This is a genomic window from Mixta mediterraneensis (assembly GCF_014946725.1).
Lineage (GTDB): Bacteria > Pseudomonadota > Gammaproteobacteria > Enterobacterales > Enterobacteriaceae > Pantoea > Pantoea mediterraneensis.
In genome coordinates, this window is the sequence record NZ_JACFXY010000001.1 from 1 (window position 1) to 57,671 (window position 57,671).

Below are 57,671 nucleotides of genomic sequence, written 5' to 3' on the forward strand. Positions count from 1 at the left end.
GTGTAAAACACTAATCTCCACTCTGGTCTCCAATGTCATCATTGGCAGTGCCTTAAAACTGCCATTTTTACCCTAGGTGGGTCAGATTTACATCGGCAGGTGGGCCAGTTTTACATCGGTAGCGACAAATAACGAAGGCTGGTATGCCAGAAAGCGTGCGTATTGCCTGAAAACCCGGTCAGCTACAGAGTCACTCGTCCTGAAGCTGATTTATTCAACAAAGCCCCTTAGAAGATGTCAATGCGCGTCATTATCCGGGTTTAATTCCCGTTGGCATTCCGGTATTAGCAGCCAGTATTGAACAGTTAAATCAACTGCAAATAAAATGCGAAGAGATGAAATGTGATGTGGTAGTATTCCCCGAGCAGGGTCAAACCACCACGGATTATTTGGCATTCAGCAATGCGATACGCCTGATGCCCAGCGTTGAATGGCGGCTACTGGGTTTGGCTGTTGTCGGTGAGAAAAAAGCGCTACGTAAATTAACAGCCAAACTGAATTTATTCAGCTGATCGCGCTGCCCGTTGTCAACTGGTCGCCTTTCTTTGTCGTTCGATACAACATTCCCCCCTATATGCAGCTGCCCTGTACAGGTTTTAGGAGGGAATTTCCTCAATAACCTTCTGTTTAATAACAAATAGCACAATTTAATCAAAATTCACCTTGTCGAAACAAGATCTCCTTGTATAACTTTATTCTCCGTGAGTCGATTACGACTCTGTAACGCATGATGCGTTTGCGTCACATCTGAAGGTGCCAAGGGATTTCCACCCTCAGAGGTTATTTTTAATGTTATAGCGGATTAATTAGGCTTCTTCGCATCTGTCCATGCGAAGTTTTTTAACGTCAATATGTCCTGACAGCTGAAATATCATTCCGGGCTGTTTTGAAAGGCTGATCTATGCAAAATGTACAACCTCAAACCGATAAAGAAATTGCCGAGTATTTCAATATTGCTGCAAATAAACCCGCCAGCGATATGGAAATACTGGGTACTGTTATTGCGGAAATTCTGCGATCCGGTAGACCCATCAGTAATAAGACGATTATTTCGACGTTGATTCATCGCCTTGAGCTGGAATCGGATGTGGTTTCGCTCGACATTTATCGTCAGTTGCTTGAGCTGGTTGTACATAAAACACCCGACGATTTGTCCGTATGACACAGGCTCCCGACAGGGAGTCCATGTTGCTTTTGCTGGTATCTTCCCGCCCTGCCCGGTAACATTATCACTTCACGATTTAGCCGATCTTTCTCGCCTTTCGCGCGAGATTAAAAAATAAAAGAGCCTGCACAAATTTATGACTAATTCAAATGATGTCGCTACGTCACAACGCGTGGACAGCGATCTGAGTGTGGAGCGCGTATTGCATTCACCTGCGCTGCTCACCCGGGAGTGCCTGGCTGGTGTGATTACCGCACTGGCGCTGATCCCGGAAGTGATCTCCTTTTCCGTAATTGCTGGCGTTGATCCCAAAGTCAGTCTGGTGGCGTCTGTGGTGCTATGTTTGACGTTATCGATTCTCGGCGGACGCCCGGCAATGGTTACCGCAGCGGCGGGTTCGGTGGCGCTGGTGATTGGTCCCATGGTGCACGCGCACGGCGTCGAATATATTTTGCCCGCCGTGGTGATGGGTGGCGTGATCCAGATTTTATTTGGTGTCGCTGGGCTGGCACGCATGATGCGTTATATCCCACGTTCGGTCATGCTGGGTTTTGTTAATGCGCTTGGGGTGCTTATTTTCTTTGCACAAGTGCCGCACGTCTGGGGTCAGGCATCGCTGGTGTGGATTTTATTTGCCGCGACTCTGGCAATCGTCCTGCTCCTGCCTCGCATACTGAAAAGCGTCCCCTCGCCCCTGGTCGCCATTGTAGTGGTGACCGCCGTTGCATTGTTGATGGGCTATCGCGTACCGAACGTGGGGGATGAAGGCCCCATGAGCGCCGGTTTGCCAGGTTTTAACACTTTCCTGGTGCCACTGAATTTGCAAACGCTGCAAATTGTCTGGCCAACCGCGTTGAGTATCGCCTTCGTTGGCCTGATGGAATCATTGCTGACCGCAAAACTGGTGGATGACATCACCGATACGCCATCCAGCAAACGTCGCGAATCCTGGGGATTAGGCGTGGCCAATATTTTTGCGGGCTTCTACGGTGGCATTGCCGGTTGTGCAATGATTGGGCAAACCATCGTTAACGTTGAGTTGGGCAAAGCGCGTAGCCGCGTGTCAACGGTAGCGGCTGGGTTAGTTTTATTGCTGCTGGTAACGGGGCTGAGCCAGATCATGGCGCAAATTCCGATGGTAGTGCTGGCGGGGATTATGATGGTGGTGGCAGTGAAAACGGTTAACTGGCACAGCCTGCAACCCGCAACGCTGAAGCGTATGCCCTGGCCAGAAACGCTGGTCATGGTATTGACGGTGCTGGTGACTGTCTGGACCGGTAATCTGGCGCTGGGCGTGCTGGCAGGCGTGGTGGTAGCCATCATGCTGTTTGCCCGACGTATCGCCCATGTGATCCATGCCGAACGTCAGCTCAGTGAGGATGGTGAGTCGGTGCGCTATCAGGTGCGCGGCCCGCTGTTCTTTGCCAGTAGCAACGATCTGTTTGAACATTTCGATTATGCCCATGATCCTAAGAAAGTGATCATTGATTTGACTCATGCGCAGATTTGGGATGCCTCAAGTGTCGCGGCGTTAGACGGAATTGAATATCGCTATCAGCGTTATGGCGCACAGGTGACAATTGAAGGGCTGGATGTACGGAGCACTGATTTCCACCGTCGCCTGACCGGAAATCTTGGCTAACGTTTCAGACCTGCTGCTGTCCGGCAGCAGGTCTGAATTAAGCTTGTTGTCTGCGAGCCTTATAACGCGCGATCATCGTCACCAAAGCCTGATAAATCAAACCAGCATACAAACTCATCACAACAGCCTGGCCAATTTCTTTACCCTGTGCCTGCCATGACATAAACCACATGAACACGCCCCACAGCAGTGAAAATAGCAACCAGCCTCGGACAAATTTCAAAATGCCATTCATAACGACTCCTTTAAGATGAGGCGCTACCATACCTTTCGCTCAGTAAAAACACATGATTATTGATGCAAAGTTGAGAGACATCTCAAATTATCTTGCCAGGAGTTTCACTGCGGCGTGCTTTCCAGTGATTGCTGTGTTTTTGACACGCTTTTCTATACTTAACCGTTAAATCACATAACAGGAAAAATTGCATGAAACCTATCGTTCTCTTTTTTGCCGCAATCGGTATTGCCGCCACCCTGTCCGCCTGCGCACCGCGCCATCACGGTCACGATGCCCCGCCTCCACCGCCTCCATACGGGCAACAGCCTACCGGCGCACCTGGCGGCAGCGGCCCGGTTGGTCAGCCGCAGTCGTGATACGCTGTTTGTCGTCTGGGCTGCACAGTAAAAGGTCAGCGCAGGCGATGGCGCTTAGGCTGGCTTTTCTGCTGATATTGTTCGTTAAAATTTGCTAGTGACGGCCCGCGCATCCGCACGTTGCCATCTCTCCTGGCATTTCCTTTCTTCGATGCGAATGTCTGATTTGTAGCTCACCCTGGCGCCATGCCCCCTCTTCTGCAACGCGATTATCCAGCAGTCTGTTTAGCGCTTCTGAAACCAGTAAGTCACAGCGCTGCGCCCAGCTGGTTAAGTGCCAGGTTGATGAACGAGCTTCATCCACATCCCCAAAACCCACTACACCGATATGCGTGGCCTGACCAAAATCCCGAATGGCCTGTATCGCGCCAAACGCCAGCAAATCATTTTCACAAAATAAAGCTTCGATACGTTCTGCTGCCCGGCTTTTTTTCAGGTAAGCCAGCATTGATTGATAAGCCCGCTCCCGGCTATGCCCGTCGGCTATCAGCCTCTGATTCAATGATTTATCCGCAGCGTCTAAGCTGGCGATATACCCCTTCATACGCTGCTGAAGAGTTGAGGAAGCGTCCTGGCTTTGCATATAACCGAAGCGCTGGTAGCCCTGTGACAGCAGTAAACGACCCAATGCTGCTCCAGCTGCATAATCATCTGCGCTGAGACCTGGGGCGGTAGTAGCGGGACAAAGATGAATGAACGGAAAGGGATAATTTGCAACGGCTGTGCTAATGGATGGCTCATCAACCTGGTTCGATAAGAAAACCAAACCATCGACCGGCAACTGCCCAGCCTTTCGCAGCATCATCGGATAATGATCCTGACTGTTGATATTTAATAACAGCGTTAAGTAACCGCGTTCATTCAGTTGTCGGGTTAACTCATCCAGCATTTTTGAAGTGTGCGGGTGAGTTAAACCCTCGCAGACCACGCCAATAACATGGGTTTTAGCTGATCTTAGCTGCATCCCTTTTATCGTGTTGTTCATCATCAATACTCGGTTTCGCGTCAGCCGGGAGGTGTGCTGAAAGAGTAAATGAAGAACAAAGATTTCAAAAGGAAATGAAAGGGAATATTCAATGCAAATTAGTGATGTGAGTAACATTTATGATGCTGAGCATACCCGAACGGGCATAACAGCATGGTCAATCATTGAGGACAACTGGCGGGAAAGACGATCATTTTTAAAGTGAATGCCCCACCCGGCGCTTATCTCCGGCACTCTAATGGCTTAGCTCTTGAAGGGGCGTAGGAATAATCTCAAAAAAGCGCGACGTCGTTTTAACAATAATTGCCATGCTAATTATTTACATAACATCTATAACCCTGTGCCGCAGTCACGCTGAATGTACAGCCTGACGACAGCAGGGCTGCGGTATTATTTCAGGTAAAAGCAAAATCGGTTATGTTTAAAACGCGTTGAGATAAAAAAGTCACCAGCCTGTGGGGTGAGGCTGAAATAAAAAGATCCCGCAAAAGAGAACGGTAATTTTTTCAATGGATCAGTAATGTTTGCGGTATCCGTGGCGATACAGTCTAAACTGTATAGGCGTGAAGCATATTTCTGAGATTAATGAAAAAGGATTCCCTCTATGAAAAAAATCGCTTTTGCTACCTCTCTGCTTATTTCCGCTTTCTCATTCAGTGCGCTTGCCGCTGATCAGGTGTCTAAAGAAGAAGTTGACCATTTTAAACTGGTCAAAATCGGTAATGTCAATGTTTCACAAAGTGGAGGAAGCATATCTTCTCCAAGTGATCTGCACAAAGAGCTCTCAAAGTTAGCCGATGAGAAAGGCGGTAAGTACTACCATATTATTGCCGCTCGTCAGCACGGCCCTAATTTTGATGCCGTCGCCACTGTCTACAAAGACGCTAACAAATGATCGCTGATTAAAAACTACTGAACCACGCCGCAGTGCGTGGTTTTTTATTTCCGGGAACGTTAATTCAAGTCTGCCGATGACGTTGGGCCGCACTATGCCGCAAGTAGTCAGTTAATATTCGCAATGGTGAGTATTGTCATGCCGCTCCCTCTTTTTTGTTGTGTTTTTACTGCCTGAACGCGCACGTTGCAGGCAGATTTGCTAGCACGCGCTTATCATAACGCGTTCTGTCGGCTGATCTCCCCCCAGCGAAGGTACATATCGCAGGACATGATGAAATCGTTATGCCATTTCCACCAGGCATGAAGCGTGTAATAAGCCAGACAAGGCAAATAACAGAACAGGAAATAGACCTCAAACCACACCTTCCATCCCGTTAGTGTGGCGATAAGCCCAGTCAATGCCGACCAGACAAACTCAATGCCGCAAAGTATCACCAGCCTTAGCCAGAGTGGCCTTTCGTATAGCGAACGCCACGGTATAGCCGATGAAAAGAAGAGATCGATTTCATTCAGGAACAGATGGCCAAGGAAGATATACCGCTTCGTAAAACGTAAAAACAGGAGATTAATCGCCAGTACCACCGTACAGAGTACCTGCATGGTGATGATGGATTTGAGTGTAAGGTAGCGCCCGTAGAGATCAAACTGTTCGCTGTTACGCAGGGGAGTGATTGTCATCAGATTCATCACAACACACATGACCACAGCAAGGGCTAAATAATGAGAAAGCCGCTTATATTTCGCTTTGTTCCTTGCCGATGCTATTACCTGCTTTATGTAGACAGGGCGCAGTAGCGCGAACATGATCCAGATAAGTAACGGTGCCACAATCATCAACACCATCAACGTTATGTCTGGCGGTATAAAGAAAAACAGCGCCCAGGTTAAGCCGCTAAAAACCAGAGCGGCAAACGTAAGAGCGATAAAGGGTGCAGAGATAAACGCATCCACCTTCTGATTTTCTTTGCCCAGGAAGTAAGTCAAATCTATATTTTTGACGACGCATTTATAGGCCCAATACGCCTTGAGGTCCGCAATAAATGAATACAGCACCAGCGCTAAGATGCCGCTCACGCACCAGGTATCCTCACTGGAAAACGAAAAGCCGCTATTTTTCCAGTATAAACCCAGCAGAATAAGCGTCATGATATAGATAAAAAGCAGGTTCCTTTTATCCTGAAAGCGAATAAATGTTAAATAATCAGGGATCATATCTCTACCATTACATTTCTACTGCTTTTCTGCAGTGCAGGACAGGGGCAGAAGCTACCCCAGGAAAGTCATTCAGCATTTGCCCAAGATAAGATTTGTTGCTCATCTCAACAAACAGCGGGCGCGTGGTATGGTTTAAGAAGTACAACAGGGTATCGGTCCATTTCACCGTGTGCGTCAGATGCAGAGACAGGTTTTCTTTTATCTTTTCGGGAATGTACTCAACCTGCGCCGTTACGTTCATTAACACCTCATGTTCGGGCGCGACGACAGGTTGCCTGGCAAGGAAATCGCGCATTGGCTGAACGCCCTCCTCCATTAAACGCGTATGCCAGGCACCGCTGACACCAGGTTTAATCGGGCTGTATCCTTCATCCAGCAGAACGCTGGCGAAATCGCTCAACGAGGATTGCGTACCACCAATAACCTGCTGGAGGGGCGTGTTATCACAGCTGATATCCAAGGCGATACCCGAACGAGTAATAATGTCGCGGAGTGTCGGGAAAGCTGCGCCTTTCAGCACCAGCATCGATCCTTTATGGATTTTGCTTACCGCATCCATGGTGCTGGCGCGAAAATGAATCGTATGAAATAGCGACTCCAGGGAGATAGCCCCGGCGGAATACAGCGCGCTGTATTCCCCAACGCTATGGCCGCAGGAGCCAATGATGGGTATATTCGTAAAGCGCTCCCGCCACAGGCTGAACAGCGTCACGTTGATGGCCGTCACTGCCAGCTGCTGCACCGTGGTCTGAACCAGCTTATTCATCGGCCCCTTGAGGCAGAGTCGACGCAGATCCATGCCGGAAATATCGCTGGCACAATCCCAGACCTGTTTTGCCGTTGCATTTACACCCCATAGATCGCTTCCCATCCCAATAACCGGATTTCCCTGTCCGGAAAAAAGCAGCACCACGGGGTGCGAGGTATTTTTAAGCGTCACAGTAATTTCCTTATAAATAATATTTTAAACCAACATAAATTCCGACGGCATCGCCAAAGAACGCAAACTCAGAACTTGCACTACCCTGTGCCGTGTAGACCCCGCTGAAGGCTTCCAGTTTGTCGTTAATAGCGGTCAGCGGCGTGCTGAAGTGAAGACCCGCCATTGAACTCTTGTCCACCAGGTTGAGGATTACGTACGGCTGTAGCGTTGCCTGATTTGCCAACCGCAGGCTGGACCAGGCGCTGAGATAATGTTTTCCCTGCAGCATGCCTTTGTTGCCGGTATTGCTGATTTCAGACGACATGAGATATTTATACGCGCCGAATGCCTTATCCAGCGGACCAGAGCCCGTATTGGTGTTCAGAAAGCTCAACAGCTCGCGTTGTTTTTGCCACTGGGAACGCGAATACCCTTCGCTCTGGAAATAGTATTCCAGAGCAAAAATGTTGAAGGTGTCAGAGGTATATTGCCCCCCTACGGCTAGCTCAACGCCCTTTTTATCTTCTGCGCTGTACAGCGATGACGGGAACTGATAACGCTCGACTTCCGCTTGTTTCTGTTCGGAAAAATGGCGCCAGCGCTGCTCAGCGTGATACGCCACTTCAGCGTTAAATGTCAGCTGAGGGGTGTAGCTGAAGCTGTCGGAGAGCGCCACCGAATGTGAGTTCCCCAGCAAAACGCGGACTTCGGGCGTATGATCGCTAAACTGATGCGAGGTGTAACGCACCAGCCAGGCTTCACTGCTGTTCCCGCGCTGATTAGCCGACCAGTTGCCGGAAGAGAGATAGTGTTTATCTATCGTCGCCAGTTTTGGCACGACGGTCAGCGATAATGCATGCTCCCGGTTAACCGCAGACAGGGTTGCCGCCCAGGAGGAGGACGAATACACCGATCTCAGCTGTGGTTCATAAAGCCGCGTAGGCTTGAATCCTCCGTAGTAATGGCTAATGAGATCGGATGGCGAATGCAGGGAAAAGAGTCCCGGCTTCGTGTTGAGCTTCCCCACCTCTAGCTGTATACGGTCTGACAGCGAATAAACCAGCCTGAGCTGTTCGATAATCCCGCGAGAACGGCGGTCATTCTCTTCGAATGTGCCGAGCGGCCGAAGGGCATACCAGGTCAGTCCGTAGAGCGAAAAGTCGAGGTTCAGCACATTGTCGATAAGCGAGCAGTTGCTGGCGATGTTGACGCCTGCATCGTTAAACAGATTGTTTCGGGTATAGGGGTTTTTGCCATCAATCTGCCACAGCGAGCTCTGCTTATTCGCGTATGACACCTGCTCAAATAGCGTCACCGTAGTGTTTTGTGCAACCTCAGCCCCGGAGAGACAGTCAGCCCACAGGCTCAGCGGAGAGGCGGACAATACCAGCGTTAATCCCAACAGCGCGTGTTTCATTTCATCCCTCGCTGAAAAGACTCTCGGGTAAAATAAGATTCAGGTAAGGATTCCAGGCGGACATCGCTGTACTCCATAACAGAATAATTCTTACCGTGACGAGTATCCTGCACCACGATTTTCGTCGGGCGCATCTTCCCCAGCACCATTCGAAAATCATGGTAAGACACCTCTTTGAACAGCTGATTATCCAGCGAGTAATAGGCTGCTTTGTACGGCCTGTTATCGCCCGCTTTCTCAACGTAGTAGATGACTTTTGGCCAGGTCACCTCTTCAGACTTGCGTTCTAATTCCAGCGAGTAGCAAATCTTCTCGCCGCACGGCACTTCACCTTGCAGCGTAGCGCGATAGGCATATTCAAAGTTGGTAACAATGACGTCGCCGTTGGAAATCTGACCCACGAGCCGCTGCTGTGGCGAAACCGGAATGGGGCGGCGCAGTTCGGGCGTATAGAACCACAGCGCATACCAGTCGGAGAGCAGCATTTTTCCCCTGTCTCGTGGCGGATAAATAAAACGCACCAGTGAACGGGCATCGGCCTTTGTTTCTCCTTCAGGCGGCTTTGTTGAATAAATCGAACTTTTGCTGAGTTGAAGGATCAGATCACGCATCCTCCCGACAACACAGACCGTTCCGTGGCAAAGCAAAAGTTCAAAATCACCAACTGGCCCACCTACAACAAAGCCCTCATCAACCGTGGCTCCCTCACTTTCTGGCTGGACGATGAAGCGACTCATGCCTGGTATGAGTCGGCAACGCCTTCATCACGGGGAAGACCTCAGCGCTATTCTGACCTTGCCATCACCACCGTCCTGATGATTAAACGCCTGTTCCGGCTGACCCTGCGGGCTGCGCAGGGTTTTATTGATTCCATTTTTGCCCTGATGAACGTTCCGTTGCGCTGCCCGGATTACAGCAGTGTCAGCAAGCGGGCAAAGTCGGTTAATGTCTGTTTCAAAACACCCACCCGGGGTGAAATCGCACACCTGGTGATTGATTCCACCGGGCTGAAGGTTTTTGGTGAAGGCGAATGGAAAGTCAAAAATCACGGCAAAGAGCGCCGTCGTACCTGGCGGAAGCTGCATCTGGCCGTTGACAGCAGAACACATGAAGTCATCTGCGCGGACCTGTCTCTGAACAACGTCACGGACTCAGAAGCTTTCCCGGGTCTTATCCGGCAGACACACAGAAAAATCAGGGCAGCCGCAGCAGACGGCGCTTACGACACCCGACTCTGTCACGATGAACTGCGGCGCAAGAAAATCAGTGCCCTCATCCCGCCCCGAAAAGGAGCGGGTTACTGGCCCGTAGAGTACGCAGACCGTAACCGTGCAGTAGCGAATCAGCGGCTGACCGGGAGTAATGCCCGGTGGAAATGGACAACAGATTACAACCGTCGCTCGATAGCGGAGACGGCCATGTACAGGGTAAAGCAACTGTTCGGAGGTTCACTGACGCTGCGTGATTACGATGGTCAGGTAGCAGAGGCTTTGGGCATGGTGCGTGCGCTGAATAAAATAACGAAGGCTGGTATGCCAGAAAGCGTGCGTATTGCCTGAAAACCCGGTCAGCTACAGAGTCACTCGTCCTGAAGCTGATTTATTCAACAAAGCCCCTTCAGGCTTCAAAAAGCGCATGGAAATATCCAGAACCTGTTTATTAGCGGGCTGGGTTGCTCCCGCTTTATATTCACTGATGGTGAGGGTGTAGCGAAAAGGTTTATTTGGAGAACGAATCTCATCGGCACGCCGAATAATCTCCATCGCCTTTTCATCCACAGGATCTGAATAAGCCCACGACGAATAGAGCCATAAACCTAAAAATAGCTTTGCAATAACAATGCGCTTCATACCGTTTCCTTACGAGAATTTAAAAGCATCCGAAATATTAAGCCGTGAAGCGCGCAACGCGGGCAGAACGGAGGCACCCGCTGTCGTTAATATCGGGAGAACCAGGGTTATCCAGTTGAGCGCTATGCTGTCAGTTTTGATAAAGGCCGTATAGCCCAGGGATTGCCCTGGCGACGGGGGCATCGCAATGCCGTAAAGGTTAATAACGGATGCAACAGCATAACCGACCGCCAGGCTTCCTGCGGCCCCAATAATGCCGACGAAAATCCCCTCTAATAAAAAAAGCCGTGTAACATGAAGTGGCTTTAAGCCAATGGCCCTGAGCGTGGTAATTTCTCTTGTGCGTTCAATAACGTTCATCGTCATGGAGTTGCTGATCATAAAAATAACAATCAGGCTGACGATGAGCTTAATAAAGAAATAAATCCCGGTCAGTAGTCCTTCGACCTGCTGATAAAACAGCGAGACCTCTTTCCAGTCTTTTACGATGAGCGGCAGGTGGTGCTTCGCAATAAACTGGCGCAACCTGTCGCTGAAGGCGGCAGTATCCTCCTCTTTCAGCAGGATCAGGATTTTGCTTACGCTGTCGGTGCCCATGATACGTTGCGCGGTAATCAGCGGAATTTTTATTGCCACGTCATCGTAATCTTTGATACCGGATTCAAATACGCCGCGCAGCTGCATAGATAATGCGCCCTGTCCGCCCTGAGTGTTGACCACCAGCACGTCAAGCCAGTCTCCGTAATGAGCATTCAGCGTTTTCGCCAGCCCGCTGCCCAGCGTAATTTCATTGATTTTTACCCGTGACAGATCGCTGCCGGTAATTAACTTATCAAAGGATCCCAGTTTTAATGCCGGCAATGGCTCAACGCCCAGCGCAGAGAAATAACCAGAGGTTTCACTCTCATATTGCGAAATAACGCCGGTGAACTCCAGTTGCCCGGAAAGGGTCGAGATACTCCTGGCCAGCTCTGGCTCGTTAAGGATCGCTTTTTTCAACGAGCGGTAGTCATTAATCAGGCTTTTGTTTTTATTCGACGTTTCAAAATAATTCTGGTTATAGATCTGAACATGCCCAATGTTGGTTCGAATGGTCTGCTCTTTCAAAATCCAGAAGGAGTAATCGATAAATCCGCCATACAGGAAAATCGATATTCCACCCAGCATGATAGCGGCGATGGTTGAAAATGATCGGCGCTTATGGCGGAAGAGATTCAGGAATGCAAACTTCACATCTTGTGAGTGAAATATTACGCACCAGAGGACAAAAAGCAGAATTAATACGATACCCACATGGGTTAATACCATTTGCCCGGACATTTATTTCCCTTTCACCAGCGGTAACAAGACCTGATTCACTTCATTCATATCCCACTCCGGCGCGCTGCCAGACAGCAGCGCCACGGCGGCCCCGGCGTTTTGCTTTTTAATGTGCGCCAGCAGCGCTTCCGCCTGCTGCTGCTGTTTACAGCTCAGCAGCGCGCGATAACGCATGCCGTTGATGTGATCCACCAGCCCGGCGTTGAAGGCCGACGCGTTACTCAGCATCAGCGCCGTATCCTTTAGCGTGACCACGCAACGCCCACTATCGGCCGCCAGCCAGGCATCAACCCGTGCGCGCAGATAGCGCACCCGCAGGTTGTCTTCATGCAGGTCAACCGCTTCATCCAGATAGAAAAAGCCCGTTTTGGCGTATTCAGATGCCCGAATAAAATCATTGGTCGTCATAAAACCATCGGCCTGGCGCAGCATGCCGTATGCGTAAAACACCAGCGAGAGCGGGTTATCGTTCGCTTTGTACTCGGTAAACAGTGCCTGGGTCATCTCCGCCAGCGCGCCAGGCTGGGTCGGAAACCCGTTCTGTATAATGCGTTCAGCAACGGGTGCGGCAGAAGCCCTGACATTACCGGCCCAGGCCAGACATAGCAGGCACCCGCAGAGCACCAGGAAATTACGATTGCGAATCATGAACTAACTCTCCGTCCTTAATTTCAACCACACGCCGCGCGCGCGCTTTAAGCTGGCTGGAGTGGGTGGAAATAATAAAAGTGGTGCGGGTCTCCTGATTAATTTTCAGCAACAGATCCAGAATGGCTTCCCCGGTCACCAGATCGAGATTTCCGGTGGGTTCATCGGCGATCACCACCTGCGGGTCGTGCGCCAGCGCCCTGGCTATGGCTACCCGCTGCTGCTGACCGCCGGAAAGTTGCCCTGGTTTGCGATCCACAAAGGCAGCCAGCCCTACGCTGTCGATAAAGTGCAGCGCCCGCGCTTTCGCCTCGTTTTTTCTCGTGTGTCCGTTCAGCACCAGAGGGAAATAAACGTTATCAAATACATTCAGCACCGGAATTAAATTAAAGAACTGGAAAATAAAACCCAGATGCTTACCGCGGATCGCTGAAAGTTGTTCTTCGCTAAGGTTATTCAGTAATTTATTCAAAAACAGCACCGTACCGCCTGTAGGCTTATCAATCCCTGACAGGATATTTAACAGCGTACTTTTGCCGCTGCCGGATGGCCCGCACAGCGCCAGGAATTCGCCTTTGGCTATTTCCATACTGACATTTTTCAGCGCATCGACTTTGCCGTCACCTGTACCATAGCGCTTATAAATATTGCTTAACGCTATTACAGGGAGCTCTTTTATTATTCCGTTCATGGAGTTATCGTTATTCCTTTCGATATTCAATGTCGAAATAGCTATAGCCAGATAAATTGTCAGGAACGACCGTTCTTATTTTTCCTGCAACATGAGGATGTTGATGAATCCAGGCAAAGCTCAACGCGGGTGTCAGACAGCCGCTGGCACCGTAGGTATCCACCAGATAAAGGGTATTTTGCTGAGGAACCGCTGAACGCTGCAGCAGTTCTTTTCGCAAACCAGCAAAAGCGATGTATTCAGCAACTGCAGGGTTTTCAATGTGATCCGCCCTAATATATTGCCCACCACTCACTCTTACTGCGCTTTCCTGCTGACTAAAAATAAAGCAGCCTGCACGTTCGACCGTTAAATTCACACTATCAGCCCGGCCTCTGCGCTTTTCACCCCGCTTCAGGGAAAGATCCTCATCAGAAAATACGAGTATCGGAATGGCACGGTACGCTGCACATATCACGACATAATCAAAAACATCCCAGCTCAGGTAATCCTTCGCCAGAAAGATTGCCTGGGTGAAAGCCTGCTTCTCGCCCCGGATTTTGCAGGTCGGCGCGTTAATGGCGAATTTCTTTACCAGATTCTTTGGCAGGGTATCTATCATCGAAATGTGTAGTGCGCTGGAGATATTCTCAAATGGCCCCGATTCGCCCCATGAATCCACGTAAATAAATGCCGTACGAAGCTTTAATAACTTCATTCGCTCTTTGGTGGCTAGCCCCTGCAGCGCTTCATCAGCCGCCCGTTCCATTGCCTCAAGGTATTTTTGATACTGAGGATTACGGATCATTTCTCCGGCATAGCGTTCCGGCTGCGTACCAAAGCGCTTCAGTCCCCAGCCATTCACATGCGAAGATTTAAGTGCCTTATTATATTAATGCGACTCCCAGGCATTCAGCCAGCCTGGCTGATAAAAATAAAACTTATCGTCTGGCTCAATAATCGAAAATGAGGATAAATACATGTCACTCTCCATGATCGCTCACCGGCCTGGATTCACATCAGTCATCACGGCGCCAATAACAGAACCATCAACCCCAATGCCTGTTTTCAGGAGATGACGTTTATTGTGTCCGGTTACGCCGCGATTAACTAAAACATGCTGCGCAACGACATCAATAATTTCGTCATTCCCAACGGGGGAAATAAGTTCGCGATGAGATAAAGCGTGATGGCCGATAATTAAATCAATAATGCCCGAGCCGGTTGCGGTATAACCCATTTGTCCTTTATAGGCGAGGACCGGGATCGTATTGTCTTCGGCAAATACCGCTATCGCTTTGGCTTCCGCTTTATCACTGACGGATGAGCCGTTGCCGTGCGGAATGATCGCGCACAGTTGTTCTGTACTGACGTCCGCTTTTTTCATCGCCGACTGCATTACTTGCAGGATATTGGTGCTGAGCCATGAACTGTCGTTACTTCTGCCAGCGCTGATTTGCGCGTAGGCGGTTTACAGACGTACCCCTCCCGTTATCTGCCGGGCGCGCCGGTGGCGGGCGCTCTCCAGCAGAAGCGTGCTATAGCCTTCGGCAAACAGAACACCTTTACTGTTCTCCCCAAACGGCTGAACAAGATCGGTGTCCAGCATCGACTGCGTGTTCAGGAACCAGATGTCCTGCGTTTTAATTTTGGAACAATTGATCACCAGCACTATATCGGCACCATTATGCTCAATGGCCTGGCACCCTAAATGTATTGCCGTCAGCGATGAATTACTGGTGCAATTCATATTCGGCGGCAGATACTGCAAGCGATATTTACGGGCAATATGGCTTGCCAGACGATCCTGCGACATATTGTCAACGTGCAGCTGTATTAACGAGGTTGAAAGCTGAATATCTTCAATATCATTCTTGTTATAAAAACTTTTAAACGCCATGCCATCGACCCGAGGACCGACACCGGTCAAATAAACCCGTACGTTACCCCCGGCCAGCCGTTGCACATCCAGCTCGGCCTGTTCAAGTGCGTCTTCTGTCAGGCGATAAAGCAGATCTAATGCGCTATCATCCGTATAATCAAGCGAGGCAATATGCTTATTACCTTTAAACCCGCACTTTATTGCCTCGGCCTCAGACGTAAACCAGGGCGTTCTTTCAACGCGCTTTCCCAGCTTCAGATTTTGAATTAACTGAAAACTGTCTTTGGCAAAAAGCAAACAGGAACTGAACCCTGAAATAATAGCGGCATTATCCACAATATTATCCTTTAATCACAAACGCGTAATAGTTCCCGCCTTCCGTCGCGCCCACGAGTAATACGTGCCTGAGCGCAAGGCTCCGGGGTTCACGAACAAAGTTAATTCGCTCATCAAAGAACTCGACGGTATGCGGTATTGCGGGAACAGCCTGCTTCTTAATGCAGTCAATAATGACGATCAGATTCAGCAAACCAGCAGCGGATGCGACAAAACCAAAGCAGGCGTTATAGTTCACCACCGGCACATCAGGTTTCACCGCCGCAAAGATTTCGCAAATGGCCTCGATTTCAATGCGGGAGCTATCGATGCTGCCGTTGCTGGTGCCGCACACCAGGTCAACCGCCTGCGCCGTAATACCAGCATCAGCCAGCGCACGGGCAATAGCCAACGCCATTGATGACGACTTTTCATCCTGCTTCGATGCATCAAAATAGCTGTTGCTGCAGGACTTACCGTAACCTGCGACTTCGGCCAGCACCTCAACACCACGCTCTTTCGCCCGCTGCGGATCTTCCAGCAGCAGCATGCAGGCGCCTTCACCCGGAACATACCCTTTCGGATCTTTGCCGTAAATCTGGTACTCACGGGCCTCGGATGTCATATGAAGTTTCTGTGTTACCGCATTCATATACAGCGACATCGACGGGAAATACTCATCCGCGCCTCCCACAAGCACCTGCGACTGTAGATTCTGGCGGATAATTTCATAACCATAAGTTAATGCGCCCAGCGCCGCATTCTCACCGGTCGCAAGCGTAGTGGTGTAGCCCTTGATCCCTTCGGAAATACCGCAGAAGGTCGGGAGCGAGTTCATCAGCGAGCCCGGAAACTCAGACGTTCTGACCTTACGTGGGTCAAGCTTGAGGCTTTGCAAATATTTGTAGGTGGTTTCCTGCGGCCCGCTGGCCATCCCCATCACCATGCCCAGCGCGTCGCCATCGCGCTTAATTTTGCGCTTCGCCTGTCCGAGCGCTTCTGACAGCGCAATCAGGGCAAAGGTGCCGCCGCGGGTTGCTTTACGCGGGTCAAAGCGGCGTAAATGTTTACGGGGCTCCAGTCCTGTCACCTGGAACGTTTTGAAATGTTCGTTATCTTCCGGCAGCGTGGCGGTCGTCAGGCGGTACTCGTCGCCAAACAGCGCTTCAAACTGATGGGTATTTTCCAGAACCGCTTGCAGCGCTTTCGCTTCTGCAAGCGTGTCATCAGGAAAGGTTACCCCACCCAGTTCAACGGTGTGATTACGCTTCCATACGCCGTCGAGGATCTCATTAATCGTGTGTCCAATGGCAGAAACTGCACCGGTACCGGAAATCGCTACCCGCTTCTGGTCAAAATGAGTGACCGGAATAGAACAAGGCTCCATGCTCACGATCATGCTGCAGTTATTACCGCCGAACGCATAGTTGTTCTTCATAAAGACATTGATTTTCTGGTCGCGAAACGCATTTGGCACATAGTCCAGACCGCAGTTCGGGCGGGCGTTCGTAAAGTTCAGCGTTGGCAAAACGCGGTTATCCGGTAGCGTCACAAGGCAGGCGATCAGCTCAACAATACCCGCTGCGCCGATGTTATGACCAAAGTAGGATTTAGTGGAACTCACCAGCGGCATCTCGTAACCAGCAAAGACTTTTTCCATCGCCAGCGTTTCGATGCGGTCATTCGCTTCAGTTCCAGTGCCGTGCGCATTGACGTAATCAATCTGATCGGGCGTGATACCGGCATTTTCCATCGCCTTGAGCATCACCTGCACGGCGCCGCTGGCACGCGGATCGGGCCCGGTTTCATGGAATGCATCGCAGGAGGTGGCATAGGAGAGGATCTCGCCGTAAATGGTTGCGCCGCGCGCAACGGCATGCTCGTAGTCCTCAAGCACAAGCGCACCCGCCCCTTCACCAATAGACATGCCGGGGTTGCCTGAGAATGGCGTGCAGGCATCAGGATGCATGACGTTAAGCGCATAAAAACCGGCGAAAGTCGGCAGGTAAATCGGCTCCGTCCCGACCGCCAGCATCGTTTTGCTTTTGCCATTCTGGATATAGTCGAAGGCCATCCCCACCGCATTCGGGCTAGCAGTGCAGGCGGTGGCAACCAGCTCTACCCCGCCCTGTAGACCGAGTAAGGTCGATACGCTGGAACAGCAGGAGGAAAAGCCGCCGGAAAAAAGCGCCTTACGCAGGGAGAAGTCTTCTATGCGTTGCTCAAAGAGCGGTAAAAACGCCTCGGTACCGGCAGAAGAAACGCCAACAATCAGGCCGGTCTCCTGGAGATGCGGTTTATTATCTACCAGGCCGGCCTGGCTCAGCGCATCTTTGCCCACTTTATATGCCCAGAGCGCGGCATTATCGAGCGAGGCAATAACCTCATCCGAAAGCGCTGAATAATCGATATCATGCAGCACTTCAGCAGCCCTGGCATTTTCAAACCATGTTGAAAAACGTTCGCTGTTGGTAACGCCATGTTTCTTATTTAATAAGGCGTCTTTAAAATCCTGAAGGTTTTCGGCCAGAGAGGATAAAATACCCATCCCGGTAATAACAACGCGCTTCCTGTTTGTCTTCATAAATACATCTACCTCCTTGTACAGGCAATAAACAGCCAGGAAGAATACCCGGCGGCATTATTCTGTTTATTTCTGCTCGCTGTTTCTGATGTTGAATTAATTACAATGCGCTTTTCGCTTTTGACGCATCAACAAAGCTGTGCTCAGTCGGGTTAACCATCATGCTCAGGTTATAGATAAACGGCATACTTTTGGTTTTCGCGGCCACCGTTCCAGTGCGGGTTTGAATGTCAAAGCCGCAAATGTCTGACCAGGCGTAGTCGCTTTCCAGCAAAGTCAGGGCAATAAAGCATTGCAGAGCAGGCGAGAAAATGGCCTTAACCACGCGGCCTACCGCCTGGCCGCTGACCAGAACGCTATCGCCCGGTTCAATAGCTGAGCACGGCCCTTCGGCTATCATGCCAATCATCTTGCGCGCGTCTTCGCCATGCGACTGCGCATGTACCGCCTCTTTGCCGACAAAATCTTCTTTGTCATACTGAACGGCCCACTGCATCTGCAGCTCAACAGGATTCAGGGCGTAATCGGCCCACAGGCTTTCGTCCCATCCAGGGTTTTCAATACGCACCATTTTCTGATAGTCCAGACCGCCGGTCTGCAACATGTATTTGCCACCCTGCTGCTGTAGCTGCTGCCACTGCTCAAGCAGCTTCTCCCGATGGCCCATAACCATGTAGGCAAATTCGCCGTGTTTACCGCAGCGGAATACCATCAGTTCATCGTCGGTATTCATGTACTCGTAATACGGCAGGCCGACAATATCGAAGCCATGAATTTCCGACATCAGTTCCCATGCGTACGGGCCTTCAAGCAGGATCGCGCCCCAGCTTTCTTCGCGCATATCTTTGATTTCAGGGTTTTCCTGAATATCGAGTTCGTCTGTCTTTTCCAGAAGTGTATTGAGGTTCGCCACCAGTTCAGCGGCAGGTATGTTCTCAGACATAACGTAATAACCTTCTGAAGAACAAAGGACGTAAACATCCCCGCGAATCGTGCCATCTTCATTAAGCACCAGAGAATAGATCCCCTGTTCGTCACGAATAATGGAGACGTCTGCAGAGACCAGATAATTCACCAGTGCCCACGCATCGTCACCCACCACGCTCACAATTGACATATGCGAATAATCAACGAGCAACACATTTTCACGCACGGCTTTATATTCAACCATTGGGTCATGGTAGGCAGAGGGCACTGAATAGTGGTTATAAACACCCATTACTGCGCCCTGTTTCAAATGTAAATCATGGAGAGACGTCATAAAGCCATCCTGTTAGTCATAAAATTTAATTACGCGTTTTGCTTCTGGATAATAAATGTGGCGAGGCTATTGATACTTCTCATATAAGAAGGATCATCGCCTTCACCGACTTTTAAGCCGAATACTTTATCCAGCATCACGACTATTTCCGTGGCATCGACGGAATCCAGTTTTAAACCATTGCCGAACAGCGCTGTATCATCATCAATCTGCAACTCATCACGTTGAATATTCAGACGCTGAATAATCTCGCTTTTAATAGTAAGCAGCACAGCTTTGCGCTGTTCAATATCTTTATTCATAGCTGACATTTTTACTCTCGCAGGGGTTATTTGGTTTCGCGAAAATTAATAATTGTTCCGTGGCTAATCAGCCGCTTCCCGACATTTGCCGTTACGGAATAATGCTTAAAGCCGTGGGCATCAGAAAACGCTAATTTGCTGGTCACTTCAATCGAGTCGCCAGGATAAGCGATATCTTTGAATTTAAGATTCTGAGCGGCCAGCACACCACGTACCTGAGCTCGGCGCGTACGGATAATCTCCAGCATTTCATCGGTCTTAATGCGGGTATAAATATCGCGCAGCGATTTTATTTCTTCATTAAATCTGGTCTGGTAGATGTCACAAATATCTGTCAGAAATGAGAAATATTCGCTGGCCTGACCAAAAATTTCGGAAATAATCACGCCAGGCATAATCGGATCGTCCGGGAAATGCCCCAGTAAATAAGGTTCGTTATAAGTGATATGTTTCGTCACCTTCACAAATCCGCTCTCACCGTATTTAAAATCGTCAATTCTGTCGACCATCAGCAGAGGCTGACGCCAGCCCCCCATTTCCAGAAAAATCTTTGAAGGGATAATATATTTAGACATACATCACCGCATGACCAGGCCACCATCGATAACGATGGTTTGACCGATAATATAACTGGAAGCTGAAGAGCATAAGTAGACAATGGCATTCGCCACTTCATCACATTTGCCCAGACGGCGTAGCGGTATTGAGCTGGTTACGCTGCGAACCACTGTGCGAGAGACCTTTTTCACCATTTTTGATTCAATCATTCCTGGCGCAACGGCATTGACGCGAACGCCATAAGGCGCGAGTTCGGCCGCCAGGGTGCGGGTCAAGCCAAGAATTGCTCCTTTGGACGCGCTGTAGTTCATCTGTCCCACGCTTGGGATGATGGCAGCAATCGAGGCAACGTTGACAATGGCCGGACTTTCAGCGGAACGAAGCAGCATCAGCGCCTCTTTTGTCAGACGGAAAACACTGAACAGGTTGGTGTCCACCACCTGGCTAAAATCCTCGAAGCTCATTGAGGTAAACAAATTGTCTTTCACTATCCAGGCGTTGTTCACCAGAACATCCAGTTTGCCGGTTGCTTCTGTCAGATGAGCACAGAGCGCAGCAACGCTCTGCGGATCGGCAAGGTCGCCCTGAATGCACGAAAGTTTATTACCTGCCGGATGCGTTTCTTTTAGTTCGGCTAACTGCGTTGCATTCGATTTATACAACGCATAAACATTGCAATCCTGGTCCAAAAATTTAGCGCAGATCGCCAGGCCAATATCACCACTGGCACCGGTAACCAGAACCGACTTTTCTTTGAGGTCGTTATATTGATACATAATATTCACAATCAGTTAAGTTAATAAAGTATGGCAACTGCTGTTGCATAAGCCTGGCAATGTGAAATACTCAGCGAGCTATTCATAATGCCTTTTTCTGCCAGCAGCTCTTTTACCCGCCCGCTAAAAATAAAATGCGGGCAACCGTAGTCGTCATGGGTAATTTCGACATCGTGAAAGGTAATACCGTTACGGAAGCCACACCCAAGCGCCTTTACTGCCGCCTCTTTTGCCGCCCATAAACCCGCCGCGCGTTCGGTACTGGGGTCGTCCGTGTTAATTTTCATTCTTTCCTGCCCGGTATAAACACGATACAAAAAATCTGTTTTCCAGTTATTTATCGCCCGGCTTATTCGGGCAATTTCAACAATATCCGTACCAATACGCATTATGCAGCTCATCCTTGTTTATAACTGAAAAGACAAGTTAAGATTAAAATTAAATTTATTTACATCCATGCTTCCAGGATATTTCACCGGCATAGAAAACGAAGCATCATAGGTCAGGCTTTTCACATTACCCTGAATGCCAGCCGCTCCACCAATAATGAATTCATCACCATAAATACTGTCTTTCCTTATTTGCCCACCATCGATGCCGAAATAGTAACTGGCATTCATAAAACTGACCGGATGATAGAGCGTGTTTTGCATGTAATAACCGCTATTACCGGTCAGACCAACGCTATTTTCAAAGCCACGCACGCTCCAGCGTTCATCAATGGTTATCTGATCCTGTAAGGTCAGTTCTCGCGGCGCGTATTGCGCAAAAAAAGTAGCGCTGTAAATATTATTGCCAAGCTGGCGCGAATAACTGCTTTCAATATTGAAAAGCTGACTCACCGGGCTGACGTCACCATACGCCATACCGGGCGTCCTTTCGGCGCCGAACCACGTCAGGAAACGCTGCCATGAAAATGTCGAATCCCAATACGCATTCTCCAGCTGCTGCTTGTAGTTAACGCCAAATTTCACGTTATCCATATTACGTTTTTGTAGCACCAGCGCTTCACCGTTAATTTTATAGCCAGACTTTCGACGAATAAGCTCAGCGTTACCGGTCAATTTTCGGGTTTTATCGCGGTAAACCGTGCGTGATGCTTTTGCGCTCCAGTATTCACTCTTACCCGCATATTCTAGCGAGATGTAGCTAAGTGGGATAATCTGGCGCGACTGACTGCTGCTGTAAAAAAACGAATAGTTCCAGTAGCCCAACGGGAGTGCATAATAGCCGCTAACACTCTCATATTGTCCGGTTGTGCTTCGTGTCCCGGCCAGATAAAACAGGTCGCTAAAGCGGGCCGTGTTGTATAAATAGCCCACCACTGAGGTCAGGTTTTGTCCTGTCGCTTTGTTGCCCCAGTTGTTATAGCTTGCCCTCACGCGCCAGTTTTTCGCGCGATGAGTATTAATACGGACAGTGCTATAGCCATGCTTTGTACCTGGCTCGATATTGATTTTTATATTGGCGTCGGGCACTTGCTGAAGGTTTTCCAGCCCCTGCTCAATATCGCGGATATTCAGGATGTCTTCTTTCTCAAACGGTAACATCCACGGATTAATATCATCATTCTCAACGATGATATTTTCTATTTTCCCTGCCTCCACGTTAAGCATCAACGTGCCGGAAGAGATATCCTGCGAAGGAAGCGTGACGCGGGTGGTAATATAACCAGCATCAATATAATAATCCTGCAACGCGGTAGCAATTTTTACCACGCCGATACTGCCGACACAGCGTCCCAGAATCTCTTTTTTAATCGCCCTGTCAGTTTTACGCTTTAAAAAATCGTGTTCAAGAATAAGCGCGTTAATCGTAAAACAGTTCTCTTCTTTTGGCAGATCATTCAGCCTGAACACTTTATTTTCGCGACTGGAATAAACATCCTGACGATACACTTTCTGCTCTTTAAATGCACTCAGATCGGCATTCTGTTGCTGCTTGATCAGGTGATTAACACCATCATCAGCATGGGCATAAAAGCATACCAATAATAACGAAAATATTTTTAATCGTAATTCCATTTACTTTCTCAGAAAGAAAGGCAGCAGGATACCGTTCTGATCTGGTACTATCAGATTATAACTGCTGCCTTTTATTACAGCCTGTAAATTAAATACCAACAACAGTACCGGTATTTGTGACTTTACGGGCAATCAGTTCCATACCCTTTAAACCACCGAAAATCGCATCTTTACCACTGTTAGAACCTATCCCAAAAGGAATTGTCAGATCGTAAATAATGGCAATTTTTGAGGGCGAAGTATGGCGGGCAACAAGTGGCAGATCAGCGATGAACTCTGGGAGAAAATGGCTCCACTTCTCCCGGAACATAAAACCCACCATCCGCTGGGCACGCATCGTAGACGTGTTGATAATCGTGCCGCAATGAACGCCATTTTCTTTGTGCTCAGAACCGGTTGCCAATGGAATGCCCTGAATGCCACGGATATTTGCTCATCCAGCTCAGCCCACCGCCGCTTTCAGGAATGGCGGGATGCTGGAGTATTTGAACGCTTCTGGCAAAACGGGCTGCTTGCCTGCGAGAAGCGGGATGCCATTGACTGGTCATGGTTGTCGATGGATGGCTGCATGACAAAATCGCCCCTTGCAGGCTCAAAAAAACAGGTCGCAACCCGACTGACAGGGGGAAGCAGGGAGTAAAGCGGAGCCTGATGACCGACGGGAACGGGCTTCCGCTCTCGCTGGCTGTCGCAGGGGCAAATACCCACGACATAAAACTGGTTGAAGATACGCTGGACGCGCTACAGACCGGCAGGCCGGGTCGCAGGCTGCATCTGTGTATGGACAAAGGCTATGAGGCTGAATGGGTGGAAATTTGTTTGAAAGCTCGTCGTTATGAACCTCATATCCAGTCGGGGAAAGAGGAGTCTGAGGCAATTAAAAACAGCGAGTTCAGGGCTCATCGTTGGGTTGTGGAAAGAACGCATAGCTGGATGAATCGCTTTCGCCGCATACTGACGCGATGGGAGAAGAAAGTCGAAAACTACGAGGCGATGCTGCATTTTGCTTGCAGCATCATTGTCTGGAATAAAATCCTTTTGGGATAGGTTCTTATTCACATTGTCCGCAGTGACACCCGCTACGCCATAGCTGAGCATATTCAGGTAGTTATATATATTTCCAGAAGTTTTCACCATCAGAGTATAATCACTCACAATATTACCGCGGTTGTTAATGTCAGTGCCGGCATTGATCGCGATGTTCTGTGCGAGAATATTGCTCCCGGTGTTATTCATCACATGTCTCTGCGTATCAATCTTAACGCTGCTGCCCGCCACGATGTCTTTAAAATTCTCAACGCCATTCAGGGCATTAATTGCCAGCACATTGTATGCAGAGATGGCGTTACGATTGTACAAAACGCCTTTCAGAACATTGAAGTTCAGATCGCCTTTGCTACTGATCCAACCATAGTTGATGACACTGTTATCAACATTCAGATTTAAATTCTTATCTGAAGCAATAACGCCAGTTGCCGTATTGTCAGCTAAACTCCCGTTACCGTTGTTCTCAAGATACGCCAGGGTCATGTCGAGATTACCCGCGCTATATGTGGTCGCGTAGTTGTTATAGAAAGCGCCCGCAACTTTGATGACCGCATCAGCACCGCTAACTAACAAGGCTCGCGTATTATCGAAGATCCCTTTTGCTACCAAACTTAACGGACCGTTTTCCGCGATCATGCTGCTGTTGTTGTTATAAACATTCTGTCCAGCAAGGGAGAGGGCATCCTTGCCGATCATGCCGCCAACATCACCGGAAACACCAAAGTATTCGCCTAACTGACGGATGAAGTTGTTCCCATCACGGTTTTCAATATTCCCCGCCGCGGTAACGGTCAGTTTCTGATTCGCAGCGATCATCGCAGTGTTGTTATACACGCCTGATTTAGATTCGATAGCGACATTTTTACCCGCAATAAAGCCGTAATTGTTATCAACGGAGTTTGCAGCAAGCCTGATGTCGCCCGTTTGAGAAAGGACTGATCCTCTGAAGCTATCAAAGTTTCCCATTAACGCAAGGTCGATATCGCTATAACCCGCAACCTGACCATAGTCGTTATTCAACGCGTTAGTCTTGATGTCGATAGCCCCCGCAGAGAGAATTTTACCGCTATAGTTATCAACATTACCTTTTGCCGCCTCAATGCTCAGATTGCCCATCAGGGATCTGATACTGCCGCGGTTGTTTCTAACATGTGCGGTAGTGGTTAGCGATATATCACCGGTCGCTTTAATGTTAGCGTTATTGTTGTTGATACTATTAGCGCTGATTGCAACGTCACCATAACCAATGATATTGAGAGAGTTATACAGATCACCCTTTGTCTTAATGGTCATATCTGCATCGCTAACAATATTTCCCTGGTTATTAATGTTATTAAACGCCGTAATGGTGATGTTATTCCCCACCATATTGCTGTTGCTATTGTTTGTCACATAACGCTGGGTCTTAGCAACCAGATCACCTGCTGCGGAGATATCTTTAAAGTTCTCAATACCGTTCAGCGCGTTAATTGTCAGAGATTTCTCTGATGCCAGCGTATTACGGTTATAGAAGGTCCCTTTCAGAACGTTTAAAGCCGCATCGCCCAGACTGCTGATCCAGCCGTAGTTCGTGAAATTATCGTTAATGTTCAGAACAAGATTTTTATCTGCAGCGATAAGGCCGGTCGCGTTATTATCGATCAGCGAGCCGTTACTGTAGTTCTCCAGATACGCGGTGTCGATATTCAGGTTGCCCTTACTGTAGGCCGTAGCGTAGTTGTTATAGAACCCCCCGCCTGTTTTGATGATGGCATCGGCTCCGCTCATGAGTAATGCCCAGGTATTATCAACGCTGCCTTTCGCTTGCAGATTCAACGGCCCCTTCTCGGCAACAATTCGGCTGTTATTGTTGTAAATATTGCTCCCGGTAAGTGAAATGCCCTCTTTACCGATCATTCCACCCTTTTGCTGCGGCATACCAAAATAAAGACCAAACGCGTTACCGAAATTCTCACCATTACGGTTATCGATATGGTTATTTGCGTTCACGGTCAACGTCTTGTTGGCAACTATCAGCGCGGTGTTGTTATTCATCTCGGCGTTGGCATTGATGACAATATTCTGACCCATCATGAAGCCGCCGTAGTTATTAACGGCATTGGCTCCTAATGCGACATCGCCCTCTTCAGAACTAATGACGCCAATGTAGTTGGTAATATTGCCTGTCACCGCTGCGCTGACGCCGCTTTTACCGGCGATACCGCCCTGGTCGTTGCGCAGGGAGCCGCCTTTAGCAATAACCTTGCCAGAGGCGTTCAGCTTGCCAGCGTAGTTATCAATAGCACCATTGCTTTCCAGGAAGACATCGCCATTCGACGCCATCTGCCCGCCATTGTTATTGATGTTATTAGCCGCAATCTGCACCCCCTTCTCAGCAATAATGCCTAAAGAGTCATTACTGGCGGTATCTGCCGTTTTGGTCGCAACATTGTTTACCGTTCCTTTGGCGGAAATTTTTGTATAACCCCCCGCAGAACGGATCAAGCCTTTGTTGTTGTCAACATTGCCTGCACTGGCAATATCAATATTCCCGAGGGAATCGACTAAACCATTATTATTGTTGATAGCAGTAGACTCAAAACCAACATAGCCGCCCTGGATCTGGCCATTGCTGTTATTCAGGGTACCGGTTTTTAATGCCACGATGCCCGCTTCAATCCCAACTTTTTTCCTTTTTCCTGAGTTGATCAAAGTATTGTTACTGGTATCAACCGCCAGCGTGCCACTGGCGGCCAGTTTGCCGTTCGTGTTGTCGAGAGCGCCACTTTTGACGTAGAGATCCCCCCGGGTTGAAATATTGCCTGAGCGGCTATTTATCAGGAAATTATTATTGGTATCAAGCGCAATGGAACCGTCAGAGGAAATGGCTCCTGTGGTGTTATTCAGTGCACCCTTGGTCTTGATATTAATCTGGCCAGAAGACTCAATGCGTGCGTTGCTGTTCAGCAGCTGGCCTTTTGAGTCGATATGTACACCATTAACGCCACCCGCGATAACGCCCTGGTTGCGAACCCCCACGCCATTTTCAGTGCTGATTAGGTTGATTTTGTTCGCATACATACCGCCCAGCGCAGCAACATCAATGCTGTTGGCATTACGTACGCCAGATGCGGTAACTGTGCCGGTTGCCTGGCCTGCAGCGTTGACATAATTATTACCCGCCACCACGTTCAGTTCGCTGGCGGTGACCTTACCCGTGACCACAACGTTGCGTGACAAAATTTCTGTCGGGCTGGCGTTATTTAGTTGACCCAGGGTAATGGTGCCGCCATTAACGGAATAACCCGCCAACTGGCCATTCTGAATATCTGGCGTCCCTGTGGTGAGCGTCAGCTTACCGGTGTTAATTGCACCGCCGCCGCTCACCGTAATGCCATTCGGATTGGCGATAATTAAATCAGCTTTATCACCCGCAATTTCCATCATGCCGTTAATGGCAGTGGGGTTTTTTGATGTCACTTCGTTAAGAATGACTTTAGCCGTTCCGGAGGTTAAATTACTGTTACCTTGAATTTTACCGGCCAGCGTTGTATTGGATTCAGCAATGCTGTTATTAAAGATCAAGCCATTTTTATCAACGTTTAACTTATCGTAAACGTTGTGAGAAAGCCCTTTATCATTAGCTTTATTGATATTAATAACAGGCACATTATTTGATGAAGTGACCGCCCCATTCTTCATGCTGATTTCTGCAGCCTGCCCAAAAAATGGCAGTGCTAACAGAACAGAAACCGCGCCAGGGTGCCCTTTCAGATCAAAGCGAAAGAGATTATTTTTTTCACTATTCACATTAACCTACTCTTTATTCCTTTATAAGAGGATCATTAACTTCCTGAAAAAACCTAACATCACCACGCTAAATTACTGTTTCATGTCCTTTGACGAATAATCCCCCTTATTTTCTTTATTTCACTCTATACGCAAGCAAATTATCGACGTACGCAGCCTATTAGCAATGCGTAGGTTTTTCCTTGCAGTGCAGCTCAGATACGTCATGTATTTTCCGTTACGCCAGCTCTGTAAACCTCGGTATATTTCCCATCATTTGCAAACATGAACCTGCATAACAGTGAGCCCCAGACAGCTATATTTACCCCCGGCAGGCAGAGCTTTCCGTTCCGGTAGATTCTGCTTTTCAGTGCCACATTAAGACCCTGCTCCGCACTTGCCTGACCCCGACCAGCTACTTTAAACGGGGCATGGCTAAGGCGGTTAATCGCAAACGGGGCACGCAACTGCTGAAGGTTTACGAGGCGTTATCAGTGACGCGACGAGAGCAACCACAACGCCCAGGGTTATAGTGCTGATCCCTGATGCCAATCCGACTAATACATCCTGTGTGGCAGCCGCCTGCGTTTTGCAGGTGCCCTGGCAGGCCAAATTACAACAAACAAAACTGTTATCAGACAGCCTGCATCGGATAGCAAAAAAATAATCTATTGCGCCAAACTCATGTGCTGAATAAGAGTTCCACAAACCCGCTTTTCTTTAAAAAAACTGACGAAACAGACTTTTTTCAAACTAAACTAAAGGTAACCTGCAGCTGTGGCGGATGTTTGGCGCCGTGATTCATAATTAGGACGCTCAAAAAAGTCGATTGTATTTTCTCACCATAAACGCTATATCACTCCGTGATATACCGGATTATGACTACCTTCAGATGCTTTTTGTGCATGGTCATAAATAAAGGAATATCCAGTACCTAAAACAGCGCCCAGGACCATACTGTTAAGCACACCTTGAGTAAGAGTTGCGTATCCAACTAAAAATTCGCCCCTGAACAAGCCCCCCTGTTAATATATTAACTATCTGATTGATTGTTGTTTCACTCGTTATTTCATCTTTAGGTCAGAAACCAATATTAAAGTTTTAAACCTACAGATATTGCAAACAACCCTTCCAGACTCACGCGTGCCGCCTGTGGAAAATTGCCGAACAAGACGGAGAGAGAGATCTTCGGTAATGACTCCAACTTACTGATAGTGTTTTATGTTCAGATAATGTCCGATGACCTTGTCATGCAGCTCCACCGATTTTGAGAACGACAGTGACTTCCGTCCCAGCCTTGCCAGATGTTGTCTCAGATTCAGGTTATGTCGCTCAATGCGCTGAGTGTAACGCTTGCTGATAACGTGCAGCTTTCCCTTCATGTCGCTACCGATGTAAAACTGGCCCACCTGCCGATGTAAATCTGACCCACCTAGGGTAAAAATGGCAGTTTTAAGGCACTGCCAATGATGACATTGGAGACCAGAGTGGAGATTAGTGTTTTACACCGTCAGGGCATGTCGATACGCGCCATCGCGCGCCAGCTTTCATGCTCTCGTGAGACCGTTCGCAGATATATTCGTAGCCCGCTGCCCGTAGCGGATATGCGCTACAAGCCTCGCGCACCCAGCCCCTGCAAGCTTGACCCGTTCAAGACCTATATCCTTGAGCGCGTGGCCGCTGCCAGGCCCCTCTGGATACCCGCCAGTGTGCTGCTGCGCGAGATCCGTCAGCGTGGTTACGAGGGTGGTTACAGCATGCTGACCGCTTTCCTGCACCCCATTAAGCAGCCCGTCACTGAAGAGGTAACACGCTTCGAGACCGAGCCTGGCTTTCAGATGCAAGTTGATTTCACCATCATCAGACTCGGTCATAACCCATTGCTGGCCTTTGTCGCCACGCTGGGCTGGAGCCGCGCGACTTTCGTCAAGTTTTACAGCAACCAGGACTCCGCTGCCTGGTGTGACGGCATTGAGTCTGCGCTCAGGTTCTTCGGCGGGACGCCGCATCAGCTGCTGTTCGACAACGCCAAGGCCATCATCATTGAGCGCGATGTCTACGGCCCCGGTAAGCATCGCTGGAACCCGCAGTTGATGCACGTCGCCGAGAAGTATGCCTTTACTCCCAAGGTCTGCCGACCCTATCGCGCCAAGACCAAGGGTAAGGTTGAGCGGTTTAACCATTACCTCAAGAACAGCTTTATCGTGCCTCTTACCGCGACCTTCCGGCAGGCCGGGCTGGTACTGGATGTACCTGCTGCCAACACACGCATCGGCGAGTGGCTGGTCACCGTCGCGAACACACGAGTGCATGGCACCACAGGCGTACCGCCTGAGCAGCGCATGCCGCGCGAGCGTGCTGCGCTATTGCCGTTACCGAAGGTCACGTTGGCATTGCCTGCACCTGTCCCAGCGCTCAGCCAGCGTCCGGTGCCGACCGAGAGCCTGCAACATCCTCTGGCAACGTACCAGGCCTTGCTCGAGGTGCCAGCATGAACCTTCAACATGATCGTATTGCCGCGCTCTGCGAGCAACTCAAGCTCGACCGCCTGCCGGCAGAGTGGCCGGGTGTGGCACAGGCGACCATCGACAACAGCGGCACGCATGCCGACTTCCTGGAAGCCGTTTTGCAGCTCCAGCATGATGGCCAGAACGAACGGCGTCGCCAGACCATTTTGCGGTTATCAGGCCTGCCGGTGATAAAAACACTGGAGCAGTTCGATTACGCCTATGCCAGTGGCGTTCCACGAAGTCAGATCCAGGAGTTGGCGGGTCTGACATTTATCGAACGTCAGGAGAACGTTGTCCTGCTCGGGCCTTCTGGCGTCGGCAAAACGCACCTGGCGACCGCCATTGGCTATAAGGCCGCGATGGCGGGTTTAAGCATTCGGTTCATTACCGCCGCCGACATGATGCTGCAACTGATGGCGTCACATCGTCAGGGTGACCTGAAGGGCTACCTGAACCGCGTCGTAGGTAAACCTAAGCTGTTGATCATCGACGAAGTGGGATATCTGCCGTTCGGTAAAATGGAGGCGAACCTGTTCTTCCAGGTAGTCGCTAAACGGTATGAGTCAGGCAGCGTGATCCTGACCAGCAACCTGCCGTTTACGCAGTGGTCCGGAACGTTTGGTGATGACGAGACACTGACGGCAGCGATGCTGGATCGGCTGCTTCACCATGCGCATATCGCCCAAATCAGCGGCCAAAGCTATCGACTGAAAGATAAGCTGAAAAGCGGTCAACTCCAGAAGAAAACGAAAGCAACAACGCTCGAATGATTCAAAGGGGGTGGGTCAGTTTTACTTTGGCAGGGTGGGTCAGAATTCGATCGGTATTGACAACGTGTGCCACAACCGTCCTCCGTATCCTGTCATACGCGTAAAACAGCCAGCGCTGACGTGATTTAGCACCGACGTAGCCCCACTGTTCGTCCATTTCAGCGCAGACAATCACATCACTGCCCGGTTGTATGCGCGAGGTTACCGACTGCGGCCTGAGTTTTTTAAGTGACGTAAAACCGTGTTGAGGCCAATGCCCATAATGCGTGCACTGGCGCGACATCCGACGCCATTCATGGCCATATCAATGATTGTCTGGTGCGTACCGGGCTGAGAGGCGGTGTAAGTGAACTGTAGTTGCCATGTTTTACGGCAATGAGAGCAGAGATAGCGCTGATGTCCGGCAGTGCTTTTGCCGTTACGCACCACGCCTTCAGTAGCGGAGCAGGAAGGACATCTGATGGAAATGGAAGCCACGCAAGCACCTCAAAATCACCATCATACACTAAATCAGTAAGTTGGGAGCATTACCTATATTCACGCGCAGCAGTGGGTATACCCATAGGAACTAAATTAAGAGCAAGCGCTATTCCCGTATTTTTGCTGTATCGCTGAAGTCATGTTGATCAACATTTTGTCGCCGTTGGATTTATTTTCCTGTTTGACTCTGTGTTTTTCTTCTCCGGAAATATATTAATAATTTTGTAGTGAATTATTAACTGGAACAGGCGCGTCGAATTCACATCGTTGCCCCAGATCATTGACGTTTTGATGAGGACGTTTAGCCAGAGAAAGTCGCTGATTTCTGCCCTTCTCCCCAGCGCCAATATTTCTGCCGAAGCCTGTCTTTTTTCATTGCCGTGTAGCAAGGTAACAGCTTTCTCTCTCTATATATACCGCTACTCCCTGATGTATTGAACCTCTGCCTCATCTGAATCAGATAATTTCTTTTGACGTACCCGTTATTACCGTCATGACCGGAATTTATTTCCGATGTAAGCAGGCTTCGGCGTCTATTGTCTGATGAGTAATCGTGACTCACTTCAAACTCGCCAAATGCACGGCATAAAGCGAAGGAGGAATTCGTTATGATTCTAATCATTAGGAACTCTATTCTAAAGGAGCAAAGTATATGATGTGCTATTATTAGTTTTCGTTCGTTGTTTTTATATCAGAAAACGATACAAATGATGGCGTAAACCGTCCTGGTTTACCGGGAGAGTGTTAAGTCTGTAAACTCAGGCTGACAGTTCTCTGTGTCCGATGGAAGCGTAATAGACCTGCTCTGCTTCTGCTGATGGGATATGACCCCTTTCTTCCTAAAACCATCTGTTGTTATACCCGTCCACCGTATCAGTCCTTCAGTACGGTCTTTCCCGCTCATATCGCCTCCGCCTTGTAAAGCCTGTTAATGCTCTCTGCCATTGCGTTACCCTATGAACCACCCATGCTGCCTGTCGATGCCAGAAGCCCTGCTTCCATCAGGGGCGCTGCGTGTGCGCCAGCAGTTATACTGCGTGCCTTTATCGTTGTGATGGTGAGTACCCGCAGGACACCTCGCTCACAGTACCTGCTCCAGCACAGCCTGACGGTCGCAAATTGCAATCCCGCTATCAGTTGCCCCTTAATTGCCGGCGTCTGCCTTAATATATATCATCGGCCCGCATATTTTCTCTGATCCTTACTCCATAGTGATCCGTAAAAGTATTGTCACCGCCCTGCTTTCTGCCGTCTGCTGAAGCTGAGGGTTAATCTGATCCATGCTCCCCGATTTAACTCCCTGCCCCTGAAGGCCCTATTTACTTACGGCCAGGCCGTGCTGGACCGCTTTGCCGGATGCCGGTAGCCTGCGATCGCTGACAGCGCAAGTCGTTGTGCTGCTATCAAACCTATCATTCGTGAAAACCTGAAATTCATAGTAGAAAATGTCTTGAGACAGAGGGCTTCTCCATCAAGTCTCAGGCGGCAAATACGCCAGTGACGGTTTTAACAATCGCTGGAGAAAAGCTAAAGAAGAGGCGAAATTGCGCCACCCTCACCCCTCGTTTGACTTCACCTTGCACGATTTCAAGGTCAAAGACATCGCAGGCCCGGAAGGGACGATTGATGAGAAGCAGGGAATGTCAGGGTATTTAAATGTTGAGCGGACAGCACGATATGGCAGGAAGGTTAAGTTTGCTTTGGTGGTTTGCGGTCAATGATAGTAGAAATTGTTCTGAAAGTTTGTTCTGAAAAACGCTGAATAATCGGACGGGCACAAGTAAACCGCTCTTGGGCGGTTACGATATTACTTTTAATTTTTTGTTTTTACTGGATAATTAATATGGTGCCCGGGGCGGGACTTGAACCCGCACAGCCATACAGCCGAGGGATTTTAAAAACTATCACAGAGCCTTATAAATCATAACGTTGTGACTTATAAGGCTTTTATTTATGGTGATATGCGGTGATATCGGGTGATGATTGGAATTATGCTGCCACTTTCAGAGCAATAGATTTAACTGATCCCTTCCATAGTGAGACGCCGGGAAGGCATCACGAGGGATGAAGTCAGGCGGTAGCGGTGCAACACCTGCGCGCTTTGTTACTTCCCTTTCTACGCTGTTAAGTGTGGTGAATGACCGGCTACATTCCAGATTCTGACACTGGTGATATTGCCGGATTGTCATATCAGTTATTTTACGGCTGGTACGGGTGCGGGCCATAGCGCCGCAAAATGGACATCTGAACATAATGATGGCTCCCCTGTGGGAGTTGAACTCCATTTAATTTTATTCAGTTTCCGCTATCCAGTCAGGTATTTTTGCTTCCAGCTCCAGCCTGGTGGTAAAACCGCTGTCGTCTATGACGTGCTCAGCACGCGCAATGATCCAGTCCTGATTATCTATTTCATCCTTAAAACCGCTGACCGTAACGTGCATTTCGGGATAAAGCTCAGCACGGCCACGCGCCAGGGTGATCGAAAACTCTGCTGCACCGCGCTGAAGCTGTTGCCACTTTGCCGCCGCCGCACGTTTCGCCGCCTCTTCATTCTGGTAGGTTTTGCGCAGCACATAGACATTACCGTCTGCGCCGTCCATGTAATCGCCCTCGCGGCTGCTGCTCTTCTCTTTTTTTTGCTTTGCAGGCTTGCGGCGCTTAACACTGACCTTTTTCTTTTTGCCAAAATTGAGATCCAGCCAGTAAGCACGAACGCCGGTATACGCATCCCGATCGGCAATACGAAAACGGTGCCGGTCGCCGCTTGTGCGGTCAATGCTGGCAGAGGGTAGCGCCTTCCCGTCAGCGGTCACACTACCTCCCGGCAGGATAAACAGCAGACTGCCGTTCTTGACGGTGGCAATTGCACCTAGCATTTCCGCCATGCGGGTAAGGAACGACATATCGCTTTCCTGCGTCTGGTCGGCGTGATCAATCTCAATATCCATGAGCATTTCACTGATCTGCGCCTTCAGTCCGTAACGGTGCGCAATGGCCGACACAACGCGCTCAACAGTCACGTCATGCCATGAGACTTCGCGCTTTACGTTAAACTCTTCACGAAAATCAGCGCTGCGGGCAGTAACGCCAATGGTATCTGCCGGGCCTTCGTGGGAAACCTCGTCAACCGTGTACAGCCCCTTGTAAATCAGCGGTTCACTCAGCCAACCAAATGATACGGCAAGCTCAGCCCCGCGCTGCGGCAGTGCAACCATACCGTCACTGTCATCAATGGAAATAGATAGCTGATCGGCATCAAAGCCCCTGTTGTCCGTCAGTGACAACGACATGATCCGAGCATCAAGCTGCGTCAGCACCTTACCGCCCATCGTAATACTGAATCCCGGACTTTTTACCGCCTCGGTAAGTGAATCGTTATAACTGCTGACGGCGTCGTTAAGTGATTTGGTCAGGTCTGTAAGTACCATGCTTTCCCCCTTCTTCCAACGAAGGATCCCACGCGCGCGGGAGAGACCAAATCGGTTTTTGTTGTCGCCGTCCGGCCAGACCCGCAATAGCGTGAGCGGCGGTCAAATATGGGGGATTATCACTGCGAACTCAATAACGTAATGGTGGAAACTATGGCGGAAGATCGCTTTCATGGTGCCCGCATCCGGGAGAATACCGACCTTGTGGCGGCTATCAATGACATTAAATCAAATGTCATTGGGGTCGTCGCCGTGGCGGATGATGCCGATGCGGAAGCCTTTCCCCTGAATACCCCCGTGTTAGTGACGCGGGTTAACAACGTGCTGGGTAAGGCGGGTAAAACCGGCTCCCTGTACAAAACGCTTAAAGCCATCGCTGACCAGACCAGCCCGAAGGTGATCGTTGTGCGCGTGGCAGCAGCTACAAACGAGGAAGGCGGTAAAACGCAGGCACAGCTTATCATGGGCGGCACGGCAGAAGACGGCAGCTATACCGGCATGTACGCGTTTCTGACGGCTGAGCAGAAGGTTGGTTATCGTCCACGCATTCTGGCCGCACCAGACTACGACACGGAAGAAGTGACCTCCGCGCTGTGCGTCATTGCGCAGAATCTGCGTGCGTTCGTTTATGCCAGTTGTTATGGCTGCAAGACGATGACAGAAGCCATCGCATATCGTGCAACCTTCGCTTACCGCGAACTTATGCTTATCTGGCCTGATTTTATTGCCTACAACCCGCAGACCGGAGAGAACGAAACCTTCCCTGCCCCGGCGTATGCCTGCGGCCTGCGTGCGCTGATTGACAACAATCAGGGCTGGCATAAGTCGCTTTCCAACGTGCCGGTCAAGAACGTGCTGGGTATTTCGCAGGATGTTTTCTGGTCGCTACAGGCAGAAGACAGCGACGCGAACGAACTGAACAACAAGGAGATCACGACGCTCATCAAGCGTAATGGTTTCCGGTTCTGGGGCAACCGTACCACGGACACCAAAGATTACATCTTTGAGGTTTACACCCGTACCGCCCAGATTCTGGCTGACAGCATTGCGGAAGCGCAGTTTGAGGCCATTGACGAGCCGCTTACCCCGGCGAACGTCAAGGACGTGGTCAGCGGTATCAGTGGGAAACTCAGCTCGCTGGTGACGCAGGGACGGCTAATCGGCGCTGAATGCTGGTTTGATATCCCGGATAACCCGACAACCGGACTTCGCCAGGGTCAGGTGCGCATTCGCTATAAATATACGCCCGTTCCGCCGATGGAGGATCTGACGATGTACCAGACCTTCACTGATGAATACTTTGAATCGGCGTTCTCTTCGCTGGGAGGTGCATAAATGGCGGTCCCTCACAAACTGCGCCTGTTCACCTGCTTTGTGAACGGCAGCAACTGCATCGGCAAAGTCTCTTCCGTGACGCTGCCAAAGCTGACACGCAAGACGGAAGATTTTCAGGGCGGCGGGATGATTGGATCCGCAGCTGTGGATCTCGGTCTGGAAAGTGGCGCGCTGGATACCACTATGGTGGTTGGCGGTCTGGTTCAGTCGCTTCTGCTGAACTACTGCGGCGATATAGACGAGACCCGCTTCCGCTTCGCCGGTGAGTATTACACCGATGGTGAAAGCCTGCTGGTTGAGGTCGAACTGCGCGGCCGCATCACCGAAATGGACGGCGGTGAAAGCAAGCAGGGAGAAGACACCTCCGTCAGCTACACGATGAAGAACACCTATTACAGGCTGACCATCGACGATAAGCCGTTGTTTGAGTTTGATCTGCTGAACTTCATCTACAAGAAAGACGGCAAGAATATCTACCCTGACCGCATTACGTCTGCGCTGGGAATGGGTAACTGATTAACCTGATAAGTGGCGGCACACCCTTGCCGCCGGTAGTATTCAACAATGAGCAAAAAAAACGATAACGCCATTACTTTGGCAAAACCCGTTGTTCGCGGTGATGAGAAAATTACTCAGGTAACGATCACGGATGAGATCAAACAAGCTGGCTCCCTGCGCGGGCTGAAGCTGGTTAACGTGATGAATATGGATGTGGATTCGGTGGCGATACTGCTGACCCGAGTCACGTCACCACGCCTCAAGCAGACCGAAATCAACGAAATGGATACCCGCGATTTTGTCAGCCTGTCAGAAGCGCTCGTCCCTTTTTTGACGCCTGCGGGGTCTGGAGCATCGAGCGGGGCGGAGACGGAGAATCAGTAACACTCCTGCGGTTCGACCTGATCGACGATCTGGTCGCTGATATCGCGGTTGTTTTCAACTGGCCGCCCTCTGAAGTCTTCACGATGGAACTGGGCGAAGTCATAGCCTGGCGTGAGCGGGCGGCTGTCCGAAGTGGAGCCAGTGACAGTGAAAAGCCTTAATATCCGTGTCGCGTTCAGCGCGATCGATAAACTTACCCGCCCGGTCAATGCCGCCCGCCAGAGTGCTGGCGGTTTGTCTGAATCCCTCAAAAAAACGCAATCCAGCATTAAAGATCTGGACAGCCAGTCCCGCACGTTCAACCGCCTGCGCGACAGCGTGCAAAAGACCTCCCGCAAAATTGACGACGCCAGCCGGACGCTGGAAGGGCTGAATCAGGCGCAGCGGGAAGGTACACAGCTTACAGACAAGCAAAAAGCACATATGGCAGCACTGGCCGCAAAGCTGGAGCGCCTTAACTCTGCACGCACGCAGGAAATGGTTAAGCTGCGTGCTGCCTCACAGGCGCTGCGCAGCCACGGCGTTTCACTGGTCGGCAGTGATCGCACCATTCAGAGCGCGATACGTCGAACCGAACAGTACAACCAGACGCTGGAGCGTGAACGGCGACAGCTTGCCGCTGTCACACAGGCACGGGCGCGCTATGACCAGATGCAGCAAACAGCGGGTAAACTTCGCGGTGGTGGCACGATGGCTGTTGCAGGAGCCACTGCTGCCGGTTACGCAGCGGGACGCTTCTTATCCCCGGCTGTTGGGTTTGACCGTGAAATGTCCCGCGTGCAGGCGCTGACCCGCATAGATAAAAGCTCCGTTGACTTTTCCGCACTTCGTGAGCAGGCCAAAAAGCTGGGCGCTGAAACGCAGTTCACCACGACTGACGCCGCCAGCGGGCAGGCGTTTCTTGCAATGGCCGGTTTCACTCCGCAGGCCATTCAGGCCGCACTGCCCGGCGTGCTCAATATGGCGCTGGCCGGTGGTGTGGATTTAGGCGAAAGTGCCGATATCAGCTCAAACATCCTGTCTCAATTCCGTCTCGATCCCAAAGAAATGGATCGCGTCAGCGACGTATTAACGGGCGCGTTCACCCGTACCAACACCGATCTGCAAAATATCGGTGAGGCAATGAAGTACGCCGGGACAGGTCTTTCCAATCTTGGCGTCAGTGTTGAACAGACAACAGCCATGATCGGCGTAATGGCGAACGTGGGTCTGCGCGGGAGTATCGCCGGTACAGGTTTGCAGGCCACATTTTCACGCCTTGCCGCGCCAACCGGCAGGGCAAAAACCGCGCTTAAAGAATTGGGCGTAGAAGTCGCTGACGCAACGGGGAAAATGCGCCCTGCTGAAGTGGTTCTAACCGATCTCTATAAAAAGATCAGCAAGTACGGGGATACCGATAAGCTCTCATTCTTCAAAGATATTGCCGGTGAAGAGGCATCAAAGTCATTCCAGGCTCTGGTTATGTCGGCCGGGAGCGGCGAACTTCAGAAGCTGCTGGGTGAACTGAAAAACGCCAAAGTTGAGGCACAGAAAGCCGCCAAAATAATGGCGGATAACCTTGATGGCGATCTCAAAAATCTGGACAGCGCCTGGGAAGGCTTCCGTATTCAGATTAACGATATCGTCGATAATCAGCTTCGCGCCCTGACCCAGGGACTGAGTGACGTAGTGGGGAATATGACGCAGTGGGCGAAGGAAAATCCAAAGCTCGCCCAATCCCTGCTGGTTGTCGGTGGTAGCGTTCTGGCACTGACCGCCGCCATAGGCGGCACATCGCTGGCGATCGGACTGCTGATGGGGCCGCTGGCTAAACTCCAGTTAGGTTTTACCCTGCTGACAGGGGGCAGGGGCATAGCCGGAACGGTTGCCGCTCTACGAACACTCGGCACGGCTTCCGGCCCGGCAATGGCAAGCGTGCGCGGATGGGGGCCAGTTCTCGGCTCGTTAGCAGGGAAAATGCGGGGTGTTTCAGCCATCATACCCACTATACGTGGCGCACTTATGGGGGCATTTCTTGCACCTGGCGCAACGCTGGGAGCACTGACTAAAAATCTCGGAATGCTCGCCCTTCGCCTGACAGGTTTACCGGCCATATGGAGCATGATCACTACTGCGGTGTCTATGCTGGGTACAGCGCTATCACTGCTGTTTAGTCCGATTGGCCTGATAGTGGCGGCGTTTGTTGCTGCCGGAGTGCTTATCTGGCGGTATTGGGAGCCTCTTAAAGCATTTTTTGCAGGTGTATTCACCGGCATCATGGAAAGACTGGCCCCATTGCGCGAGACCTTCTCGCAGTTCAGCCCCATATTTGACGCGATAGGCCGCGCTGTTAGCCAGGTCTTTAACTGGTTCAAATCTCTTCTTTCCCCGATGGAGTCCAGCAAGGAAACGCTGGACAAATGCGCCAGCGCCGGTGAGGTGTTCGGCAAAGTTCTGGGCGGTGCGCTCCAGCTTGTCCTGGCACCCGCAAAAATGCTGCTGGATACATTAGCCTGGATCCTTGAAAAGCTCGGCGTTCTGCCTGATGAAGCTGAAAAAGCCAGGAAGAAGATCGAGGACGCGCAACGCATGGCCGTTCTTCAGGATAAAGTTGCCCTTCTTCAGGGCGATATCGCTAAAGTTGCACCGAAAAAAGTCGAGGTGAAAAACGTTCCGCCTGGCGCACCGCAACCCTCATCACCGTTGACTGGTGATAATGGCACTATGCGCAGGTTGCAGAGTATCGACAGCAACACCAAAACGACAGCCGACAACACGAAGAAGATCGGCCCCGGCGATATCGTGTTTAAAAACCTGCCTCGTGCGCTGGCCGTTCGTGGGGAATGGAAGGAATCGCAGCTGGCCAGCACAGTCAGGAACAACGGATTAAGCGCACGCCCCGCAGTGGTAGCGGCATCGATTCCCGTTAAACAAGCTGAACTTCTGCCAGTCAGCCGCAGCGCCAGCAACTTACCGGTTGCCACTGGCGGCTTTACGGGGGAAATCCACGTACACCTTCACGGTGTTGACCGGCAGGACGCGCGCGAAATTGGCCGGATTGCCGCCGACGCAGTGAATGCCGAAATGGCCCGCCTTGCGCGGCTCAATCGCAGCAGCTTCAAAGACAGAGATTAAGGGGAGGCAACATTATGATGATGATATACGGGATGTTCGTTTTTGAACTGAAGACGCTGCCTTACCAGCAGCTACGGCACACACTGAACTGGCGACATGTGAAGAATGATCGCATCAACCGATCGGCAAAATGGCAGTACATCGGCGCTGGTGAAACGCAGATCAACCTTGATGGGGTACTTTACCCTGAAATTACGGGCGGCGACGTGTCTCTTACCGTTCTGGCAACGCAGGCATACACCGGGCGTCCGTGGCCTTTAATCAGCGGCGCAGGGCAGATTTACGGGATGTACGTGCTGACCGGGCTACAGGCCACGCATACGGAATTTGACCGCTACGGAAAGGCGAAAAAAATAGAGTTTTCGATCAGCTTCCAGCGCTGTGATGAAGATTTACGCGAACGCCTGCAAGCGTCGTCTGTTGGCGATTTACTTTCAGGGCTGAAAGATAAAGCCACGTCCGCCTACAACTCTGCCAGTAGTACGCTGTCTGGCCTGTTCTGACGGCATCCACATAAAACTAAAGCGGGCATTTGCCCGCTTCACCTTCCGGAACACACCGCCATAACTGACAGTGCTGCAGCACCGTTGAAAATTACTGTACTCGATACACATGGCCAGCACGGTTAGAACCGGCCATACGTGCCGAAATGAAAACTTATTCCGGCTTATCCGGCCAGGTGATATCCGGCGCTTTCGACGTGTCCACCGCCTGCACAGCTTTGATGTATTTCATCCAGGCTATCAGGCTTGCTTTATCCTCATCACTGATAATGCCTAACTGTAATTCGGTCTGCCACAGGCTTATCGTCGTTTGCGCCTCTGCAAGTAACGCGGCTTTCTGTTGTTCTGCTGCCTCCACGTCTGCCGCGTGCTGCGCTTCGTTATCCGTCACCCACTCGCTTCCGTTCCACGTATCGTATGGCGTTGATGGGGCCAGTGTGGTGGTGCCCTCTGGGTAATCACCTGGCGCAGAAATAATCACCGCTTCACCTGTTACAGTGCTGTATACCGTTTCACCACGATGATCAGCAACATATTCCCATGCGGTCAAATCTGCTGTCCGGCAAATGGCCGAACCGGCTTTAGCTTCTCCTGGTGCTTCAGTGCAGGCATTTGCGGGAACACCGACGCCTACTGCCAGATATTCCACGGACGAAGAAAGGTATTCGCGTGTCTCGCCGTCATAGTTAAATACTGTGATATCACCGGCCACCGTGGCTATATGTTCGCTGCTTAATTTTGCCTTCGCCATTACGCTGCCCTCACGATGTAATTAAGTGCGATATTGCGAGGGCGGCTGGTGATCCAAACGCTGTCTGTTAATTTGCCGCCCTGGCTTTGCGTACACACCATTGAGTTATCATGTAAAATACTCCCTAGCGCCCCATTATTTGGGCTTCTTGCTGTACCCGGTTGTGTCAGAATGGCCGAGTCAGCCTGACTAAAAGCTGTACCTACTAAGGCCCCATTTTCTGCGGTGCTGTCATCATTGCCGTAATAATCAAGTGCCGCTGTTCGGATTGACGTTGCATTCTGATTAGTCCCTATACCTCGCCCGGAATCAACGCCGCGCCCATCATCCCAGCCACGGATAAATTCCCCGCGTAAATCCAGCAATTTCAACGCCGGATAAACTTTTGCCAGTTGAGGATAATCTTTAGCGCTGAACGCTGCGCCGTTGCACTTTAGCCATCCTGTTGGGGGGGTTGATGTGGGCCACGGCACCGGTATGCCAACCGGCAATGCCGAACCTTCCCCCAAACCAAGATTTTTGAGAACGTCGTTTATGAGTCCGTTATCCGCCATTTCTTTGAGTGCATTTTCAATCAGCAAATATTGGTTATGTGGATTCTCTGTCTCAATGTGTTGTTTCATTACCTTATCGACGTATGCCTTTACCTCAATAATCGCATCATCGACATACTTACGGGTTGCCAGCACCACAGACGGATCGATTTTCAGCGTTACCACCTCGGTGCTGCTGACGATAAGGATCACGCGAATCACCTGCACTCGTCCGCTTCCTTCCTGCAACTGCGGTTTATAGGTCTCTGCGCAGTTGGCAACCGCAATCATATCGCCGTCTTTATCAAACAGGCCGATCTCACGGATCCACCATCCGCCCACGTCTTCCGGTATAACCTGTTCCGCAATAATCTGGTTGGTGTTTACCGGGTCGATAGTCAGCATGTTCAGTTGCGCGCGGCGCAGCTCGTGCGTCAGCGCAGTTTGTGCCGGGTTCGGTGTCGGCAACGCACCATTGCCATCACCCACGGCCATCTGGGTGATCTCAACCTGCGCACCCATTGCCGTGGCGTTTGCCAGTTTTGCCGCCCCGATATTGGTTAACAGGGCAAAATATTTAGTCGCCAAATGCTACCTCCACGGTATCAATTAAATGGACTGCCGCGCCGGTGTAGTCGCCACCGCCCACGGATATGGTTTCAGGAAAATAAGGGTAAACGGTCAGCGTATCGCCGATATAACATCCCGCCCCGACTTCGATATCCCCCTGTGACTGAAGCGAAAGTGACAGGCCAGTAAGGTGACGACTTCTCGGCTTTGCATCGTCAATAAGGCGCTCAAGCTCAAGATAGGTTTCCTCCGTAATCCCCTGTTCCTGAATACCGATTTCAAGTTTGAATGTTCCCGGCTCTTCACCGCTCTGCCACCACTCGATCACGCGCAGCAGAAAGCCGAACGGTTCAACGACGCGACGCAAAGCGGAAATAGTCCCTTTCTGACGGTGAACCAGCCAGGAGGCTTTAATCACCTGCCGTTTGGTCTGTTCTGACCAGTTCTTATCCCAGCGGTCAACTGACAACGCCCAGGCGAGATAAGGCAGAAGATCAGCGGGGCATTCGTCCGGGTTCCACAGCTTGCGCAGATCAACAGGAACATCGGTAAGCCGCTCCGTCGCCTTCTCTGTATTGCGCATAAAACCGCTGGCCGAAGGCGGCAGCATGTTGTTATTCATCGGTGCCCCCGGTCTCAATCGTGAAGGACTCACACCGCGCCGCCTGCGTATCGGCGATCACAATATCGCTGTCAGGCTCCAGCAGCTCCACCCTCTGCACGCCCTGGACATGCAGCGCCGCCATAATGGCTGAGCGGGCAACGTCACGGCCAATCTTGCCCTGCTGATTCAGCCAGGACTGAAGCGCGTCCTGTGCGGCGGTATGGATCGGTTCAGACTCCGGGCCGGGGTAGAAATACAGCAGCGCATTGATCTGATAATTCACTATCTCTGCTGCCTGAACGGTCAGACGATCGGCAACGGGGCGCTTATCGTCAGCAGACAGCGCTTTATCCACCGTCGCCAGCAGTTCCGCACTGGCGGTGCCGTCGCCTTCAGTGGACAGCACAGAAACCACCACCACAGCAGGCGACGGGCTGATCGCTTTGGCGTCCGCTACTTTGCCACTGGCACTTTTGGCAAAATATTCATATGCGCCAGTTGGCCCCGCCACGCTAAGCCCTTCAAACGCAGCCTGCGCGCGCAAACGCAGTGCGGTATCGCTTTCCGTTACCGCGTCAGTGGTTGCCGTCTCCGGGGTGATGATCAGACGTTCGGTATTCAGGTTGCCCGCGAGATTATCAAGATCGGACGATACGGCATGGCTCAACATGCACGCCGCCGCGCCATCATTAATACGCTGCCTAAGCATCATTTCACGGTAAGCAACTACCTGGGCGATCACGTTCAGCGGTTCGGATTCCAGCTCCAGCGCGGCGGCAACAGAAGCCTGCTGTTCCTGCGGGAATGCCGCCAGCATGACGGCTTTGACCTCGCTGAGAATGACTTCAAAGTCCAGCACTTCGATAATTTGCGGCTGTGGTAGCTGCGATAAATCAACTGTTGCCATTGCTGCCACTCCTGAGCGTCAGGGCACTGCCTGCCGTCTGCATGGTTTCGGTAAAAATGCCGACCAGTTCAGCGGTGACAGCGCCATCCTTTGAATAACTGATATTGATGCCGTTCAGGGCAATACGCGGCTCCCACATCGTCAGGGCGATCACCGCCGCACTCATACATTGCAGGCGCGTCACTTCGTTTTGCGGTTCATCCAGCAGATCGGGGATCATGCTGCCATAATCCCGCCGCATCACCCGGCTTGCCAGCGGCGTGGTCAGTATGTCGCGTACTGAATTCCACAGCTGATCGGTATCGGTAAGCTGGCCCGTGGCGTCCGGGTTCATCCCGGTATAGCGGACTGTCATTTCGGCCCCCCGGTGTTGCTGCTGCCACCCTGCACACCACCATGCACGTGCGAATGAACCGTCACCCCGTTAGACGAAAGCGATCCGCCAGAATGGGTAACATTGCCCTTCATCGTGCCGCCCTCCGACAGTTCGAACGTCCGCGCTTTCAGATGGTCGGTGCATTCTACAATCGGTGTTTCAAGCGTGACGCTGGCAGAGGCTTTGATATGTGCTGTCTTCATGCCCTGCGCTTCCAGCGCGCTGGCTTCTGCGTCATAGCGGAAAGAGGCACCGTCTGGCGCTGTCAGCACAATCTCTTTCAGGCTGTTGCCCGGCGCAGGGTAATCACTGCTGTAGAGACTGCCGATAATGACCGCCGTTTCAGGATTGCCACCGATACAGCCCAGCCAGACCTGTTCACCGACTGAAGGCGGCACCCAGATACTGAATGCCCCGGCGCGCGTGGTGTTCCAGCGCAGCCAGTCGGTCTGAAGTTCGCCACTTTGCACGCGCACGCGCCAGCTCTCTTCATCAACGGCAATAACAACGCCGACGCGGAGGATATTTTCCAGCAGGCGGATCAGTTCAGCGCTCATCGTGCTGCACTCCCCAGGCTGTTAACCACCTGTTCCGTAATCATCTGTTCATCGCCAGCGGTAAAGCCCAGCAGCTCACGCACCGGATATTTAGCAAAAGCACCCGGCCCCACCTGATCGCGCTGGCCGTACTGGTGCACACGCGCAATGCGCGCGGCCACGCCGTCATAACCCACGGATGTGCCGCCTGCATCAGCGCGCATTTTGAGAAAGCGATAACTGCGCAGCCGTTGAAACATCGGCACCTTCTTCGCAGTGCTGCGGCGCACTGAGCGCGTATTGATCTCGATGTAACGCTCAATATCGCTGCGGTAAAACGTGCGAATATCGTTTCGCTCTTCGTCAAAGCCGGTAATGGTTCGCCCGTATTTTCCCCGGCCACCGTGCCAGTTTTTCAGGCGGCGGATCTCACCCTGCCAGACAAACACAATACCCTGCTGAGAACGCAGCACCCGGCGACGGCGGGCAGGATATGGCGAACCTTCCGGGTTTTGCTGCGCTTTGATGCGCTGTTGCTGGCTCTTTCGCAGTGCCTGACCAACCGCACGGGCGGTGCGAACACGTCCGGCTTGCGAGGTGCCCGCCAGTATGTCGCTGAAGACCTGATCCAGCTCACGCAAGCGATCGTTACTCATGCGCGTCAGCCTCCCACGTCACATCCTCAAAGATGGCGCTCCAGTCACCGTCCGCTGACGGGATGCGCGGCTTAGGCTCCGGCAAATGTTCCGCGCGCGGAATGCCGTTTGCATCCAGAGTGACCTTCACGCGCTCGCGCAGCGGCATTTCAAACAGAATGTCGGCAGTATCGTCGTTGTTGATAAGGCTCGTAAATTTAATGTCCCGGTTCTTCTCCGGGTTCAGCAGCAGATCGGGCTGGTTGTGCCAGAGCCATGCCATTAACGGCAATGTGAAATCATCAATATCACCGGCAAAATTCATCACAAACAGCACCAGGGTATAGCGGTACATAAACGACGGCGTTTCGCCGGTCGTCTCGATATTCCCTTCTTCCACAAATACGGTGAAGGCTTCAGGATTGGCCCTGCACCATTTGTTAGCGCGCGTAAGGGTCTCGCGCAGTGAATCAGCTTTTAACATGGCGCTACCTCTTAGGCGGAGTCGCTATTGAATCGTATGCGGCTTCACAGGCCAGCCCTCTGGCTCTTGCCTCATCAGCCTCTCTTGCCAGATCTCCCGCTCGCTCGTCAGCGCGGCGGAACAGGTCGGCGAGCAATACGGCTCCGCTGGCTTCTGTCTCGCTTCTGCCGGAAGTACCGGCACCGCAGGCGCGTTCACGTTCGGCCAGTTGCCTGGCGAGTTTATCGGCCTTGTCGTGCAGCCCACGAGAAGCAGCACGGGCACGATCGGCATCAGCCTTGACCCCAGCAAGCTGCTGGATGGCTTGTTTTCTGATCTCATCAACTTCACCCTGTCGGCGTTGTTCTTCTTCCCTGGCCTCTGCCTGCCGCTTAGCCAGTGCTGTAGCATCGTCAGCATCACGCTGTTTCCATTTCAGCGCCCACTCTGCGCTGGCGTCTCTGTACCCGGCTGTATAGCGCTGATGGCTGAACCACCAGACAGCCAGACCACAGAGCACCGCGATCAGCACAGGTTTCCAGCGGGACAGTAACCAGCTCATGACAGGAACAGCGAGCGCTCAGCGGCACGGCGTCTAACCAGACCGTTAAGAACCCTGCCGCCTGCCTTGTTCCACTTCGGAAACTCATCCGCTGCGCCCGCAAAATCCCCGGCATTAAGTTTTTTCAGCAGTGTTGACCCCGCCAGGGCGTTAACGCCCAGGTTGTAGGCAAAATCAACGAGAGCATCAAACTGGTTTTGATTAACAGCGACCTTCACCAGACCTGTCACACCTTTTTCATACTGCACCACGCCGCTGCTCAACAGGCTGTCGGCGGTTGCCTGTGTGATGGTCATTCCCTTACCGACCGGCACGCCGTTGACGGGCTGAGTCCAGCCGTAGCCGATAGTCCAGACACCTACCGCATCCTGATAGGCGGTAAGCTCGCAGCCCTCAAAGCTTTTCAGCAGGGCCAGTCCGTTTTTACTCATTTCCACTTTTCGCCCCTCCGATACGGGTTTCAATAAAGCCGGTCACTTTGTTGCGTACCTTGTCAGCCCCCATGAATCCGATTGACGCGCCCACGAAGGTGACGGCATTGGATGGCAGGCCCAGATATTCAAGCGATCCGGCAACCGCCAGCGTGACAATCCCGCAGACCAGTGAACCGGTGGCGGTTTTCAGCATTGACTGGCCGTCATACAGACTCATCAGCGCCGATATGCTCAACGCTGCACCTGCCGCGTAGAGCGTCGGCAGATATGTAGCAATCCATTTCATTGTTTGTTCCAGCATCCCCGTAGGTACGTCGCTCATGGCAACCTCTCAATCCCAAAGCTGCACCATCTCCCGCTGCGCTTTGCTCACGATTTCCGGCAGTTCAATCTCCTGACCGGCATCAAGAAAAACCTGCTGACTCAGTCCGGGATTGGCAGATAACACCTTTTCGGTCACGCCCTGCGTGGTGCCGTAGTGACGCCAGCAAAGCAAATCCACCGTATCCCCCTGCAATGCCTTCACTTTCATCAGCAAAGCTCCGCATAGAGTCGCGGCGTGTCGCGAATATCAGAGATACTCCAGCGTGCATCCCGCCAGAGATCATCCCGTTGCAGATCAAGTGCAGCGGCGTCTTTGTCGCCTTTCGCCGTGGTATCAACATCGCGATAACCTTCAAGTACCAGCGCCCTGGCAATCGAATAAACCGCACGCCGGAAGCGGTAGACCTTCACGTTTTCACCGTTGATCATCAGCTTTTCCATCTCACCTGATGGCAGAGCTGAAGGCACATCTTCCAGCGCGTGAAAACCTGCTTTGACCTGACCGGCGCGCCAGTCCAGCAACTGCGCGGTGACATGGGCTACCGCTTCCGTGGTGACGTGCATCAGCCTGGACGTGGTGATACCACCTGTGATGCGCGCGGCCAGACGAAGATCGGCAAGCTTAATCACCGGCCAGAAGTCCCCGGCACTGACGGTGGCATCACCATCATCAACATCGGGGGTATCGCTGTCGGCAGGCAAAACGCGCTTATTTGCCACAAGGCTGCTCATGCGCTTATCTCCCATAAATCAGGCGGTGGGCGGGTGGTTAAAAGACCGTATACGGGCAGATATCCACCCGCGCCGCCTGTCGGACGGGGCCGAAGTCGTTAATTCTTTTTCTGGCTGGCAGGCTTGCGCTTTGTCGCTTTGCCTGTTGCCGCCCTGGTCGTGGTTTTACGCGCCGTCGCTTTACCTGCTGCGCTGGCGGTGGTGGTCTTTTCAGGGACAGGCTCAGCAGTACCGTCAGTTTTGTCGGTGCTGGCCGCGTCGCCCTCACCCGTGCCGCCATCCGCAGACAGCTTCTTAACCTCACGGGCAAGCGTGGCAATCTCTTTTTTCACTCCGGCGTTGGGGTTACGCGTCAGCGCCTCACGGAACAGCGCCAGCGCTTCGGCTTTGGTCGTGATATCAGTCGCACCACGGCGGGCAAGCGCACGGGCTTTGCACAATTTGGCGCGCACCACATCCGGCATATCACTGTCGGCGACAATTTCCGCCACTTCGTCAAGCACGGCGACACCGGACGATAAATCAGCGTCGGCATCAGCTGCGGCAAGCGTCAGCACCGGTTTGCTCATTTCTTCGGTCAGGAATGTTGCCGCCGTGCGGTTGAAATTATCCGGCAGCGTCAGCCCGTGGCGCACTACATAGCGCCCCAGTCTCAACGCAAGCGCATAGTCACGACAGTCAATCGCCCAGACCATCAGCCGGGTAATGACTTCATCCTGCCGCCCGCTGTCGCCGTCGAGCGTGCCTTCAATCCACCCCTCATATTCAGGCAGCATTGATTTTTTCATTTCGGCTTTAGTTTCTTCGGACTGCACGCCGCTGAGGCGGGACAAGTCCATACGCAGGCGATGCAGAATTTGCTCATGCGCGGTACGCTGGATATCGGATTCTTCATCCGCCTGGCCCCGGCGTTCTGCCATGACCTTCTGAAAATGTCGTTGTGCCGGTGTTAACATCGTCACTTCTCCCCGTCATGGCGGGGGATTTCCCCCGCCGCTTCTGTCACTCGCCTGCCGGTTCGGCCTGGGCGAACTGAATGCCGTCAATGAACGCAACATTGCCGTAGTCTTCAATGACGAAGTCATCATTTGAAGACTGATACGTTGCGACACGGTTGTATTCCGGCTCTTCTTTGATCGTCCGGCGCAGACCGCCGCGCTGGTAGTACACCGACAGGTTTTTGAATGGCGTGATCAGCACGCCATTCACCGGGAAGTAAGGCGCGATAAAGGTCGGCATGTTGCCTACGCGCTCCTGCGCGACAATCAACTGACCGGCCAGCATTTCGGTATTCGGATTGGTCTGGCTTAACGCGTTGATGGCTGAAAAATTGCTGGTCGTCAGCAGGTCGCCCGCCAGAATCACCACGTTATCCGGGTTACGCTTATGCCACTCATCCATCAGGGTGTTTTTGGCGTCGTACACCGCAGCGCCAATGTTGCCGTAAGTGCCTTTCGCTACAACCTTGTTATCTTCATCGCGAGAGGTGATCGTCACATTAGAAATGACGCGGTGCGGCGCTTCCTTACGGATTTTTTCCAGCCAGCCAATGCCACAATCCTGCAACAGCGGGTTAGCGGCGCGGTCAGACGGATCGCTGTACTTAACGCCGTTAAAGCCAATCATGATGCGATCGAGCGACATCTGACGGGCCATTGCCTTGCTGATCAGCGGCTGGAACTCCGGCATGTGCGCCCACGCATCAAGCTGTTCATAGCTGATGCCATAGTCATAGTTGACCTTGCGGCACATGTAGTCGAGCGGCTCCATTGAATGATTTGAGCCTGGGTTGCGGCGACTGGTGACGCTGTTGTTTACGCCAGCCATCGGGCCTTTACTGCCGATCAGGACTTTCTGTCCGATCTGCTGGTTGACGCCAAACACGTTAATTTTGCTCAGGAAAGAATCATCCTGCTGCGCGGCCTGCTCAAGGCGCTGCTGGCGCGTAGGATCTACGGCAAATTTTGCAGCAACAGCAGCGGTTGATACGCCGTTGAGCTGTGCCTGCCGGGCGATGTACTGATCAAATAGCTGGCGGGTATTGTTATCCATGTTCTCTGCTCTCTTTGTGAATATCAGTAATCAGCCAGTTGCGCGTTAGCGCCACCGCTGGCGGGTTCCCGCTGGCTGAAATTGGCGTCAGTACTTCCCAGCTTGCTGGTCAGCGCGGCAAGATCGGAGGTCAGCTTCTGGATGGCCTGGCTGTCCTGCTCGCGGGCACGGCTCAGGTCGTTGAAGCTGTCCAGCAGATCGGCATGGGACTGGGCGACGTTCTCCACGGCATCACGCACCTGGCTGAACTGTTCACCGTCAGATTTACGGCCTTTGCCGATAATCCCCATGACGCGCCCGAACCACTGCTTACCTTCATCGCTGCGCTGCTCGGCCAGTTCGATGATTTCTGCCTCAATGGCATCGGTGAACAGCGGGGCTTCACCCTGCTGATTGTTGAAGGACATAACCTGCTGACGCTGTTGCGCGGCAAATTTCAGGCGCTCGGTGCCGAGGCTGGCCGGGGTATCGGTCATCGCCAGCCCCATGACATACGCCTTGCCGTTAAGCGCAAACTGCGGATGCAGTTCAATGCTGGAGTAAATTTTCTTACCTTCTTCCGTCAGCTTCTTCATGCGCTCAGAAGGTTGGATCTCGGCGTAAAGCGCGGTGCGCCCGGCGAGCGGGCCTTCGCTGATATCTTCAGCACTCAGTGCCGTCACATCACCCATCGCGCCGAAATCACTGCCGGGGAACGGCGAAAGGTAGTGCTCCACGTTGACGCGTGCGCCGTACACGTCCGGGCTGTAGTTTGCTGCTGCATCACGAAGGTGCTCAGGGCGAATTTCACGCCCGTCAACGGTGGCACCGGAGACAGCAACGCGGAATTTCTTACGGCGGGTTTAGCTGCGCTAGCCATGTCGATAATCCTGTTGAGTGGTTTCTGTACGGCCATGATGGCAGAGCGTAACTTGCTGTCTCAACGAGGTTTTGTTGTCGGAGGAAGGCCAGACCATAAAGGGGGCGATAGCGGGATCGCGCGCGGGGTAATCTTCACTCCATAAACGGTGGAGGGCAGATGATACAGGACGCTTTTGTACGTCAGAGGGCAAAACAACTTTACTGGCAGGGCTACCCGCCAGCAGAGATCGCGCGCCTGATGGGGATTAATCAGAACACAATTTACGCCTGGAAGAAACGCGATGAATGGGATGAAACACCGCCCGTCCAGCGCGTCAGCCAGTCGATGGATGCGCGCCTCATCCAGCTTACGGACAAGAAAGACAAGACCGGGGGAGACTTCAAGGAGATTGACCTGCTGACCCGGCAACTGAAAAAGCTGTCTGACGGACAACCGGCAGGGGCTGGCGCGGGCAAAAAGCCACGCAGGCGCAAGCTGAAAAACCACTTCACCGAAGAACAGATCGTCGCGCTGCGGGAGAAAATACTTGATTCCCTTTCGTGGCATCAACGCGGCTGGTATGAGCAACGCCACCACCGAAACCGCATGATACTGAAGTCCCGCCAGATTGGCGCAACCTGGTACTTTGCACGCGAGGCGTTGCTTGATGCGCTGCGCGATGATGTGAAATACACGTACCAGCGCAACCAGATATTTCTGTCTGCATCCCGCCGTCAGGCGCACCAGTTCAGGGGATTCATTCAGAAGATGGCGGAAGAGGTGGACGTTGAGCTTAAGGGCGGTGACAAAATCGTACTGAGTAACGGCGCAGAGCTGCATTTCCTCGGCACGTCCGCTGCAACGGCACAGTCATATACGGGCAACCTGAAGTTTGACGAATTCTTCTGGGTCAGCAACTTCACCAACCTGCGAAAGGTTGCAGGTGCGATGGCAACGCTGAAGGGGCTGACGCGTACCTACTTTTCCACGCCGTCAGGCGAGACCCATGAGGCCTACCCGTTCTGGACGGGCGATCGCTGGAATGAGAAACGCCCGAAGGCACAGCGCAAAGCGTTTGATGTGGGCTGGAAAACGCTGAACAGTGGGCTGTTATGCCCGGATAAAACCTGGCGTCAGATTGTCACCCTGAAGGATGTGATAGACCACGGCTGGGAATATACCGACCTTGAAGAGATTCAGGATGAAAACAGCGAGGATGAATTTCGCAACCTGTACATGTGCGAGTTCGTTCGCGATGGTGAGTCAGCCTTCAACCTTAACGCACTGATTGGGTGCGGGGCAGATGGTTATGACGAATGGCCGGACTGGAAGCCTTTCGCGTCCAGGCCGATGGGTAATCGCCCGGTCTGGATAGGCTATGACGCCAACGGCAGCAGCGGCAACGGTGACAGCGGCGCGATTTGCGTTGTGGTTCCGCCACTGGTGCCGGGCGGTAAATTCCGTACGGTGGAAACGGAACAGGTGCGCGGCCTTGAATTTGAAGAGCAGGCGAAAGTTATCGAAAACTTCACCTTCAAATACAACGTTCAGCATGTCGGCATCGACGTGACGGGCGGTAATGGTGAAGCCGTTTACCAGATAGTGAAGAAGTTTTTCCCGATGGCAATGCCCTACACCATGTCAATGACGTCAAAGCGCGCCCTGGTGCTGAAAATGCTACAGCTGATCCGCGCCGGGCGATGGGAATATGACCGCAGCGAGCGCGCCCTGATCAACGCCTTTAACTCAGTTCGCAAGGTAAAGACGCCGGGCGGATTCATCACCTATGACACTGACCGCTCGCGCGGCGTCAGCCACGGGGATTTAGCCTGGTCGAATATGCTCGCCATTATTAACGAACCGCTGGGCCAGGAGAGTGGCAGCGGCGGGTTTGCTATGGAGTTCTGATGAAGAAGCGCACCTACAAAAACAATCACACTGCCAGCAGTGGCGGTGCCGGACAGCCTGATATTTCTGACGCGCTCAGAAGCGATCCGGCGCTCAGCGCCTTCACGTTTGACGGGCCATATTCAGTAACAGACGGCTATGATCTGCTGGACAGCATGTGCTGCGTCGATAATGGCCGGTACTACGAGACGCCAATAGACTGGAAAGGGTTAACCCGTGCGTTCGCACAGTCCCCGCTGCATCAGTCGGCGCTTTACTTCAAGCGTAATGTGCTGACCGGGTGCTATATCCCTCACCCGTTACTGTCACGTCAGGCCTTCTCTGCGTTTGCGCTGGACTGGTTTGTCTTCGGCAATGCCTATCTTGAGCGTCGGTCTAATCGCCTGGGAGCGCCGCTAAAACTTAAGCATGTCCCAGCGCTGAACACGCGACGGGGAAGCGATCTTGATACCTACTGGTTTATCCGGCAGTGGAAAGATGAATACGAGTTCAAGGCGGGCGAGGTCTGCCACATCATGAACCCGGATATTCATCAGGAAATCTACGGTATGCCGGAATACATGGGGGCGCTTCTGTCCGCCAGCCTGTCACATTCCGCCGATAAGTTCCGCAAACTCTATTACGACAACGGCTCCCATGCCGGATGTATTCTCTATGTCGGTTCGGAGAAGGTGGATCAGGAAAGCATAAAGGTGGTGCAAAAGACGCTGTCACAGGCCAGAGGGAAAGGCTCCTTCAAAAACGTACTGATCCACGCGCCTGGCGGCGGCAAAGACGGCGTGCAACTGTTGCCGTTCAGCCAGATATCGGCAAAGGATGAGTTTCTTAATATCAAATCAGCCACGCGCAACGATTTGCGCGACGCTCACCGCATCCCGCCGCAGCTGATGGGTGCAATGCCTGAAGGCAACGGCTCGCTCGGTGATGTTGAGAAGGCCGCGCGCGTCTTCGCCATCAACGAAATGCTGCCCGTAATGGAAGCCATAAAGGGCGTCAATGACTGGCTCGGTCAGGAAGTGATCCGCTTTAATCCCTACGCTCTGCTCAAAGACGAGTGACCCGCCCCATCCGCCGCACATCCTGCGGCGGTTCTCCTTCAGTAATTTTCAATCTTCGCATGACCGGCCACCACCTGAGTACCACTCAGCACAACCTTTAACGCCCCTCACTCAGAGCGCATGAGCGCCATTCTGACAGGCGCAAACTGAAATCGACCCCGCTCACCCCCAGAAGCGAGAAAACGCACTGAGAAGACGAAAAAGGCTGAAGAATGGCAATTTAAGGCATCCCCTCCCTACCCCCTGTCGCGTGGGCTGTTCCCCCGTCACCTGCGCGCGACATTTGCTTCGTTTTTTGTGCATTTGCCGATCCGGGGGCAGACCGCGCCAACACAGGGCGGAGAGGGTATAAATAGCTTCAAAAAAATTGTGCAAATTTGTGCACTATTGTGCAATAGAGAAAGAAGGCCAGGAAGAAAGAAAAGCTGCCTTCAAAAGGCAGCTTTTCAGATTAGTGAGAGATTGATAGATAGTCGTCGCAAAACTCAAAAAGAAGACTGGAACTCTTCTGCTCTGCGCTCAATTTCTGCCATGTAGGATGTACGGGCTAACTCATGCGCATTGGGTGTCATAATGCTGATTAGCTGATACTTATCTGGATATAAGAAATGGCGGGAGTAAACAAGATAACTGTTTGATTTACGTGAGGCAGCAGGTAATTTTGCAGGCCACGGCTTCTCATCAGGTAAACGAATATGGATCTTAAAAACAAAAGAATCACGAAGACGCCCGCTATCTTCCCACTGCCCTTCGTTGCCAAAGACTGAGGGTAAAGATCCGCCGTTCTTCCATGACTGCAAAGCATGTGCATATTTACGAGCAACTGCGGGGAGTTCTATATCATTGTGGACAGAGACTTTAATCATGGCCCTGCCTTAATGGAACGTTGGATCTTCAAGGCCCAGCTTTTTATGTTCACTGCGGATAAGTGCATGAACCTGATCGGCGGTAACACCCAGATCAGCATCTGAAGTTTTCTTCGGCACATGCGTGCTTTCAATGAAGGATAAAATATCTTCAATCGTATAGCGAAGCGTCGCAGCGGAACGAGCAAAAGCGACAATCTCTTTTCTCAGTTCCGCGTTACTTTCAGGTACGCTTTTCAGCGCAACTCTTGCAGCCTCGACAAAACTTGCACATACCGCAATATGACGGAAAAGGCTTTCAAACCCTTCCTGAGTCTCTTTTTTCTGATTTTTCAGAATAATAGGGATCTGCTTTTCTTCCCATTCGATGCGAAGGTTTGCCCTGTGTGTCTTCATCCTGTCAGCCAGGTTAAGCATATAACTGGTGGCCTCATCAATAGGAAGGTATGCCACAGAATCCTTTACGTCCTGGAGGGATAGCGTAGACGTACTGTGCCGAGAGATTGATAAGTCATGATGCACAATGCTACTGGCAGGAACAGGGGCAAGAGCCACCGCCAGCGCTGCGGCCATAGATGATATTTTATTTTTTTTACTGCTCATAATTGCCTTTCCTGCCAATAATCGTGAACCACTGCCGGAATGATAGCGCAAAAAAACACCCGCTGAAACGAATTATCCTTGCGGCAAAACTAGCCCGCGTCAACCTCATTGAGCGCCACCATGATCGCCAGCCTTTCAGCAGGCGGAAGCGCGGCATATTTCGCGCGCCAGCGCTCAACTTTGCGCTTAATACGGTGCCGATCGTTGTAATCTTTCCCGGCAAACGCGTGGGAATACGCGCGCCCTTCCGGGTAGTTCATCCAGATTTTTTCTGTTCGCACGCCGCCGCGTGTCATGGCCTGAAACTCCTTACTGCGCCAGCCCGCTAACGTTTCGTCATAGAGCCGCGACGGATAGCCAGACAGGATCACGTTGACGTTTTCCGGCAGGCTTATGAGGCAGGCTAACAGGCGCTCATGATCGGAAACGGTATATTCATGAAGATAGCGGGCGCGACTGGTGCGCGTTTCTGGCAGATAGGGGGGATCGGAATAAACCAGCACGCGGCCATGTTGAGTAAAGTCTTCTTTTTCCAGAAAACCTACAGCATCACCGTGATAAAGATGCAACCGGGGCGGAGTTTGCCCCATATCAGACCAGCGCTCCCGCGTTAATATGAAAGCATTTTCATCGACATCAATTCCAATCGTCCTGGCTGCAAGTGGCTTGTGAAACATTACTGCGCCACTGCCCAGGTGCGTTTCAATGTAGGTATCATGCGGGGGCATTTCAGCAATAATCTTCTGATAAACCCCGCTCGCCGCCTTACTTCCCAGATAGCTCATACTCTTTCGTCCTCAGCTGGCACCGTCATTTTTAACCACCTGCAGCACTGTTAAAAATGACGGTTCTCGATGTACGGCCAACACTGCCGGAAATGGCTGTATTTGCCGGAATCCGGTACCACACCGTCAAAGCTGACCGTTCCGGCCATCGCGGTATTTCGGTACCACACTGTCAAAGCCGACCATGCCGATCGGCATCCTACTTCCGCCCCGAAAACGCAGCCTTCATCCTGCTCACGAGGTCGCTTGTCTTTTTCTTCGCCGCCATCACCTGCGACGGCATTTTTTCCGATGCGGCACGGCTGCGGGATACCAACCGCCCGTCCTGCACGGTCATAACAAGATCGCCGCACGCCACTGACGCACCGGCCATCAGCGATCTGACCATTCCGGCGCTGGCATCAATCCCACGCAGCGCCAGCAGTTCACTGATCTGCTGCTCTTTCACAGATAGCCCAGCCACTTCTTCTCGTTCTGGTGGCCGCTTTTTACGCTTACTCCGCACATCGTCACTAAGCCGCTGCGCCAGTTCTCTCTTTTCCTGCCGTGAAAGCGCATCAAAATTCACCGTCACGCCCTCAGCTGGCACAGTCATTTCCGACTGTCCTGCAGCTTCGCTGGCGGCATGTTCAACACCGTCAGCACCTGCCGCGGGATCCCGCGTACAGTTATTGACAGAACTCCGAGGGGCGGCGCTGCCGCCTGAAAAACCAACGTCAACGGCTACACGGTCAGCGCTCTGGCGCTTCGGCACGATTTTGTATTGAGCGGTGCGGGTGAAGATCAAAGAGTCACTGCCTGTTATCGGGCAGTAAATGCCGGTGATTCGCTGGACGTCATCACCGTAGGCGTTTCCGTTTTCGGTGGTTTCGTAGTTCAGGCGGATGCGCAGATTTTTACGCTCAACCAGGGGGCCACCCTGGGCTAATACATAGTTATCCCACTCGCCTGCATCAGCGGCCTGACGTGCGGTTTCCAGTTCAGGGTGTAACACCAGCTCACGGTTACCCAAGCGTCGCAGTTCTCTGTATACAGTGACAGGTGCACCACCTATAGGCTGGAACTGGCGAATAGACCAGCGTGAAGCCCATGCACTGACACGCCGCGACATTTCTTTCAGGTCTTCCCCGGTTTCGTCGTCTGTCTCACCGTCGAGGGCGTAACCATCGATATTTTTAGAGATGTATTTCGCTATATAACCTGTAGCGCTGCCGTGTTCTTCTTCTATTGGTACGACTCTGAAGCGATTTTCCTGAGCACCTGCCTC

General features: G+C 51.7%; 54 protein-coding genes and 8 pseudogenes (1 of these 62 running past the window's edge). 17 read left to right on the forward strand and 45 right to left on the reverse strand.

Annotated features, from left to right (window positions below):
- Positions 1 to 212 precede the first annotated feature (212 nt).
- From H2P46_RS00005 to H2P46_RS00015, 3 genes are all read left to right on the forward strand, one after another.
- On the forward strand, positions 213 to 512 hold the full coding sequence (locus H2P46_RS00005) for a DUF2000 family protein (protein WP_193403909.1): 300 nt from the start codon (positions 213 to 215) through the stop codon (positions 510 to 512).
- A 389-nt stretch (positions 513 to 901) separates the two neighbouring features.
- Complete coding sequence (locus H2P46_RS00010) at positions 902 to 1,162, forward strand: biofilm/acid-resistance regulator YmgB/AriR (protein WP_193403183.1); 261 nt, start codon at positions 902 to 904, stop codon at positions 1,160 to 1,162.
- Positions 1,163 to 1,301: 139 nt separating this feature from the next.
- Positions 1,302 to 2,807: a SulP family inorganic anion transporter gene (locus tag H2P46_RS00015; protein ID WP_193403185.1), complete on the forward strand. Its 1,506-nt coding sequence runs from the start codon at positions 1,302 to 1,304 to the stop codon at positions 2,805 to 2,807.
- A 37-nt stretch (positions 2,808 to 2,844) separates the two neighbouring features.
- Here the strand turns inward: H2P46_RS00015 and H2P46_RS00020 are convergent, their stop codons facing one another.
- Entirely contained in the window at positions 2,845 to 3,072 is a 228-nt protein-coding gene (locus H2P46_RS00020; RefSeq protein ID WP_275092407.1) for a DUF6404 family protein, read from the reverse strand.
- A 161-nt stretch (positions 3,073 to 3,233) separates the two neighbouring features.
- Here H2P46_RS00020 and H2P46_RS00025 point away from each other — a divergent pair, with 161 nt between their 5' ends.
- A complete protein-coding gene (locus tag H2P46_RS00025) occupies positions 3,234 to 3,401 on the forward strand; it encodes a hypothetical protein (RefSeq protein ID WP_193403189.1) in 168 nt (55 codons plus the stop codon).
- 94 nt (positions 3,402 to 3,495) lie between these two features.
- Here H2P46_RS00025 and H2P46_RS00030 read toward each other — a convergent pair whose 3' ends face one another.
- The gene (locus H2P46_RS00030; RefSeq protein ID WP_238938922.1) at positions 3,496 to 4,389 is read right to left on the reverse strand and encodes a substrate-binding domain-containing protein; all 894 of its coding nucleotides are present in this window, start codon (positions 4,387 to 4,389) and stop codon (positions 3,496 to 3,498) included.
- Positions 4,390 to 4,990: 601 nt separating this feature from the next.
- Between H2P46_RS00030 and H2P46_RS00035 the strand changes: the two genes are divergently transcribed.
- Entirely contained in the window at positions 4,991 to 5,281 is a 291-nt protein-coding gene (locus H2P46_RS00035) for a YdgH/BhsA/McbA family protein (RefSeq protein ID WP_193403191.1), read from the forward strand.
- A gap of 215 nt (positions 5,282 to 5,496) precedes the next feature.
- Here the strand turns inward: H2P46_RS00035 and H2P46_RS00040 are convergent, their stop codons facing one another.
- From H2P46_RS00040 to H2P46_RS00055, 4 genes and pseudogenes are all read right to left on the reverse strand, one after another.
- Positions 5,497 to 6,495: a hypothetical protein gene (locus H2P46_RS00040; RefSeq protein WP_193403193.1), complete on the reverse strand. Its 999-nt coding sequence runs from the start codon at positions 6,493 to 6,495 to the stop codon at positions 5,497 to 5,499.
- 10 nt (positions 6,496 to 6,505) lie between these two features.
- Entirely contained in the window at positions 6,506 to 7,438 is a 933-nt protein-coding gene (locus H2P46_RS00045; protein ID WP_193403195.1) for an acyltransferase domain-containing protein, read from the reverse strand.
- Between the two features lie 10 nt (positions 7,439 to 7,448).
- Positions 7,449 to 8,837 (reverse strand): hypothetical protein, encoded by a 1,389-nt coding sequence (locus tag H2P46_RS00050; RefSeq protein ID WP_193403197.1) that lies wholly within the window; start codon positions 8,835 to 8,837, stop codon positions 7,449 to 7,451.
- Positions 8,834 to 9,394 (reverse strand): annotated as a pseudogene (locus H2P46_RS00055) (outer membrane lipoprotein-sorting protein); the annotation flags it as partial. The gene H2P46_RS00050 and the pseudogene H2P46_RS00055, both read right to left, overlap by 4 nt.
- Positions 9,395 to 9,427: 33 nt before the next feature.
- On the opposite strand from H2P46_RS00055, the gene H2P46_RS00060 reads away from it, so the two are divergent.
- Positions 9,428 to 10,396 (forward strand): IS5 family transposase, encoded by a 969-nt coding sequence (locus H2P46_RS00060; RefSeq protein ID WP_193403199.1) that lies wholly within the window; start codon positions 9,428 to 9,430, stop codon positions 10,394 to 10,396.
- A 24-nt stretch (positions 10,397 to 10,420) separates the two neighbouring features.
- On the opposite strand, the pseudogene H2P46_RS00065 reads toward H2P46_RS00060, so the two are convergent.
- From H2P46_RS00065 to H2P46_RS00125, 13 genes and pseudogenes are all read right to left on the reverse strand, one after another.
- A pseudogene (locus H2P46_RS00065) lies at positions 10,421 to 10,687 on the reverse strand (outer membrane lipoprotein-sorting protein); the annotation flags it as partial.
- 9 nt (positions 10,688 to 10,696) lie between these two features.
- Positions 10,697 to 12,007, reverse strand: coding sequence for an ABC transporter permease (locus H2P46_RS00070; protein ID WP_193403200.1), 1,311 nt, complete (start codon positions 12,005 to 12,007; stop codon positions 10,697 to 10,699).
- Positions 12,008 to 12,655: a hypothetical protein gene (locus H2P46_RS00075; RefSeq protein ID WP_193403201.1), complete on the reverse strand. Its 648-nt coding sequence runs from the start codon at positions 12,653 to 12,655 to the stop codon at positions 12,008 to 12,010. It abuts the gene before it with no gap.
- A complete protein-coding gene (locus tag H2P46_RS00080) occupies positions 12,639 to 13,346 on the reverse strand; it encodes an ABC transporter ATP-binding protein (RefSeq protein WP_193403202.1) in 708 nt (235 codons plus the stop codon). Before H2P46_RS00080 ends, H2P46_RS00075 begins: the two co-directional genes overlap by 17 nt.
- Before the next feature lie 10 nt (positions 13,347 to 13,356).
- Positions 13,357 to 14,190: an ATP-binding protein gene (locus H2P46_RS00085; protein WP_338103628.1), complete on the reverse strand. Its 834-nt coding sequence runs from the start codon at positions 14,188 to 14,190 to the stop codon at positions 13,357 to 13,359.
- 135 nt (positions 14,191 to 14,325) lie between these two features.
- Positions 14,326 to 15,543 (reverse strand): annotated as a pseudogene (locus H2P46_RS00090) (beta-ketoacyl synthase).
- 4 nt (positions 15,544 to 15,547) lie between these two features.
- Positions 15,548 to 18,106: a beta-ketoacyl-[acyl-carrier-protein] synthase family protein gene (locus tag H2P46_RS00095; protein WP_193403203.1), complete on the reverse strand. Its 2,559-nt coding sequence runs from the start codon at positions 18,104 to 18,106 to the stop codon at positions 15,548 to 15,550.
- Between the two features lie 100 nt (positions 18,107 to 18,206).
- Positions 18,207 to 19,367, reverse strand: a complete 1,161-nt coding sequence (locus H2P46_RS00100; protein WP_193403204.1) for an aminomethyl transferase family protein — start codon at positions 19,365 to 19,367, stop codon at positions 18,207 to 18,209.
- A 29-nt stretch (positions 19,368 to 19,396) separates the two neighbouring features.
- Positions 19,397 to 19,678, reverse strand: a complete 282-nt coding sequence (locus H2P46_RS00105; RefSeq protein WP_193403205.1) for an acyl carrier protein — start codon at positions 19,676 to 19,678, stop codon at positions 19,397 to 19,399.
- Between the two features lie 17 nt (positions 19,679 to 19,695).
- Positions 19,696 to 20,244: an ApeI family dehydratase gene (locus tag H2P46_RS00110; protein WP_193403206.1), complete on the reverse strand. Its 549-nt coding sequence runs from the start codon at positions 20,242 to 20,244 to the stop codon at positions 19,696 to 19,698.
- 3 nt (positions 20,245 to 20,247) lie between these two features.
- Complete coding sequence (locus H2P46_RS00115) at positions 20,248 to 21,003, reverse strand: SDR family oxidoreductase (RefSeq protein ID WP_202987300.1); 756 nt, start codon at positions 21,001 to 21,003, stop codon at positions 20,248 to 20,250.
- Positions 21,004 to 21,023: 20 nt separating this feature from the next.
- Positions 21,024 to 21,392, reverse strand: coding sequence for a holo-ACP synthase (gene acpS / locus H2P46_RS00120; protein ID WP_193403208.1), 369 nt, complete (start codon positions 21,390 to 21,392; stop codon positions 21,024 to 21,026).
- Between the two features lie 18 nt (positions 21,393 to 21,410).
- Positions 21,411 to 23,027 (reverse strand): ShlB/FhaC/HecB family hemolysin secretion/activation protein, encoded by a 1,617-nt coding sequence (locus H2P46_RS00125; protein WP_193403209.1) that lies wholly within the window; start codon positions 23,025 to 23,027, stop codon positions 21,411 to 21,413.
- A 241-nt stretch (positions 23,028 to 23,268) separates the two neighbouring features.
- On the opposite strand from H2P46_RS00125, the gene H2P46_RS00130 reads away from it, so the two are divergent.
- A protein-coding gene (locus tag H2P46_RS00130) for an IS5 family transposase (RefSeq protein ID WP_193403474.1) occupies positions 23,269 to 24,074 on the forward strand; the annotation gives its coding sequence in 2 pieces (ribosomal slippage) (positions 23,269 to 23,619 and positions 23,622 to 24,074; 804 coding nt in all).
- Here H2P46_RS00130 and H2P46_RS00135 read toward each other — a convergent pair.
- Both H2P46_RS00135 and H2P46_RS00140 read right to left on the reverse strand, forming a co-directional pair.
- Positions 24,075 to 27,755: pseudogene (locus H2P46_RS00135) on the reverse strand (two-partner secretion domain-containing protein); the annotation flags it as partial.
- 1,292 nt (positions 27,756 to 29,047) lie between these two features.
- Positions 29,048 to 29,230 (reverse strand): annotated as a pseudogene (locus H2P46_RS00140) (IS1 family transposase); the annotation flags it as partial.
- 78 nt (positions 29,231 to 29,308) lie between these two features.
- Between H2P46_RS00140 and istA the strand changes: the two are divergent.
- Together istA and istB are read left to right on the forward strand one after the other, a co-directional pair.
- Positions 29,309 to 30,337: an IS21 family transposase gene (istA, locus tag H2P46_RS00145; RefSeq protein WP_193403210.1), complete on the forward strand. Its 1,029-nt coding sequence runs from the start codon at positions 29,309 to 29,311 to the stop codon at positions 30,335 to 30,337.
- Complete coding sequence (gene istB, locus H2P46_RS00150; RefSeq protein ID WP_193403211.1) at positions 30,334 to 31,122, forward strand: IS21-like element helper ATPase IstB; 789 nt, start codon at positions 30,334 to 30,336, stop codon at positions 31,120 to 31,122. The genes istA and istB overlap by 4 nt, the downstream gene beginning before the upstream one ends.
- A 37-nt stretch (positions 31,123 to 31,159) precedes the next feature.
- Here the strand turns inward: istB and H2P46_RS00155 are convergent.
- From H2P46_RS00155 to H2P46_RS00165, 4 genes and pseudogenes are all read right to left on the reverse strand, one after another.
- A pseudogene (locus H2P46_RS00155) lies at positions 31,160 to 31,599 on the reverse strand (IS1 family transposase); the annotation flags it as partial.
- 761 nt (positions 31,600 to 32,360) lie between these two features.
- Positions 32,361 to 32,683, reverse strand: a pseudogene (locus H2P46_RS23370) (hypothetical protein); the annotation flags it as partial.
- Between the two features lie 922 nt (positions 32,684 to 33,605).
- Entirely contained in the window at positions 33,606 to 33,854 is a 249-nt protein-coding gene (locus H2P46_RS00160; RefSeq protein ID WP_193403212.1) for an ogr/Delta-like zinc finger family protein, read from the reverse strand.
- A 39-nt stretch (positions 33,855 to 33,893) separates the two neighbouring features.
- Positions 33,894 to 35,030 (reverse strand): contractile injection system protein, VgrG/Pvc8 family, encoded by a 1,137-nt coding sequence (locus H2P46_RS00165; RefSeq protein ID WP_193403213.1) that lies wholly within the window; start codon positions 35,028 to 35,030, stop codon positions 33,894 to 33,896.
- A gap of 153 nt (positions 35,031 to 35,183) precedes the next feature.
- Between H2P46_RS00165 and H2P46_RS00170 the strand changes: the two genes are divergently transcribed.
- From H2P46_RS00170 to H2P46_RS00195, 6 genes are read left to right on the forward strand one after another with little or no spacing between them, the layout of a single operon-like run.
- The gene (locus tag H2P46_RS00170) at positions 35,184 to 36,365 is read left to right on the forward strand and encodes a phage tail sheath subtilisin-like domain-containing protein (protein ID WP_193403911.1); all 1,182 of its coding nucleotides are present in this window, start codon (positions 35,184 to 35,186) and stop codon (positions 36,363 to 36,365) included.
- Entirely contained in the window at positions 36,366 to 36,881 is a 516-nt protein-coding gene (locus H2P46_RS00175; RefSeq protein WP_193403214.1) for a phage major tail tube protein, read from the forward strand.
- A 48-nt stretch (positions 36,882 to 36,929) separates the two neighbouring features.
- Positions 36,930 to 37,247: a phage tail assembly protein gene (locus H2P46_RS00180; protein ID WP_193403215.1), complete on the forward strand. Its 318-nt coding sequence runs from the start codon at positions 36,930 to 36,932 to the stop codon at positions 37,245 to 37,247.
- 5 nt (positions 37,248 to 37,252) lie between these two features.
- The gene (locus H2P46_RS00185) at positions 37,253 to 37,408 is read left to right on the forward strand and encodes a GpE family phage tail protein (protein WP_032424037.1); all 156 of its coding nucleotides are present in this window, start codon (positions 37,253 to 37,255) and stop codon (positions 37,406 to 37,408) included.
- A complete protein-coding gene (locus tag H2P46_RS00190) occupies positions 37,395 to 40,361 on the forward strand; it encodes a phage tail tape measure protein (protein WP_193403216.1) in 2,967 nt (988 codons plus the stop codon). The genes H2P46_RS00185 and H2P46_RS00190 overlap by 14 nt, the downstream gene beginning before the upstream one ends.
- A gap of 14 nt (positions 40,362 to 40,375) precedes the next feature.
- Positions 40,376 to 40,864: a phage tail protein gene (locus H2P46_RS00195; RefSeq protein WP_193403217.1), complete on the forward strand. Its 489-nt coding sequence runs from the start codon at positions 40,376 to 40,378 to the stop codon at positions 40,862 to 40,864.
- 154 nt (positions 40,865 to 41,018) lie between these two features.
- Here H2P46_RS00195 and H2P46_RS00200 read toward each other — a convergent pair whose 3' ends face one another.
- From H2P46_RS00200 to H2P46_RS00275, 16 genes and pseudogenes are all read right to left on the reverse strand, one after another.
- Positions 41,019 to 41,615 (reverse strand): tail fiber assembly protein, encoded by a 597-nt coding sequence (locus H2P46_RS00200; RefSeq protein WP_193403218.1) that lies wholly within the window; start codon positions 41,613 to 41,615, stop codon positions 41,019 to 41,021.
- On the reverse strand, positions 41,615 to 42,736 hold the full coding sequence (locus H2P46_RS00205) for a phage tail protein (RefSeq protein WP_193403219.1): 1,122 nt from the start codon (positions 42,734 to 42,736) through the stop codon (positions 41,615 to 41,617). Before H2P46_RS00205 ends, H2P46_RS00200 begins: the two co-directional genes overlap by 1 nt.
- Positions 42,726 to 43,340: a phage tail protein I gene (locus H2P46_RS00210; RefSeq protein ID WP_193403220.1), complete on the reverse strand. Its 615-nt coding sequence runs from the start codon at positions 43,338 to 43,340 to the stop codon at positions 42,726 to 42,728. Before H2P46_RS00210 ends, H2P46_RS00205 begins: the two co-directional genes overlap by 11 nt.
- Entirely contained in the window at positions 43,333 to 44,229 is an 897-nt protein-coding gene (locus tag H2P46_RS00215) for a baseplate assembly protein (RefSeq protein WP_193403221.1), read from the reverse strand. Before H2P46_RS00215 ends, H2P46_RS00210 begins: the two co-directional genes overlap by 8 nt.
- Entirely contained in the window at positions 44,216 to 44,584 is a 369-nt protein-coding gene (locus H2P46_RS00220; RefSeq protein ID WP_193403222.1) for a GPW/gp25 family protein, read from the reverse strand. Before H2P46_RS00220 ends, H2P46_RS00215 begins: the two co-directional genes overlap by 14 nt.
- Positions 44,581 to 45,162 (reverse strand): phage baseplate assembly protein V, encoded by a 582-nt coding sequence (locus tag H2P46_RS00225; protein WP_193403223.1) that lies wholly within the window; start codon positions 45,160 to 45,162, stop codon positions 44,581 to 44,583. Before H2P46_RS00225 ends, H2P46_RS00220 begins: the two co-directional genes overlap by 4 nt.
- Positions 45,159 to 45,797, reverse strand: coding sequence for a phage virion morphogenesis protein (locus H2P46_RS00230; RefSeq protein WP_193403224.1), 639 nt, complete (start codon positions 45,795 to 45,797; stop codon positions 45,159 to 45,161). The genes H2P46_RS00225 and H2P46_RS00230 overlap by 4 nt, the downstream gene beginning before the upstream one ends.
- Positions 45,790 to 46,260, reverse strand: coding sequence for a phage tail protein (locus H2P46_RS00235; protein ID WP_193403225.1), 471 nt, complete (start codon positions 46,258 to 46,260; stop codon positions 45,790 to 45,792). The genes H2P46_RS00230 and H2P46_RS00235 overlap by 8 nt, the downstream gene beginning before the upstream one ends.
- 4 nt (positions 46,261 to 46,264) lie before the next feature.
- Positions 46,265 to 46,801, reverse strand: coding sequence for a DUF2514 family protein (locus H2P46_RS00240; RefSeq protein WP_193403226.1), 537 nt, complete (start codon positions 46,799 to 46,801; stop codon positions 46,265 to 46,267).
- Positions 46,798 to 47,238: a glycoside hydrolase family protein gene (locus H2P46_RS00245; protein ID WP_193403227.1), complete on the reverse strand. Its 441-nt coding sequence runs from the start codon at positions 47,236 to 47,238 to the stop codon at positions 46,798 to 46,800. The genes H2P46_RS00240 and H2P46_RS00245 overlap by 4 nt, the downstream gene beginning before the upstream one ends.
- A complete protein-coding gene (locus tag H2P46_RS00250; RefSeq protein ID WP_063147938.1) occupies positions 47,225 to 47,557 on the reverse strand; it encodes a phage holin, lambda family in 333 nt (110 codons plus the stop codon). The genes H2P46_RS00245 and H2P46_RS00250 overlap by 14 nt, the downstream gene beginning before the upstream one ends.
- A 9-nt stretch (positions 47,558 to 47,566) precedes the next feature.
- A complete protein-coding gene (locus tag H2P46_RS00255) occupies positions 47,567 to 47,767 on the reverse strand; it encodes a tail protein X (RefSeq protein WP_159182705.1) in 201 nt (66 codons plus the stop codon).
- A complete protein-coding gene (locus H2P46_RS00260) occupies positions 47,767 to 48,291 on the reverse strand; it encodes a head completion/stabilization protein (RefSeq protein ID WP_193403228.1) in 525 nt (174 codons plus the stop codon). Before H2P46_RS00260 ends, H2P46_RS00255 begins: the two co-directional genes overlap by 1 nt.
- A gap of 98 nt (positions 48,292 to 48,389) precedes the next feature.
- Positions 48,390 to 49,247, reverse strand: a complete 858-nt coding sequence (gene gpM / locus H2P46_RS00265) for a phage terminase small subunit (RefSeq protein ID WP_193403229.1) — start codon at positions 49,245 to 49,247, stop codon at positions 48,390 to 48,392.
- Between the two features lie 46 nt (positions 49,248 to 49,293).
- On the reverse strand, positions 49,294 to 50,343 hold the full coding sequence (locus H2P46_RS00270; protein ID WP_193403230.1) for a phage major capsid protein, P2 family: 1,050 nt from the start codon (positions 50,341 to 50,343) through the stop codon (positions 49,294 to 49,296).
- A 23-nt stretch (positions 50,344 to 50,366) separates the two neighbouring features.
- Positions 50,367 to 51,202 (reverse strand): annotated as a pseudogene (locus H2P46_RS00275) (GPO family capsid scaffolding protein).
- 159 nt (positions 51,203 to 51,361) lie between these two features.
- Here H2P46_RS00275 and H2P46_RS00280 point away from each other — a divergent pair.
- On the forward strand, positions 51,362 to 53,092 hold the full coding sequence (locus tag H2P46_RS00280; protein ID WP_193403231.1) for a terminase large subunit domain-containing protein: 1,731 nt from the start codon (positions 51,362 to 51,364) through the stop codon (positions 53,090 to 53,092).
- Positions 53,092 to 54,150 carry a phage portal protein gene (locus tag H2P46_RS00285; RefSeq protein ID WP_193403232.1) on the forward strand — a complete coding sequence of 353 codons (1,059 nt, stop codon included), beginning with the start codon at positions 53,092 to 53,094 and terminating at the stop codon, positions 54,148 to 54,150. The genes H2P46_RS00280 and H2P46_RS00285 overlap by 1 nt, the downstream gene beginning before the upstream one ends.
- A 485-nt stretch (positions 54,151 to 54,635) precedes the next feature.
- Here the strand turns inward: H2P46_RS00285 and H2P46_RS00290 are convergent, their stop codons facing one another.
- From H2P46_RS00290 to H2P46_RS00305, 4 genes are all read right to left on the reverse strand, one after another.
- A complete protein-coding gene (locus H2P46_RS00290) occupies positions 54,636 to 55,016 on the reverse strand; it encodes a type II toxin-antitoxin system YafO family toxin (protein WP_046372029.1) in 381 nt (126 codons plus the stop codon).
- Positions 55,017 to 55,025: 9 nt separating this feature from the next.
- The gene (locus tag H2P46_RS00295; RefSeq protein ID WP_193403233.1) at positions 55,026 to 55,619 is read right to left on the reverse strand and encodes a hypothetical protein; all 594 of its coding nucleotides are present in this window, start codon (positions 55,617 to 55,619) and stop codon (positions 55,026 to 55,028) included.
- An 89-nt stretch (positions 55,620 to 55,708) separates the two neighbouring features.
- Positions 55,709 to 56,404: a DNA adenine methylase gene (locus tag H2P46_RS00300; protein WP_193403234.1), complete on the reverse strand. Its 696-nt coding sequence runs from the start codon at positions 56,402 to 56,404 to the stop codon at positions 55,709 to 55,711.
- Positions 56,405 to 56,603: 199 nt separating this feature from the next.
- Positions 56,604 to 57,671, reverse strand: partial view of a replication endonuclease gene (locus H2P46_RS00305; RefSeq protein ID WP_193403235.1) — the 3' portion only. Its footprint extends 1,317 nt past the window's final position; the window shows 1,068 of its 2,385 coding nt (coding positions 1,318-2,385); its start codon lies off the right edge, out of view; the stop codon is at positions 56,604 to 56,606.

Coding starts and splice junctions, on each gene's coding strand:
- H2P46_RS00210 (WP_193403220.1), bottom strand. CDS start 43,340: ATGAATAACAACATGCTGCCGCCTTCGGCCAGCGGTTTTATGCGCAAT.
- H2P46_RS00180 (WP_193403215.1), top strand. CDS start 36,930: ATGAGCAAAAAAAACGATAACGCCATTACTTTGGCAAAACCCGTTGTT.
- H2P46_RS00280 (WP_193403231.1), top strand. CDS start 51,362: ATGATACAGGACGCTTTTGTACGTCAGAGGGCAAAACAACTTTACTGG.
- H2P46_RS00255 (WP_159182705.1), bottom strand. CDS start 47,767: ATGAAAGTGAAGGCATTGCAGGGGGATACGGTGGATTTGCTTTGCTGG.
- H2P46_RS00105 (WP_193403205.1), bottom strand. CDS start 19,678: ATGTCAGCTATGAATAAAGATATTGAACAGCGCAAAGCTGTGCTGCTT.
- H2P46_RS00295 (WP_193403233.1), bottom strand. CDS start 55,619: ATGAGCAGTAAAAAAAATAAAATATCATCTATGGCCGCAGCGCTGGCG.
- H2P46_RS00035 (WP_193403191.1), top strand. CDS start 4,991: ATGAAAAAAATCGCTTTTGCTACCTCTCTGCTTATTTCCGCTTTCTCA.
- H2P46_RS00300 (WP_193403234.1), bottom strand. CDS start 56,404: ATGAGCTATCTGGGAAGTAAGGCGGCGAGCGGGGTTTATCAGAAGATT.
- H2P46_RS00030 (WP_238938922.1), bottom strand. CDS start 4,389: ATGATGAACAACACGATAAAAGGGATGCAGCTAAGATCAGCTAAAACC.
- H2P46_RS00160 (WP_193403212.1), bottom strand. CDS start 33,854: ATGTTCAGATGTCCATTTTGCGGCGCTATGGCCCGCACCCGTACCAGC.
- H2P46_RS00250 (WP_063147938.1), bottom strand. CDS start 47,557: ATGAGCGACGTACCTACGGGGATGCTGGAACAAACAATGAAATGGATT.
- H2P46_RS00095 (WP_193403203.1), bottom strand. CDS start 18,106: ATGAAGACAAACAGGAAGCGCGTTGTTATTACCGGGATGGGTATTTTA.
- H2P46_RS00040 (WP_193403193.1), bottom strand. CDS start 6,495: ATGATCCCTGATTATTTAACATTTATTCGCTTTCAGGATAAAAGGAAC.
- H2P46_RS00290 (WP_046372029.1), bottom strand. CDS start 55,016: ATGATTAAAGTCTCTGTCCACAATGATATAGAACTCCCCGCAGTTGCT.
- H2P46_RS00230 (WP_193403224.1), bottom strand. CDS start 45,797: ATGAGTAACGATCGCTTGCGTGAGCTGGATCAGGTCTTCAGCGACATA.
- H2P46_RS00235 (WP_193403225.1), bottom strand. CDS start 46,260: ATGTTAAAAGCTGATTCACTGCGCGAGACCCTTACGCGCGCTAACAAA.
- istA (WP_193403210.1), top strand. CDS start 29,309: ATGATGACATTGGAGACCAGAGTGGAGATTAGTGTTTTACACCGTCAG.
- H2P46_RS00080 (WP_193403202.1), bottom strand. CDS start 13,346: ATGAACGGAATAATAAAAGAGCTCCCTGTAATAGCGTTAAGCAATATT.
- H2P46_RS00215 (WP_193403221.1), bottom strand. CDS start 44,229: ATGGCAACAGTTGATTTATCGCAGCTACCACAGCCGCAAATTATCGAA.
- H2P46_RS00100 (WP_193403204.1), bottom strand. CDS start 19,367: ATGACGTCTCTCCATGATTTACATTTGAAACAGGGCGCAGTAATGGGT.
- H2P46_RS00195 (WP_193403217.1), top strand. CDS start 40,376: ATGATGATGATATACGGGATGTTCGTTTTTGAACTGAAGACGCTGCCT.
- H2P46_RS00110 (WP_193403206.1), bottom strand. CDS start 20,244: ATGTCTAAATATATTATCCCTTCAAAGATTTTTCTGGAAATGGGGGGC.
- H2P46_RS00115 (WP_202987300.1), bottom strand. CDS start 21,003: ATGTATCAATATAACGACCTCAAAGAAAAGTCGGTTCTGGTTACCGGT.
- acpS (WP_193403208.1), bottom strand. CDS start 21,392: ATGCGTATTGGTACGGATATTGTTGAAATTGCCCGAATAAGCCGGGCG.
- H2P46_RS00175 (WP_193403214.1), top strand. CDS start 36,366: ATGGCGGTCCCTCACAAACTGCGCCTGTTCACCTGCTTTGTGAACGGC.
- H2P46_RS00075 (WP_193403201.1), bottom strand. CDS start 12,655: ATGATTCGCAATCGTAATTTCCTGGTGCTCTGCGGGTGCCTGCTATGT.
- H2P46_RS00015 (WP_193403185.1), top strand. CDS start 1,302: ATGACTAATTCAAATGATGTCGCTACGTCACAACGCGTGGACAGCGAT.
- H2P46_RS00010 (WP_193403183.1), top strand. CDS start 902: ATGCAAAATGTACAACCTCAAACCGATAAAGAAATTGCCGAGTATTTC.
- H2P46_RS00050 (WP_193403197.1), bottom strand. CDS start 8,837: ATGAAACACGCGCTGTTGGGATTAACGCTGGTATTGTCCGCCTCTCCG.
- H2P46_RS00240 (WP_193403226.1), bottom strand. CDS start 46,801: ATGAGCTGGTTACTGTCCCGCTGGAAACCTGTGCTGATCGCGGTGCTC.
- H2P46_RS00125 (WP_193403209.1), bottom strand. CDS start 23,027: ATGGAATTACGATTAAAAATATTTTCGTTATTATTGGTATGCTTTTAT.
- H2P46_RS00285 (WP_193403232.1), top strand. CDS start 53,092: ATGAAGAAGCGCACCTACAAAAACAATCACACTGCCAGCAGTGGCGGT.
- H2P46_RS00260 (WP_193403228.1), bottom strand. CDS start 48,291: ATGAGCAGCCTTGTGGCAAATAAGCGCGTTTTGCCTGCCGACAGCGAT.
- H2P46_RS00025 (WP_193403189.1), top strand. CDS start 3,234: ATGAAACCTATCGTTCTCTTTTTTGCCGCAATCGGTATTGCCGCCACC.
- H2P46_RS00200 (WP_193403218.1), bottom strand. CDS start 41,615: ATGGCGAAGGCAAAATTAAGCAGCGAACATATAGCCACGGTGGCCGGT.
- H2P46_RS00220 (WP_193403222.1), bottom strand. CDS start 44,584: ATGACAGTCCGCTATACCGGGATGAACCCGGACGCCACGGGCCAGCTT.
- gpM (WP_193403229.1), bottom strand. CDS start 49,247: ATGTTAACACCGGCACAACGACATTTTCAGAAGGTCATGGCAGAACGC.
- H2P46_RS00270 (WP_193403230.1), bottom strand. CDS start 50,343: ATGGATAACAATACCCGCCAGCTATTTGATCAGTACATCGCCCGGCAG.
- istB (WP_193403211.1), top strand. CDS start 30,334: ATGAACCTTCAACATGATCGTATTGCCGCGCTCTGCGAGCAACTCAAG.
- H2P46_RS00170 (WP_193403911.1), top strand. CDS start 35,184: ATGGCGGAAGATCGCTTTCATGGTGCCCGCATCCGGGAGAATACCGAC.
- H2P46_RS00020 (WP_275092407.1), bottom strand. CDS start 3,072: ATGGTAGCGCCTCATCTTAAAGGAGTCGTTATGAATGGCATTTTGAAA.
- H2P46_RS00070 (WP_193403200.1), bottom strand. CDS start 12,007: ATGTCCGGGCAAATGGTATTAACCCATGTGGGTATCGTATTAATTCTG.
- H2P46_RS00165 (WP_193403213.1), bottom strand. CDS start 35,030: ATGGTACTTACAGACCTGACCAAATCACTTAACGACGCCGTCAGCAGT.
- H2P46_RS00225 (WP_193403223.1), bottom strand. CDS start 45,162: ATGAGCGCTGAACTGATCCGCCTGCTGGAAAATATCCTCCGCGTCGGC.